This is a genomic window from Bifidobacterium tibiigranuli, from assembly GCF_009371885.1.
Classification (GTDB): Bacteria; Actinomycetota; Actinomycetes; order Actinomycetales; family Bifidobacteriaceae; genus Bifidobacterium; species Bifidobacterium tibiigranuli.
In genome coordinates this window covers 115,343-161,337 of record NZ_QLZA01000010.1, presented here as the reverse complement: position 1 = coordinate 161,337, position 45,995 = coordinate 115,343, and the positions used below count along the sequence as shown (strand labels likewise).

Here is a 45,995-nt window from a genome sequence, read left to right as displayed (position 1 = left end):
CTGATACCGATCAGTCTTAGGAGTAACACCATTTTCGACAGTAAACGACACTAGCGGATAGCTATTGCTTTGAGAGCGTTGTGAGTTCCGCTCTTCCAGCAAATCCCCCAGCTTCCGCTGTTCCCAAGCATAATGATCTCTCTTACATCGAGCAGTATTTTTTCTGCCCCCGTGAATCCCTACAGCGGCATTTTGGTTACGCAATCGATATAGACGAAGGATTTGCCTCCTGGCGCATATTTTCTGCATGGCGCGGCGTTGGACGGTCGGCCACCGGAACCGCTGGATTGGGATGGTTGAGGATTTGGTGCTGGCTGAGCTGGTGCGATGGTTTGTTGAGGAACTGCCGCACCGTAATTCCCGGTGTTGTTGTTTGCTGGCTGTTGTTGATTCTGCCCTTGCGGATACTCCTGCGCTTGGGCTTCAGCCTGTTCCTTTTGCTGCTGTGCAAGCTCCTGCTCCTGCTCGTGCTGGCGCTGCTCTGCCTCTTGTCGTTCTTGTTGTTGACGCTGTTCCTCTTGTTCTTTGAGCCGCGTGATATGGTCTGTGGCTTCCTTTTGTTCCAATTGCGACTTGCTATGGTGCCTTTCGACGGATTGTCTCATCGATTTTATTTCGGCGGTAGTGTAAAGAGCAAGCGGCAGACTGCTGTGGTCTCCGTCGAGTATTGTCAAGAGTTTTGCACCCGAAGAAACGTCGGTGTCTATCGTATTGACGAATGCGGTTAGTGCATTGACTGTAGCCGTATCACCTGGCGCTGCTGGGGTTTGGGATGCCGCGTAGGCTTGGGCTTGTTGTTGCGGTGTGCATGCGAAGGATGGATCATACAGGCCAGCCATCTTGTCGTGTGCTTCGCGCTGTGCGTCGAAAACCTGGGAATAGTAGCGCGTGTTCTCTCCGATTTTTATGGCCACGCCCCAGCCATTGCGGGCAATGTCGGCATCGACCAATGATCCGTTCAGAAAGACTGCAGCAAGGTCCCTGCCATATCTATCTCGTTTATCGTGATCGTATCCCAGCCGTACGATCGTTCCTGTCGGAAGAAGTTTCTTGAGATAATCGCTGGCCTCAGGCCCTCCGCATTCGATCGGCTTGTTCGGGTCGACGGTCTCGGGAGTATTGACATTGAGCAATCTGATGGTCTTATTTTGCCCGTGATCACTCACCTCGATCGTGTCGCCATCCACGACTCTTACCACGCTGGCCTGCGGCATGAATGCCTGAGGATTCATCATCTGCGCCACGGCGATGCCTCCTCCCGTAATCAAGGAAGCGGCTACGAGAGTGGTCACGACACCAGTGGCGATTTTATGCGATGCCGCGAACGATGCGACGCTGCTGAAAACATGCGGCAAACGGGATGAACTCATGATATGTGATTATACCTTTGGTTGTCATTGCTGTTTTCGCGCGACCAGCGATGTGTTACGTGCCAGCTCCCAGCGCTCAGTCAGGTATCGATACCAGCGATTGGAAGGGCACGACCGCCGATACAATGCAATGCATAATAATCCATATTGAATAATTTATAGGTTATCCACATATCCACATATCCACATTTTCCACGAGGCGAGTTGCGCCTGTTTCACTTAGCTGTCACCGTTGATGCACGAGGCGCGCACTGGGCGGCGTCGACGACACGATGAATCGGCAATGGCGACGAATTGGGAATGTGGAGGGTGGCAATGACTGGGTATTCTGTGGACGCGATGGAGTTTCTTCAGACCGTCAATCAGTTGGAGCGGCGCTTTGAGGAGGTGACTTCGCCGGGGGCGTTGCGCAAGGCTATGGCAGAGCCGGAATCATACGATCCGGTGGACCATCGGCTCTACGTGCTGGCGCATGACGTGTTCGCCGATACTGGTTGGGCAATGACGATCATGGTGGCGGTGGCCTCCTTCGACGGTGCGCTTGTCGGGCAGTGCAAGGAGTTCATTCAGGGCTGTTCCTCCGTCGTGCGCAAATACGGGATTAATGTGTGGCTTTACGGTCTGGCCAATGGTTCCACGGTGGCTATGTTCACTGGCGAGCCTTCGGAGAACACGCCGATGTGCATTCAGACGCTCCATCGCAGCGAGCTGGTCAAACGCTGCCGTCTTAAAGGCCCGAAACGGTTCGGATCAAAGCACAATCAGCAGAAGGTGATCAGGGAGCATTGCCGCCAGATGCACAAGCTCGCGGCGTATACGCTGATGCGTTGGGGCGATGGCAGTGATCCATGCATCGACACGGCCTTGATGCTGCTGCATGAGCCCGCCATCGGCATGTGCATGTTGCGCGAGGATCCCAAGGTGCTGCAAGTGGGTGCCGCGCCGGACATGAATTTCCGGCGAGTGGTGGTGGCTTTGGCAGAGCTCCGGGCTCGGGCGGATGAAGAGTTCGCGCGTGAATCGTCTGCTGGATCAGAAAGCGGGGCGGAAAGCGGTTCGAGAACTTCGCTGAAAACTGGGCAGGAGCCCGCACAGGAGCCCGCACAGGACGACACTCAGGAAACCGCGCCAGACCATGTTGACTATTACAAGGATCCGGCGTATGCGCAGGCCAGCGCGCGCTACCTCTATGACGCGCGGCGTCTGATTGCGGGATACCGCGAGCTGTGGGACCGCACTACGCTTGATGCCGCCAAAGTGCTGGTGGCAATCGAACAAGGGGAGGAGACCAGCGCGGGAGGGGCATCTGACGACGACTCGGTGTGGCACAATGTGGTGCATTTGCGCGAGGTATCCCGATCACTGCTGGGCGCGGACAATGCGTGTGAGCTGATCGAAGGGTTCAATGAGCGCGACGTCGCGCGTTTCGACCAAGGCGTGGCGCTGCTTGAAAGCATGGCGGAAATCGTCGAGATGGAAGGCTTGCCGATGCTGCCCATAGTCATGCTCGATGAACAGGACGGGTACATGGAGAAACAAGCAGGCGTATTGCCAAAGAGCGCTGACGATAAGCGGCGGAAAGTCTCCGAAATCGGTGAATTCCTCGCGGGGATAGTGCTTGCGCGCTTTCCTCGTGGTGATGTAGCGAAGCAGTGCGCGTTGGCGTTGCTTGATGGTGAGATCGTCCAGTATGCGAAAGCGTTGCGACCGATGCTGCGAGATGATATCGAGGAGGTGGCGTCAGCGCATACGTGAGGCTGCTATTACATGGCGATGGTTGCTAACTCGTATGTGCTGCTTTCTTCGAAAGGCTGCGCGGTAGCCTGCGCGGAAGTTTGTGCGGAAGCGTTGACCATGCTTTCGGCGATATCGTATCTATGATTCTGTCTACCATAGAGGCAGAAGCAGAGCTCATTGAAACAATGCCGATATGAAGAAGCCGACGGTATATCAACGTTAACAATTGCAAACTCACAGCCGACCACTCAAAGGATCCCTGCATCATGACGCAACTTGCCACCAACGATTTCACCGAGATACTCGAAGGACGACGGTCCATCCGAAAATATGACCCTAAGGTCAAGATATCGCGCGAGGAGATGCTTGCGATGCTCGATGAAGCGGCCAAGGCGCCGTCGTCGGTGAACATGCAGCCGTGGCGGTTTCTCATCGTGGAATCGGACGAGGGCAAGGCGACGCTTGCTCCGCTCCTGCAGTTCAACAGGCGGCAGAACAAGACCTCGTCGGCGATGATCGTAGTGTTCGGCGACATGCGCTGCTACGAATACGCGGACCGGATATACGGCGAGGCGGCCAAGCGGGGCATCATGCCCAGCCTGATGGCGAAGGCCCAGATGACGGTGGCCGCCTCCGCATACAAAAAATTCAGCCGCAGCAGGATGAACGATATCGTCAAAATTGATTCCAGCCTGTTCGCCATGCAATTCATGCTCGTCGCGCGCTCGCACGGCTACGACACCAATCCCATTGGTGGCTTTGACCAGGGCAAGATCGCCGAAGCCTTCGATTTGGATGTCGAACGCTACGTGCCGGTGCTGATCATGTCGATTGGCAAGGCCGCCACCGAAGGCCACGAATCCGTCCGTCTGCCAGCAGAAGACCTCGCGTGGTGGCGGTGAATGAGTAGGCCGGTGGGCGAAGAATTCGATAATTGAGCACTAATATAGTAGGCACATTTATACGTGTAAAATACGTAGGAAATGGTATTATAAGTGTATTAAATACGTCTTTTATATGTAGAGGAGCATTATGGTTAGCACGAAGGAAAAGACAACGCTCAGCCTTGATCGGGAGATCAAACAAGAGGGCACTGAAATTCTCAATGACATGGGATTGAACCTCAGCACTTTCGTAGAGATGGGCCTTAGGCAGACCATCAAAGATGGGCGTTTGCCGTTTGTGCCAAGTGTGTCCCAAACATACGGCGGAAGTCGAATTCCCGCGCACGATGTGCGTCGCCGTATCAACGAGCTAAATGCGGCTACGCCGCAGTCCGCACACGACTACTTGGCTTCTTTATCCCCAGAGGATGAACGCCGACTACTTGAGGAACGCGATGCCTAAAGTATATCTCGACACCAACATCCTGCTTGATGCAGCTTCCGAGCAGAGGCCGGGGCACCGTGCTGCTGCTTTGTTGCTTGAATCTTCTGCAGTTGAATTGGGTATCAGCGCCGGGAGCCTGAAAGATTTCTACTACATCGCGACTGGAGCCAAATCCGCCATGAATCCCAAGACTGGGGCTGGTCTGGATGACGGGACCTGTCGTGAATATATCCGATTGTTTCTCAACTGTGCCGAACTATTACCGGATGATCGGCGCGTGTGCTCGATTGCACTGGACTCTAATGAACCTGATTATGAAGATGGTACGAAACGTGCAGCTGCCGAAGTGTGGGGCGCTGACTGCATCGTGAGCCGGGACAACCATCGTCACGCATTCCGCAATTCATCTATCCCACGCATCGATGCCGAACGGTTCTTGGAAGAGCTTGGCCCTACTTTCTTCCGCTCTTCGGTATAATCGCTCCAAGCACAATCTGTGCGATGCGCTTGGAGCTCATACCGTCGCCGGATTTCGCTAGGGCGGTTTTGGCCGTGTCGATAAAATCAGCGGAGAGGCGGGATTGCATAAGTCCGCGAACCCAGTCGATGTCAGCGACAGTTTTGTTGCCCAGCGAAACCTGTTCTAAGGCGAGGACGGTGCCTTCGCCGAGCGCGGCGACGATGCTGCAGACTCACCGGCTGAAGAGGCGTTGGAAGAAGCTGGCATTTGATTTCGAGGCGTTGATTTCGGACTGGGTGTGGCGTCCGTTGCACCAGTTCGAGGCGGGGACGCTGCGCCGCACCTGATCGATGTGCTGGCCGCATCCGGACCAGGTGGTTTTGCCGCAGACCTTGCAGGTGACCGCATGACACATGATATTGCTCCGTTCGTTGGGGGTGTTTTGCGTTGGTTGGCTAGATTCGATGGGTTGTTGGGTTGCGGATTGTCGGCTTGTGACTTGCAACTTTGCGATTCGTGGAAGTCAAAGCCACTGATCATGCAATCAAGCAGCAGATCACGCGAGCATAAGGAAGAGTTTTTCGATTTCATCCGCGGTGAGACGGGTGTTCTTCGATTCTTGTTCTTCGTGATTTGCGATTTGCGTAGCGTTATCGCGCGCCGCGCTATCGTCATGAACCGATTCACCACCCTCAGCAGCCTCAAGTTGCTCGCCGTTCTCTTCGTCCGAAGGAACGAGGCATTCGCGCATCGCCGAGGCAATGACGAGGAACCCGGCGCGGTCGAGGGCGCGTGACACCGCCGAAAGCTGGATGACCACGTCCTGGCAGGAGCCGCCTGACTCGACCTGGTTGATAACCGCGTCAAGCTGGCCGCGCGCCCGTTTCAGCCGGTTGAGCACCGCGCGCTGCGGATTTTCGGGCTTCTTTGTTGTGGTGCTGCTCATGCGTGTGCCTTTCCTTCGTGCGCAGATGCGCTGTGCAAGCGTTCGCTGCCTGCCTGGTTGGGGAACTCGAATAGCGAGCTATCTGTTAAGTGCGCCGTCACCGAGAGCGTCACACAGCACATGCATGCCGCCCGAAAGATTGCGCGCCGAAAGCCCGTGCTGCACCAGAATGCGGTACGCGAAATGCGAGCGCTTGCCCGAGGCACACATCACGGCGATAGGCCGCCCAGCAGCTGCGTCAAGAATCTCGTCCATCCGGGCTCGGACTTCGGTGTGTGGGATGTTCAGCGCCCCACGCACATGGCCGGTGGCGAATTCGGCGGGGCTGCGCACGTCAAGAATCAAGTCGGTGCGTGCCACATCTGCCAGTTCCTGCGCATACCAGAGGCGCAGCTTTCCGGATAGCACGTTCTCACCGAGCATGCCGGCCAGATTCACCGGGTCCTTGGCTTGACCGAAGGGCGGGGAGTAGGCAAGATCCTCGTCAATGAGATCGTCAATCGCCGCGCCGGATCGTATTGCCGCAGCAAACACGTCGATGCGTTTGTCAACGCCCTCGCCGCCGACGATCTGCGTGCCGAGCAGTCGGCCGTCATCGCCGAACAGCACCAGCATCCGCATTGCAATGGCACCGGGGAAGTAGCTGGCGTGCTGCGTGGCTTCCAGATGAATCGCATGGAATTGGATACCTGCCCGCTTGAGATCATCCCGCCCGGCTCCGGTGCGGGCGACGGTAAGCTCGCCAATGCGGATGATCGATGTGCCGAGCGCCGCAGGAATGGGTCGCGCGGTTTCCGGATTGCAGATGTCGTCGGCGATGAGTCTGCCGGCCCGATTCGCAGGACCCGCCAGCGCTACGGGGCGCCTGGCTCCGGTGACGAAATCCGTGGACAGCGTCGCGTCTCCGGCCGCCCAGATGCCCGGCATCGAGGTTCGGCCGTGCTCGTCGACGTCGATGGCGCCACGATCGCAGCGGATTCCTGCGGCTTCGAATATGGCTGTGTCGGGGCGTACGCCGATGGAGACGAGCACCAGATCGGCGGGCAGCACCTCGCCATTCGAAAGCTCTATCGCATGCGAGCTGTTGGGAATGCTGTTGCCGTCCATGCTGCTGCCGTTAGCGCTGTCATCGGTTTTGCCAACGCTTCCGTCAACCGTGCCATTGGCAGTGCGCTCGATGATGCGCGTCGCACCCACGCCAGTATGAAGCTGCACACCGAGTTCGCGCAGCTGTGCGGCCGCAGGTGCGGCGATTTCCGGTTCCATCATCGGCAGCACATGACCAGCGAGGTCGACGACATGAACCTTCAAGCCGCGGATGGCGAGGGCTTCGGCAGTCTCAAGACCGATAAAACCGCCTCCCAGCACCACGGCAGAGGTGGCATTGCGTGCCAGCTCCGTGACGCGATCGGCGTCCGGAACTGTGCGTAGCGTGCTGACAAACGATGACCCTATTCCCGGAATGTCTGGGATGAAGGGCTTTGCGCCCGGGGTGAGCACGAGGGCGTCGTACTCGACGGTTTCCTGGCCGGCCGCCGTGCGTACATCGACGGTATGCGCAGCCGGGTTGATGGCGACGACCTCGCTGCCGGTGCGCACGGTGATATTCAGCACGGCGGAGAGCGAACGCGGGGTCTGCACGAGCAGGTCTTCGCGTTCAGCGATCTCGCCGCCGACGTAATAGGGCAGGCCGCAACTGGCGTACGAGACGTGCCCGCCGCGTTCCAGCACGAGGATTTCCGCGCTTTCGTCATTGCGCCGGGCCCGGGCTGCGCAGCTCATGCCTGCGGCGTTGCCTCCGATGATGACGATTCTCATGGCCGCGCTCCTTGCTGCGCACTGGCTTGTGCGGCGTCTTGCGCATCGGTTTGCGGCTGGGCAACTTGGGCTTTCTCGTCTGCCTGCGCGCTGATTTGCGCGCGTACGTCGTCCATATTCAGCTGCGATAGCTGCTCGATCAGGGAATCCAGCGCAGCGGGCGCGAGCAATCCGGGCTGCTGGAAGACGAGGATGCCGTCGCGGAAGGCCGCGAGCGTGGGGATGCTGGCGATGCCAAATTGCACCGCGAGCTCCTGCTCGGCTTCTGTGTCCACTTTGCCATGCAGGACCTCGGGATGCTTGGCCGAGCTCTGCTCGAAAATCGGGCCGAACATGCGGCATGGGCCGCACCATGACGCCCAGAAATCGAGCAGCACGGTGGAGTGGTTGGCAATGGTCTCGTGCAGGTTCTGCGCGGTGATCGTTGTTGTGCTCATAGTGTCATCCTATACCCCTAGGGGTATTCAGTCAATTCGAGAATTCCATGCTGTGTTCTTGCGCCGTGTATGGTTTTATACTTCCGATGGCAGACAGCACGGACGGAACGGATTGCGTCGGCTCAGCGTACGTTATATGGCACGTTGATGAGGCCCGTATTGGAAAACGTACGCTGAGCAGCAGTTATCGTACGTTTTCCAATACGGATCTCATAGGCACGTAGGAAAACGTACGCTGCGAGGAGGAATTCGAGAGCGGAATGTGTGGGGGCTGCGGTTGCGGCACGGCACCGGGCCATAGGTGCCGTAGATACAGACGAATCCCCGTTTTGCACCTCCCGACTATGAGTCAGGAAACGCGAAACGGGGGTTCGTCTGCTGTTGAGACCGGATGGGTACGACGGAATCGTATTCACCGTGCCAATCCGACCTATTGATGAGCGGAGCTCGGATTCAGTGGAACTTAACCTGCACCGATGCCCAACGGCTCGAACTCAGTGGAACTGCATGCCGCCGTCGACGATGATTGTCTGGCCGGTGATGTAGTTGGAGTCGGGGCCAGCGAGGAACGCCACGGCTGCGGCGACATCCTCGGGCTCGGACAGGCGGCCCAGCGCGATGTCCTTGGAGAAGGTGCTCATGCCCCATTCGTCGTCCTTGCCGGCGTTCTTGCCGACCTGATGCGCGATGTCAAGCATCATCGGGGTCTTCACGATGCCGGGGGCATACGCGTTGGCGGTGATGCCTTCAGCGGCCAGATCGCGGGCGGCGACCTGTGTGAGGCCGCGGATGGCGAACTTGGTGGAGGAGTACAGCATGAGGTTCGGGTTGCCGACGACGCCTGCCTGGCTGGCGGCGTTGATGATTTTGCCCTTCTTGCCCAGCTCGCGGAATTTGCGGGTGGCGGCCTGCACGCCCCACATGGTGCCGGCCACGTTGATGTGCATGACCTTGTCGAACAGCTCGGGGGTGATGGTGTCGATCGGGGTGGTGGGGCCGAGTCCGGCGTTGTTGACGATCACATCGAAGCTGCCGAGCTTCTCAGCGACCTCGTCTACGGCTGCCGAGAAGGCTTCGCGATCCGAGACGTCAAGCTTGATGGCAATGGCTTCGCCGCCATTGTCCTTGATGGCCTGGGCCACTTCGCCCGCCTTGTCGACGTTGAGATCGACGACGGCCACAGCGAAGCCGTCCTTCGCCAGACGCTTGGAGATCGCTTCGCCGATGCCCTGGGCGCCGCCGGTTACGAATGCTACTTTTTCTGCCATGTCAGTCCTCCTGTAGGTGTTATGACGCCGCCAATACTATCGGCCCTGATTGACTGAAATGTGAGGTGTGTCACGCCTGCGTGTCCCCGGCATGCTAGACGTCAAGCGCCAATCGCAGGTGCCAATCGCAAAGTGCAAAGTATCGAGCGTCAAGCGCCGAGCGTCGATGCTCTAGTCCAGATCCTCGCCCTCGCTTTCGGCGAGTTCGATCTGCTCGCTGAGCCAGATGCGCTCAGCAGGATTGACGTCCAGCAGGTCCAGATACTTCTGATACACCGGGTAGAGCAGCCGCAGTCCGGGATACAGGGAAATGAGCGCGCGCTCGGTCTTGTGCCGCCGCCAGTGGTCGGGATGCGCGGCGAAGGTGTTTCTGAAGCGCTTCATGTAATTGCGGAAGGAAATCAGCGAAGTGTCCATGCGCCGCGCGGAGATGGCGCAAATCATGCTGCGCGAGTAGACGGTTTTCATATCGTTGTCGAGCAGATGCAGCGAGATGTCGATGTCCTCGTGCATCACGTCGTCCGGGTCACGGCATACCTGGCTGGCGATGACCTGCCAGGCGCTCGCCCGAACCGCCATATTCGAGCCGAAGAGGAGCACCTGCCCGCCATCGGCGCGGTAGGTGGTGCGCCGCACGCGGTCGTCGCCGCGCAGCGCCATATGCTTGGCGGGCATGTCGTAGTAGACCACCGGTCCGGTGGCGCCCATCGCCTCCGGATCGTCGGTGAACAGGCCCGCGACCACTTCGACCCAGTCGGGCTTGAGCATGCAGTCGGCGTCGATGCGCCCCAGCACATCGCCGGTGGCGTGGCTGAATCCGTAGTCGCGCGTGGGGATCAGGCCCTGCTCGCTGTCCTGATGCAGCAGGCGCACCGGTGCCTCGGGGTTTTCGGCCATGAACTGCTCGACGATGCGGCAGGTGTCGTCGGTTGAGCGGTTGTCGACGATGATGACCTCGTGCGGGGTGACGCTTTGAAGGGTGGCGTTGGTCAGGCAGTCGGCGATGCGATCCTGCTCGTTCCATGCGGGTATGACGATCGAAACACTCAGCATAGGCATCAACAATAGAGGGCGTTGCCTACACGACGCCCGAACCCGGCGCGGTCATCGTCTCGCCAAGTGTGCGGCCAGCGGCGAAAGCCATTCAGTCGGCGACGGCCACTGTCCGCCGGCTACGCCCCTGCTTGTACGATGTGCTGTATGACTTCACGAGACGATCAGAAGATCGATTTAGCCTCCGTGTTCCCCTCCAAGGGTGACTCGCGCCGCCCGCCGGACTGGTGGGGCAGGGCCTTGCTGTATACGGCCATAGCCGTGTTCCTGGCCATTTTCGTATGGCGGTCGTGGGGCAAGGTTGAGTTCGTCGTCTTCGACGTCGTTGTCTCGCTGTTCATCGCGCTTGCCATCGAGCCCCTGGTCGTGCGGCTGATCCAGCATGGGTGGAGGCGTGGTGCCGCCGCCGGAATAAGCCTGATTGGTCTGCTGATCGTCGTCGTCGCGCTGCTTGGGATGTTCGGCAATATGTTCGCGCAGCAGGTTATCTCCATGGTCAAGGGGATACCGAGCCTCTACGATCAGATAGCCGAATTCGTCTCCGGGAAGACCTCGTTCAGGCTGCCGGCGATGGAAAGCCTGGGCGGCGAGATTCTCAAGAACGTGCAGACCTCCTGGGTCACGGATTTCGCAGGCCAGGCCGTGAACACTACGGTGGGCTTCCTCAGTTTCGTGATCAACGCGATGACCGTGCTCATGGTGACGTTCTATGTCTCGGCGGCAGGTCCCAAGATGCGTCGGAGCCTGTGCCAGTGGATGGCGCCGGTGGCGCAGCGGCGCTTCCTGCTCGGCTGGACCGTGGTGCAGGATCAGATATCCGGCTTCCTGTTCTCCCGCATCATTCTGGCAGCGTTCAGCGCGGTCTGCATGTCGGTTTTCCTCGTGGTCATCCAGGTGCCGTACTGGCTGCCGCTGGCGCTGTTCTGCGGTATCGTCTCGCAGTTCGTTCCCACGGTGGGCACGTATATCGGCGGTGCGCTGCCGGTGATCTTCGCGTGGAGTTCGCGTGGCATCCTGTATGCGGTGGGCGTGGTCGTGTTCATCATCATCTACCAGCAGATCGAGAATCTGATCCTGTCGCCGAAGATCTCGCAGCGCACGATGGATCTGAACCCTGCCATAGCCTTCCTGTCGGTGCTGGTGCTGGGCGCGATGTTCGGCGCGCTGGGAGCGTTTCTCGCGTTGCCCATTACCGCCAGCATCCAGGCTATCGTCAAAGTCTACACGAAACGCTACGAGCTGGTCGACTCCCCGCTGATGTCCGACCCGCAGCCGGTGCGCAAATCCAAGGTCGTGGAGGGTGCCGAGGCCTTCAGCGAACACGTCATCCGACCGGTGAGCGACCGCATGCCGCGCGCCGCCCGGGGGACGAGCGCCCGCGTGCCGATGAACGACGAGCTCAGGAAGCTGCAAGAGGAGTTGTATCAGGCGTCTGGCGACGAGGGTTCCCAGGGGTCGGAGGACTCGGCTACTGTCGCCATTCCCAAGCGGGTGCTTGCGAAGAATGCGCAGGCTACTGGTCTTCGTGGCACCAGAGCGGATGACGGCAATGAAGTCGATGCAGCCGGCGACGAATCGGGAACCGGTGCTGGACTGCGAGCTGACGCAGATGCCTCGGGCACCGATGATTCTGGCGCTGACGGGGTCGGCTCTGACCTCGGCTCCGATGCCGATGCCGCTGCTGACGCTGCCGATGGCAGCAATGGCAACAATGGCAGCATTGACAATGACAACAATGACAATCCGCGAAGCCGGTGGCGCTGATGGTTCTGCTCTCCATACTCGATGTGCTGATGCTGATACTTGGCGGGGCCAGCCTGGTCTACCAAGTCGTATGCATCCTTGCTGGGCTGTTTTCCAAGCAAATCGGCTTTCCTGCGGCTCCTATGGACAAGCGCTACGCTGTCCTGATTTCCGCGCGTAACGAAGAGGGTGTCATCGGCAATCTCATCGATTCGATTCGCGCGCAGACCTATCCTTCCGCGCTGGTCGACATCTGGCTGGTGGCCGACAACTGCACCGACGACACGGCTTCAGTCGTGCGCGCCAAGGGCTGCAACGTCGTCGAGCGCTTCAACACCGAGCAGATTGGCAAAGGCTATGCGCTGACCTATCTGCTTGACCATATGATCGATACGGGAGTGGCCGAGAACTACGACGCCTATTTCGTGTTCGATGCCGACAATCTGCTCGACGAGCACTACATCGAGGAGATGAACAAGGCCTTCCACGCAGGATTCCGCATCCTGACCAGCTACCGCAACTCGGTCAACCTCTCCGACAACTGGGTCTCTTCGGGCTCGGCCCTGTGGTTCATCCGCGAGTCGCGCTTCCTCAACAATTCGCGCATGGTCTTCGGCTCAAGCTGTCACGTGGGCGGCACGGGGTTCATGTTCTCGCGCGAGGTCATGCAACGCAACAAGGGCTGGAAGTTCCATCTGCTCACCGAGGACCTGGAATTCACCATGGATTCGGTGCTGCACGGCGATCGCATCGGCTACTGCGGCACGGCGATTCTCTACGACGAGCAGCCGGTTGACTTTGCCCAGAGCTGGCGTCAGCGGCTGCGGTGGAGCAAGGGATTTCTGCAGGTCTTTCGCTATTATGGCCCGGCGCTCATCCAGCGCGCGGTGCGGGAGCGCGACTTCTCCGCCGTCGATTTCACGCTGCTGGTATGCCCCTTCACCGTGCTCAGCGTGGCGCGACTGCTGCTTGGCTGTCTGTTCGCGGCCTTCGGTTTCGTGACTTGGACGAGCCAGCTGTCGTCGCTGGTCAGCTGGGTCACCGGCGGCATGCTCGGCGCGCTGGGTATGATGGCCATCGCCGCGCTGACGATTCTGGCCGAACGCGACCATATCGGCGCTTCGAACAAGGAGCTGGTCGCCTACGTGCTCAGCTTCCCGATCTACATGTTCAGCTACGTGCCGATCTCCTTCCAGGCCGTGTTCTCCAAGGCCGAGTGGAAGCCGATCGCGCATCGCGGCGAGGAGAATGCGGCTGCCTGACGGATGGCACGGACGGCGTAGGTGGCGTAGGAGGCATCGGTAGCATCGGTGGCATACGTAGCCGCAGGCGGAATGGACGCCTACGATGTTCGGCGCGTTCGTGCGTTCGCCGCGGTATGGCACAGCGCAGTACGTCACAATCCGACATTCTGCTGTGCCATGACCCGATATTCTGTTACATCTCATCCCAATATTTTGTTAGCGATAATCCGATATTCTGTTATACATAACTCCGATATTTTGTATTTTCTATTTCAATATTCTGTTACTTTTATTCCGATATTTTGTAGTTTTCAATCCGATATTCTGTCATGAGCTCTCGTGAGAACCAAAGCATGAGCTGCGCGACAGCCGCTGCTGGTATGGTTGCTATTGAGACGAACAGCAACGATTTGTCGATTGCTCGACTGGACGGGGATGCCAACGATGACCGAAGAACCGCAATTCACGCAGGAGGCTCCATCCGGCGGGCCTACGCAAGCGCCGTATGAGAGTTTGGGGAGTGGAGCTGCCGGCGAGCCAGGCGGCCAAGGGCCTGCCGTGCTGCCGCATTATCCGTCAGCTAGTCTGTATCAGCCCGACAATGCCTACCCGGCCGGAGCTGCGTATGCATACCCGGCCGGCAATCCTTACCCGCCTGACCCGAATGCCGCAGTGTCGATTCGTGGGCTGTTCAAGCATTTCGGCGACAAGATAGCCGTCAACGGCCTGGCGCTCGACATCCCGATCGGCTCCTTCTACGGCCTGGTCGGCCCCAATGGCGCAGGCAAGACGACCACGCTCAATATGGTCACCGGGCTGCTCGTGCCCGATGCGGGGAACGCGATGATTCTGGGCCATGACGTGTGGAGCGATGTGAACCGGGCCAAGCGCATCATCGGCGTGATGCCGCAGCCCGATCAGATATTCGACAGGCTCACCGGCATGCAGCTGCTCATGTACGCGGGCATGCTGCGCGGCATGCCGCGAGCCGAAGTCGCGCAGCGGGCCGGCGACTTGCTTACGGCCTTCGACCTCGCGGACGCGGCGAATACGATCGTCTCCGATTATTCCGCGGGCATGACGAAGAAGATATGCCTGGCCTCCGCGATGATTCACAGCCCGCGCATACTGGTGCTGGACGAACCCTTCGAATCCGTGGACCCGGTGTCCAGCGCGAATCTCAAGGACATCCTCGCCGAATACGCGCAGACGGGCGGCACGGTCATCATCTCCTCGCATGTGATGGCGCTGGTCGAGCGGATGTGCACGCATGTCGCGGTCATCAATCAGGGGCAGGTCTGCGCGGCGGGCACGGTCGCGCAGGTCGCTGCGGGCGAGGACTTGGAGGATCGCTTCCTGCAGCTGGTCGGCGGACGGCATAGCGCGGCGCATCTGGCATGGCTCAACGGCGGCGATGCGGCCGGCGCGCAGCCGCCGATTATCGGGCAGCCAGGCCCAACAGTTCCGCAGCCGAGTTCAGCGTTTGGCGCATCTGGGTCTGATGCGTCTGCGTTTGGTGCGCCTGGGTCTGATGCGTCTGCCTCTGCGGCTCCGGCCGCCGGAAACGCAGACACGCAGTCGAAGGATGGCTGGTCACGATGAACACTGTTCCGATGAACGCTGCGGGGGCGCAGACGGGGCCAGCGCATACGGCACCGGCGAGCACGGCGCTTGCCGACACGGTGATGACCATCGTCAGGCTGCGCTGGACGTTGACGCTGGCGACGCTGCGCAAATCCGTATGGCAGAGCATTGGCTACGTCATCTCGGCCATTCTGGGGCTCGGCCTCGTCATCGGCGTCGGCGCCGCCGCATGGTCCTTGGGCTCGCAGTGGTTCGTTTCCACGCAATCCTCCGACGCATGGTTCACAGGCATCATGCGGCCGGCAGTCGTGCTGGTGGGCATGAGCGTCATGGTATTCGTCATCTTCGTGCAGCTGACGCTCATTGGCGGCAGCTCGACGCTCAATCCGCATCGTTTCGCGCTCTACGGCATCAAGGACCGTGAGCTGCAGGCGGGCCTGCTGGCGTCCGGCATGACGGGCATCCCTGCGATTGCGGGCGTGGCGTCGCTGCTGCTGTGGGCGCTGGCCTACCGCTGGGCGGGCCCCGCTATGGTCATTGCGCAGCTCATCGCCGCGCCGCTGGCGGTGGTGACAATGATGAGCCTGTCCAAGCTGGTGCTCGCGCTGGCCACGACGCTCGTGCGCTCCAAACGCGGGACAAGCGTGTTCTATATCGTGGCGATGCTCGCGTTCATCTCCATGTTCCAGCTGCCGAACATCATCCTCAATTCGTCGGATTCGCGCACCTTCGACCCGCAAACCTACGGCACGGCGACATCCATAATCGGCTGGACGCCGTTCGGCGCCGCGTTCCAACTGCCGTTCGATGCCTACGCCGGCAACTGGGTCGCGCTGCTCGGGCGAATCGCCGTGCTGGCGCTCACCTGCGTGCTGTGCTTCATGGGCTGCACCTGGTGTCTGCGTCGCGACCGGCTGACCTCCGATTCAAGTCTTGGGGCCGTGAAGGCGAAAGGTATCGGCGCCTTCGGCTGGATGCCTGACTCGGTGTCGGGAGCCGTCTCCGCGCGACTGCTGACGAACTTGAAGCGCGATCCGCGCCAAGCGCTGATGCTGCTGATGCCGCTGTTCTTTGTCGTCGTCTTTGGGTTGCAATCCCACGGCATTTCAGCGATTATCTGGCAGTCCATCCTCTGGGGCGGCCTTTTCCTGAATCTCGCGGAAAGCAACGGCTTGGCCTATGACGGTCGCGGATTCGCGATGCAGGCCTCCATAGGCGTGCGAGGCATCGAAGACCGTCGCGGGCGCGTGCGTGTCTACGGCACGATTACCGTGGGCTACATACTGCTGCTGGGGGTTGGCGTCATGCTGTTCACCGGCGACTGGCGCACGACGCAAGGCTGGGCCACCGCCTGCGCGTTCCTCGGCGGCTCGATTGCCCTCGCCTTGGGCGGGCTGGGACTGGCCGAGGTCCTCTCCTGCGTGCTCATATACCCGGTCGCCTCGATCGATAAGCCCTTCTCCTCGCCGCAGGGCCGCGCGCTGGCCCAGAGCCTCATGCCGTTCGCGACCATGCTGGGAACTGCGGTCGTCGGCCTGCCGACCATTGCCTGCGTGGTTATCCTGCTGGTGAGCGGCAATTGGAGTCAGTATTGGCTCATCGGCCCGGTCGGCGTGGTCAACGGCGCGGTGATGCTTGCGCTGGGCGTCTGGCTGGGCGGCAAAGTGATGGATGCGCGACTGCTCAGCATCGTCGCGACGCTTGACTCCTTCACCTCGCTGCAGAAGTGAGTCTGGTGAGTCTGGGGCTGGCTTAGGCTAACGTGCGGTCTATTACCAACTATTACCATCGACATTAACAGCGACGAACAGCGACAAGCAGCGTGAGGGAGGCGGACGTCAGTGGGGCAGGAGCAGCCGATTGAGCGTGCCGGGGATGATGCCGGGCGGCCTGTTGCCACAATCGCAGGGCTCACCCCGAAAGGCCGGCATCGTCGCATAGCCACCGTTGTAGCGTCCTCGCTTATCACCGTGCTGCTGACTGCAGGCTATGTCATTGCTGATATCGCCGACGTCGCCCCCGGGCTGCTCACCGTGAACACAGCGGTGCTGCAGGGCCAGCCCGGGCCGCGTGCAGCGATTCCCGCAGGCGCGGTTGCCGCCGCGAAGGCCGAGCGGGACGTGCCGATCAATGCCGACAAGGCCAATGCGCTGCTTGACCGCTTCGCCGAGGCTGAAGGCGTCGGCTCGCAGTATTCCATCGCGATTGCCGACCAGCGCGGTTCGGTCATTGCGCAACGCAACGACGGAACGCCGCGCGAACCGGCTTCGACGCTGAAGACCCTGACCGCGCTCGCCGCCGCCTCATCGCTCGACATGGGGTCGACCTTCAGCACCGAAACCTATCTCAATCAGCCCGCAGGCGGCCCGGACACCATAACGCTCAAGGGCAATGGCGATATGCTGCTGGGCAGGGGCGCGAGCGATCCGAAGCATGTCAACGGCCGCGCCGGGCTGGAAACGCTGGCACAGCAAACCGCGCGAGGACTGCGCCAGCGAGGCATCAGCACGGTCGCCCTGGCTTATGACGACACGCTGTTCGGTGCGATACGCGCTCCGAAAGACATTGCACAGAACAATCCTGGCAATATTTATTATGCGCCGATCTCCTCGATGGCCGTGGACGGCGGCAGAGCATGGCCGAGCGGCAGCGCACCGAATCCCGACACCTTCGATGGTTACCCGCCGATGTCCACGCAGCCGGCTGCGGACACGGCAGGGCTCTTCGCCACGCTGCTCAAGCGGCAGGGCATCGCCGTGAAAGGCGCGCCGTCCGCCGCTTCGGCTCCGGCTGGCCTGTCCCCGCTCGCCTCGGTGCATTCCGCCGCGCTGAGCGAAGTGATGGCTTTCATGATGCGGCACTCCGACAACACCCTGGCCGAGGAATTCGGGCGTCTCACCGCACTCAAGGCCGGCCGCGAGAATTCGCCGCAGGGCGCAGTATCGGCGGTGCAGGAGAAGCTTAAAGGCATGGGAATCGACTTGCCCGGTCTGACAATGGCCGACGTCTGCGGCCTGAGCCCCGGCTCGCAGGTCACCGCCAGCACGCTGGCCGCAGTGCAGGCGCGCAATCTCACGGCAACGGGCGCGGCTGCGGCGGGCGAGGGGCTTTCCATCCCCGGATTGGTGGGCACCGCCAGCGACCGGCTCGACAATATGAACGCCGCAGGCCTGCTGCGCGTCAAAACCGGCAGCCTCGACGCGGTGAGCGCGATGGTGGGCAATGTCTCGCGCAGCAGTGGCGGCACACTCGCCTTTGCCGTCATCGTCAATAACCCTGACGATATGGCTGCGGCGAAGTTGGCCGTGGACACGTTCATCAGCGAGCTGACGGGGCTGTGATCCGATGACATACACTTCACGATTGCGGGCAGGAATCGGATGCGTGCGCGGAGCCTTGGAGCGACTCGGCATCACGCTGCAGGATGCGCGCTTCGCCGAGCATGGCGAGCATGCGGTCTCGCCCGACGCCCCGCTGGTGCTGGTCGCCTGCTCCGGCGGGCGCGATTCGATGGCCTTGGCCGCGCTGAGCCGTACGGTCTGCGCATCTCTCGGCGTACGTTGCGGCGCGGTGATTGTCGATCATGGGCTGCAGCGCGGCTCCGACGCAGTGGCCCAGCAGGCCGCGCAACGCTGTAGTCAGCTCGGGCTGGAGCCGGTCACCGTCCACAGCGTGCATGTCGAGGTCGGCGGCAGCGGTATCGAAGCGGCGGCTAGGCAGGCCCGGTACCAAGCCATCGTGGCGGTCGCGCAGCGTTGCGGGGCTTCGGTCGTGCTGCTGGCGCACACGAAGGACGACCAGGCGGAGACCATCGTGATCGATTTGCTGCGTTCGGGCGGGTTGGATGCGCTGGCGGGCATGCCTGAATCCTTTGCCTTGGATTCAGTGCGTTTCGCCCGACCCTTGCTATCGCTGACGCGCGAACAGACCACGGGCATCTGCCAGGATTTGGGGCTGCCGTGGTGGGATGACCCAACCAACGGCGACGGATTCGACGCCAATGAGGAGCTGCCAGCCGATTTCCCCCTGCGTTCGCGCATCCGCCATAGTCTGATTCCGTATCTGCGGTGCTTTTCTGGCGGTGACGTAGTGGCGCACCTGGCAGGTATGGCGCAGACTGCGGCTCTCGACAAGGAGTATCTGGACATGCAGGCGGATCGCGTCGCCGCAGCCGCTACCCAAGTCGTTCACGCTGCAGCAGGTGGCGAGGCCGACGCCAAAGACGCCTCTCTGGCTGTTCCGGCTCTGTCCGCTCCGATTGCTCCGGGCGCTCCAAGCGCTCCCGTTGCGCTGATCTGGTCGGTTGACGCGCTGCGCGGCAAGCACGCGGCGATACGTCGGCGCGTGATTGCGCATGGGCTGTCCTCATTGGGCATCGCGGCCTCCTCGCGCCACGTCGAAGCCATCGATCGGCTGATCGCCGATTGGCATGGGCAGGGTCCGGTGTCGCTTCCCAGCGGATACACAGCGATTCGCAAGAAACACGTCATTCGCCTGTGCCAAGATGGTGGTCATGCAAATCGCTGATGTCCCAGATGCAATCGACCACGAGCTGGTCAGCAAAGCCCAAATTGAAGCCAAAATCAAAGAGACCGCAGATCAGGTGAGCCGGGATTACCGCGGCAAGAACCTGTTGCTCGTCGCCGTGCTCAAAGGAGCCATCAACACGATGGCGGCCTTCTCGCAGGCGCTGAGCATCCCCGCGCAGCTTGATTTCATGACCCTGTCGAGCTATGGCTCAGGCACGGTCAGCCAAGGCACGGTCACGATTCGGCAGGATCTGACGGCTGATGTTCGCGGTCGGCACATTCTCATCGTTGAGGATATCGTTGATTCCGGCCATACCCTTGCATGGCTTGTCGACGAACTCAAAAGGCGTGGGGCGGCTTCCGTGGAGATTTTTGCGCTGCTCGAGAAGCCCTCTCGACATGAGGTCCATGTTGACCTGAAATACAGGGGATACGAGATTCCGGACGAATTCGTGGTTGGATTCGGGCTGGATTATGACGAACGCTTCCGCAACCTCGATTCGATCGCCGTACTCAAGGCGGAAGTATACCAAGGAGAACAGGCATGAGCTTCCCTCAGGCGCCGCAGACGCCGCCGCCCGGCAACCCCAACCGTCGCAACGACGGCAATAACCCATTAAACCCTTTTTCGCGCAATAACGGCAACAATGGCAGCAATGGCAACCAGGCTCCGGGAGGCAAGAAGCCCTTCTGGCAGTCCCCGTGGCTGTGGGTCGCCGTGCTTGCGCTCTTCGCGCTGACGGCATTCCAGATGATCGCCGGCCAGGGCACGCAGACCATCGATTCCAAGTACGGCATACAGCTGCTGCAGGGCGACACGGTGTCCTACGCCGAAATCGTCGACAATCGGCAGATGGTCAAGCTCACGCTGAACAAGGACTTCAGCGTTGACGCCTCCAACGGCCAGCGGGCGCACGATTACGGCAAGGACGTCCAGTTCTACTACACGGCTGCGCAGGATGCGCAGATGGTCAAGCTGGTGCAGAAGGCCGACCCGGCCAAGGGCTGGAACGTGAGCATACAGGAGACCAGCATCTGGTCGAACCTGCTCATTTCGGTGCTTCCCATCATCCTGCTCGTAGGGCTGATGTGGTTCATGATGCGCCAGATGACGGGCGGCGAGGCCGGCGGCATGTTCGGCCTTGGCGGCCGCAAGAACAACGGCAAGCTGCTCGAAGGGCAGACCCCGACGACGAAATTCGCCGATGTGGCCGGCGAGCAATCGGCCGTCGAAGAGGTGCAGGAGATCAAGGACTTCCTCAAGGATCCGTCGAAGTACAAGGCGCTGGGTGCGCGCATCCCGCGTGGCGTGCTGCTGTACGGCCCTCCCGGAACCGGCAAGACCCTGCTCGCCCGCGCCATCGCAGGCGAGGCTGGCGTGCCCTTCTACGCTATGGCGGGCTCGGACTTCGTTGAGATGTTCGTCGGCCTCGGCGCTTCGCGTGTGCGCGACCTGTTCGATGAGGCGAAGAAGAACGCTCCGGCCATCATCTTTATCGATGAGATCGACGCCGTCGGCCGCAAGCGCGGCTCGGGCATGAACGGCGGGCATGACGAGCGCGAGCAGACGTTGAACCAGTTGCTTGTCGAGATGGACGGCTTCGACAACGATACCAATCTGATTATCATCGCGGCCACGAACCGCCCCGATGTGCTCGACCCGGCTCTGCTGCGCCCCGGCCGCTTCGACCGGCAGGTGGGCGTGGAAGCGCCTGATCTGGAAGGCCGCGAGGCGATTCTCAAGGTGCACGCCAAGGGCAAGCCCTTCGTGCCGGGCGTCGATTTGCACGCCATCGCCGTGCGCACTCCGGGCTTCACCGGTGCCGATCTGGCCAATGTGCTCAACGAGGCTGCGCTGCTGTGCGCCCGCGCTGGCGCACAGTTGATTGACGACCGCGCCATCGATGAAGCCATAGACCGCGTGCAGGCCGGCCCCAAGCGCCAGTCCAAGGGCATGGCCCTGAACGAACTGCGCAACACCGCGTACCACGAGGGCGGGCATGCCCTGGTCGCGGCGGCGCTGCACCACACCGACCCGGTCACCAAGGTGACGATTCTGCCGCGTGGCCGCGCGCTGGGCTACACGGCCGTGATGCCGACCGAGGACCGCTATTCGCAGTCGCGCAACGAGCTGCTCGATCAGATGGCGTACGCGATGGGCGGGCGCACGGCTGAGGAGGTCATCTTCCACGACCCGACCACCGGCGCGTCCAACGACATCGAGAAGGCCACGCAGATCGCGCGCAGGATGGTCGTCGAATTCGGCTTCTCCGCTAAGCTGGGTGCCATCAAGTGGGAGGATAGCGACGATTCGGCTTCGGGCTTCGACGGCTTGCAGCCGCGCAAGTACTCCAACCAGACCGCGCAGGTCATCGATGACGAGGTGCTTCGCCTGGTCGAGACCGCGCACACCGAGGCGTGGAACATCATCAACGAGAACCGCGAAGTGCTCGATGAGCTCGTGCGCCAGTTGCTCGTCAAGGAGACGCTGAACGCCAAGGAGCTCGCGCAGGTCTTCGCGCCGGTCAAGAAGGCGCCGGAACGGCAGCTGTGGCTTTCGGACAGCCAGCGCCCGGATTCGGACCTTCCGCCGGTACCGATTCCCGAAACGCTTAAGCGCTCAGTCGGCATGAAGCCGGGGGAGTAGAGCGGTGACGCTCAATTCAGCACAGCACACGAGGGGCATGTCGGATACCGGCACGCCCCTCGGCGTTCGAGCGGATAGTGCGCGTGCGGGTGACGCTCAGCCGCATGACGGCCAGACTGAGAGCACTCAGACTGAGGGTGTTCGGACTGAGGGAGCTCGGACTGACGCTCAAGTTGAGAGCGCTCAGACTGAGAACGTTCGGACTGAACGTGGTGCAGGCAGTAGTAGCAGTCCTCAGGCACAGGTTCGTCTTCGCGCCGAGGATGTTGCGGACGTTGCCGATGATGCGGTTGCCAGAGAGCACCTTGACTGGCTGCGTGCGCATGTCCATGCGGATGTCGTGCTGCATGACGCTTCGGGCCTTCCGACTGCGCAGACTGCGCAGAATGCGCATGATGCCGGCGAGAATGCCTCTCCGCAATCCATGCTCATCGACGTTCCGGTCACTATTGTCACGGGGGCTCCAGATTCGGCGGCTCCGGTCGCGCTATCGCAGCGGCCAGGTGCCGCAGCCGAGGCCGCCATGCCGACGTCCCGCCGTGCCGTCATTGCCATGCTCAGCAAGGCGAGGGATGCCGAGCGGCGCTTCCGTGCTGCGATCGTGTCGTTGGACGCTATACCCGGCGGTCAGATCGAAGGCATCTCGCCGCTGTATCATGTGAGCAGCTTCGACGGGCCTGATGCCATGACCGCGGTCATGCAGCTGACCACGACGATGCCGCCGACTGCGCTTGCCGCCACATTGGAGAGCATTGGCCGAGCGGGCGAGGGCGCTGTCGATCTGCGTCTTGTCGATATGGAGGGCGCGCGTGGCGACGAGGCAGATTGCATGGTGCCACCACTGCCGCTGGCCGATGCGGCTTCGCAGGCGGCTGTGCTCGCGCCGTGGCTGGATATGGACCCCGAGGCGAGCCTTGGCGGCAAGCCCGTGTCCTTCCTTCTGGCCTTGGCGCCGGACGCCATGCAGGTCGGGTTGCTGTCCGACAACTGGATTATAGGGGAGACGCAATGAAAGCACGTCGGACACCGTGGTGGTATTACCTGTTGGCTATGCTGCTCGGCCTGGCCGCAGGCGTGGGCATCGCCAAATACGGCGAGCGCACGGGCCTGCCGCTCATTGGCGCGCCGTGGTTCGTCGCCGCGCTGCTGGCGCTGCTCGGCGTCGTCGTGCTGGTTCTGGCCTGGCAGGTGCATAAATATGCCACGACCGATCCCGCGAAGCGTTCGAGCGTATTCGACCCGATGAAAGCCGTGTACACGCTTGTTCTCGCCAAGGCGCTGGGCCTGGCGGGCGCGGCGCTCGCCGGATGGTATGGCGGCCAGATACTAGCCAGCCTGCCGCACGCGCAGGCCTCGTACTTCTCCGAGGCGATATTGGAATGCGCGATAACCGGCGCGGTGAGCCTTGCCGACATGGTGATCGGCATCATCGGCGAGCGGCTGTGCCAACTGCCGCCGAATGACGGCCCCGAGCATCCCAAGGTGGCAGAGCCGGGCCGCAGTCGCGGACTGGCGCAGCCAACCGCCAATCGCTCGGCTGAGTAGCTTTGCTGAGTAGCACGGTTGGGTATCTCGGTTGCGCGATTGGCTGAGGCTGGGCGATTAGCTGGGGCTACCGTACGAAATGTAACGTTTCGGGGTCGATTACGTTGCGAAATGCACGCTAGCCAGTCATACGTCACATTCCCCGCATGATAATGAGGTCAATGCGCGAATTGTGTCATTTGAAGGCTCAGAAACATCACAAAACCCGCATAAGGGTCGAGTTAATGCGGGAGTTGTGACGTATAACCGCGGGCATGGGCGGTGAGTTCCCGATCACATCTTCTCAGCTGATATCACCGTTCACCTGCCGTTCGCTAAGATGCAACATGCGTTCTCAAGAATCTTTCCGCAGTTCATCTGCGCGTCAACGCCACGTTGAACAGCGCGGCTAGCCTCATATCTTGGCACGGTTTGGTTTACGGGCACAAGCTGCGAAACAACCGCGCTGAGGTTCGAGGAAAGGAATAATCCTGATGAATTCCCTGCATAAGCTGGCTGCCGGCTCCTTAGCTGCATTGATGCTTATTACCGCCGCTGCGTGCGGCTCCGGCGGCGACACCGGCTCTGGCAAGGCCACATCAGTGGATAGCAAATCCGCTTCAGCTGCATCATTGTCTGATTTCGGTTCGCTCGCCGATCTTCAGACGGCCGCCGAAAAGGAAGGCTCGCTCAACGTCATTGCGCTGCCGCATGACTGGTCGAACTATGGCGAGGTCATCGCGGGCTTCCAGAAGAAGTACCCGAAGATCAAGATCAACGAGCAGAATCCGAACGCCTCCTCCAAGGAGGAGATTGACGCGGCGAAGACCAACAAGGGCACGGATGCGGCCCCTGATGTCTTCGATGTCGGTTTGGCCGTAGCCTCGACCAACACCAATTCCTTTGCCCCTTATAAGGTGCAGGCATGGAATTCGATTCCCGATACGCTCAAAGAGTCCACAGGACTGTACTTCGCCGACTACACCGGCATCATGTCCATCGGCTGGAACAAGGACAAGTACGGTGACATCAGCAGCCTCAAGGATTTGCTCGATCCGAAGTTCGCCGGCACGGTGGCGCTGAACGGCAAGCCCGCCGAAGCCGGAGCCGCATTCAACGGCTTCGTCATGGCCAACCAGCTTTCGGGCGGCGATATCAAGAATCTGCAGCCCGGACTCGACTTCTTCAAGAAGCTCAAGGACGCAGGTAACCTCACCCAGGTCGATGTCACCGACGGTACCATCGATTCGGGCCAGACCGGCGTGGTTTTCGACTGGACCTACAACCAGGCCTCCTACCAGAAGTCGCTGAAGGCCAAGGGAGTGAACTGGCAGTACAAGACTTTCCCGAAGGCTCAGGTGGTGAGCTACTACAATCAGGCGATCAATAAGGATGCGCCGCATCCGGCTGCCGCTCGCCTGTGGGAGGAATACCTCTACACGCCGCAAGTCCAGAACCTCTGGCTCAAGGGCGGTTCCAACCCGGTGCTGCTCGACGCCATGGAGAAGGATGGAACCGTCGACAAGTCCATCCTCGCCACGGCCACCAAGGTCGAAGGTGACCCCGTCACCTACACGAACGACGACTCCACCCGCATCACGCAGTGGCTGCAGAACAACTGGGACAAGACGATCGGCAACTGAGCGATGACCGTCAATTTTCCTCAAGGCAAACCCGCCGCGGCAACGGCGGGTTCGTCCCGTATATCACCCTTTGCGAGCCATCGCAACGAGCTCGGAGCCTTCGCCGCCACGCTGCCGTTCTTCGCCTACACCGCATGCTTCCTGCTGATACCGACGCTTATTGTGGTCGTCGGCGCGTTCAAGGCAGCTGACGGCGGTCTGACTCTAGCCAATTTCGCCCGTCTTGCCGAGCGCAACACGCTGGTGAGCTTGGGGACATCCGTTGCGGTGTCGCTGGTTTCCGCGCTTATCGGTGCCATCGTTGGAGCGCTTGCCGCCTATGCGTTGGTGATCGGCTCGCGCCCGAATAGCATCATGCGCCGCATCATCACGGCGATTTCCTCCACGCTCGCCCAATTCGGCGGCGTGATGCTGGCCTTCGCTTTCATTGCGACCCTCGGCATCAACGGCGTCGGTACGATGCTGATCAAACAGCTGATGGGCCTGACCGTCGATCCGAATTGGCTCAGCTCATTGCCCGGGCTGATTATGATCTACTGCTACTTTCAGATTCCGCTCATGGTCATCATCTTTCTGCCTGCGGTCGATTCGATACGCCCGCAGTGGCGCGAAGCGGCCGAGAATCTGGGTGGCAGCGCTTGGCAGTATTGGACGCGTGTGGCTGGGCCTATTCTGGAGCCTCGCTTCATTTCGGCGTTGCTGCTGCTCTTCGCCAATGCTTTTTCCGCCTATGCGACTGCGGCAGCGCTCTTCTCGCAGCGTTCGATTCTGATTCCGCTGATGATCCAAGGCGCCATTCGCAACGAGATGGACGCGAACCAGCAGGGCTTCTCGCAGGTGCTCGCCTTCGCCATGATCGTGGTGATGGCGCTGGTGATGCTGGCCAGCCACGCTGTGGAAAAGAGGTCCGGGCGATGGCTGTGAATCTGGCTGTGAACGACGATGACATGACGATTGCAGCTCCTGTGCAGCTTCGCGCGCGTGCGATACGCAAGCAGAAGATTGTCAAGGCCGTCATTCTGACGCTCACCTTGCTGTTTCTGTTCATGCCATTACTTTCGATGCTGCTGTTCACTGTACGCCAACCGTTGTCTGGTCGGTGGAGCCTGAACGCATGGCAGGCGATCTTCACCGGAAACGGCGACAGCCTGGGCACGGATCTGAGTATTCTGTGGCAGGGGTTGGGCTACTCGCTCGCTTTGAGCGCAGTCACTGCGGTGGCTATGCTGCTGCTCATGCTGCCGGCGATGGTAATCGTGCATATCCGCTCGCGAAAGCTCGAGCGGGCGATGGAATGGGTGGCCACGTTGCCGCTGACCATTCCTGCCATTGTGCTGGTCGTCGGACTGGGGCCAATCTATCGATGGCTTTCGGCCGACGTGCTGAGCACCAATCCGATCTGGCTGTGCTTCGCCTATGTGATTCTGGTCATGCCCTACGCCTTCCGCGCGCTGGCCGTGGGACTGAACTCCATCGATGTCGTGACCTTGTCCGAAGCAGCACGCTCCTTGGGTGCCTCGTGGCCGAAGGTTTTCGTGCGCGTCATTATTCCGAATCTATGGCAGGCCGTCTTCTCCGCGTCGTTCATCTCAATCGCGGTGGTGCTGGGCGAATACACTGTGGCTTCGCTGCTGGGGCGTATGAACCTGCAGGTCGCGCTCTACCAGCTCGGGCAATCCAATTCGCAAATATCCACCGCCATGTCGCTGCTGGCAATGGCCTTCGGTGTGCTGCTTCTGCTGGCGATCGACGCCATCGCAGGAGCGGTGAACAAGCATAAGGAACGTGACTGATGTCGATGAGCAAAAGCCCAATGGTGCCCGCTGCACAGGCAACTCCAGTGCAAACGTCTTCTGCGCGGAAGGCATCTACGCGGACGGCCCTTGCGCAGGCCGCTTCAGCGCAGACCGGTCAGTTCTCCGCTGGTGCAACAGCTCCAAGAGCAGCCAGCGCAGGAGATGCAGACGACAAGGCCGATACGGCCGGCATCCGAATGCAGCATATCGACAAGACCTATCCCGGCTCGCCGTCCAAGGCTTTGGACGACTTCAATCTGGACATCAAGGCAGGGGAGCTTGTCGTGCTGCTCGGCGGCTCGGGCTGCGGCAAGTCGACAGCGTTGCGTGCGCTTGCCGGGCTGGAGGATATTCAGGCCGGACGCATCATGGTCGCAGGCCACGATCTGACTGGCGTCGCGGCGAATAAGCGCAATATGGCCATGGTGTTTCAGGCCTACTCGCTCTTTCCTCATATGACGGCGCTGCAGAATATCGAATTCGGCCTCGAAGTGCACGGCGTAGCCAAGGCAAAACGACGGACAATAGCTCAGGAGAAGCTCGAGCTGGTGGGGCTAAGCGATCAGGCGGGCAAATACACGCAGCAGATGTCCGGCGGCCAGCAGCAGCGCGTGGCCTTGGCGCGTGCGCTCGCTGTCTCCCCGCGCGTGCTGCTTCTGGACGAGCCGCTTTCCGCTTTGGATGCCAAAGTTCGCGTGCAGCTGCGCGATGAGATACGTCGTATTCAGCTGGAAACCGGCACGACGACGCTGTTCGTCACCCATGATCAAGAGGAGGCGTTGGCCATCGCCGACCGGATTGGCGTCATGAATCATGGGCGCATCGAGCAGATCGATGCACCGAAAACGCTCTACCAGCGTCCGGCGAGCGAATACGTCGCCACATTCATCGGTCTGACCAACCGCCTGCCGGGCGACTGCCATGACGGACGGGCTACGGTTTTCGGCCGGCAAATCGAGTTGCTTGCCGGTTCCCAAACCGGCGAGGCTCGCACACTGCTGATTCGTCCGGAGGCACTCACGCTTTCCGTGGACGGAGCAGGCGGCGTTGGAGCTTCGTACGATTCAGGTGTGTCAGGCAGTGTGGCCGCTGACGGCGCTGGTGTGCGCGCTCGCGTCGAAGCGGTTCATTTCCTTGGAGCTCTGGTTCGAGTGGACACGGTTGTGGTATCTGATGAATGGCAGCGATGGAATGACGGCAATCCGCTGACCGTCACTGTGCAGCTGCAGGAGAACGAATTGCCTATGGGCGTGCATATTGGCAGCAAGGTGATTGTTACTCCAAGGGTTATTCCAGCGCTGGCGGTCTGAGTTCCTGATTGCCTGAAGCGCTTGATTGGTTGAGGCTACCGTGCGAAATGTAACGTTTTGAGGGTCGATTACGTTGCAAAATGCACGCTAGCCCGACCCTACCGTACAAAAGACGACGCAATCGGCTCGTAAAACGTTGCATTCTGTACGGTAGGGGCGAGGCGGCAGGAGATTGTACCGGTGACGCCAGTTACGCTTTCGCTGAAGGTACGCGAATCATGGCTTCCTGCGACATGACGGCCACCAGCTCGCCGTCCTGCGTGTAGACCTTGGCGTTGCCTAGGCCGCGGCCGTGCGCGGCGGTGGGGGTGTCCTGCACGTAGAGGTGCCAGTTGTTGATGTTGATGTCGCGGTACCACCACATCGAGTGGTCGATGGACGCGTAGGTTATGCCCGGCGTCGACACGCTCAGGCCCGCGCGGCGCAGCACCGGCTCCATCATCACCTGATCGCAGCCCAGCGCCAGCATCGCACGGTGGAAGATCTGCGGCACATCGACCGTGCCATCGACCTTCATCCATACCATCTGCTTGCCCGAGTCGTGCTCGGCGCTGTGCTCGTCGGCCTTGAGCATAATGGTCTGCGTGATGTGGCGGATGTCGAAGGGCGACTTCTCGACATAGTAATTCGCGAAGGGGGACTGCTTGGCGTACGGCATCATCAGCTCTTTCGCGCTGGTCAGCTCGTCCGGCCCGGGGATGTCCTGCGGCATCGGGTCGGCGAACTCCACGCCCGACTGGCCCTGCTGCTGGAAGCTGGCGATGGCGGTGAGAATCGCGCCCTGCGATTGGGTCACATTCACCCGACGCGCCGAGAACGAGCGCCCATCGCGCAGCGACTCGACATCGAAGAGCAGATCCTGGCGGATGTCGCCCGGACTGATGAAATAGCCATGAATCGAATGCGGCAGGCGCGATGGAGCGACCGTCTTGGATGCGGCGATCAGCGACTGCGCGATGACCTGCCCGCCGTACACCTGGCCGGTAGGGAAGTACAGGCTCTCGCCGTTGATATAGGTATGGCCCCGATACTGCGAAGGTTCGCCCAATCGCAGAACTTTCACCAAGTGCTCCAATGGAGTGACTCTCGCTTCCTGTGTCGTCTGTGCCATACCAAGTCCTCTACTTTGATCGTTCAATGACATATCCTATACCAACCTCCGCCGGGGCTCCCGCCCTACGCCCGTCGTATGGATCATTGCCTCAGACTATCCGGCGCAGGTAAAATCGCGTCCGACATTGTGTAACGGGCGTATGTACAATCGGCGCGTGTTAAGGATTTCCGATGAAACTCGTGGTATAGGTGTCGCCTGTATCTCTCTTGGAATCGCATAACCGATAGTTGAGAGACTTGGTTGCAGAGTTCATAACACGTCCGGGAAACGAAATGCCTGTTTACGATGCTCGAATGTGGTTGTTCGGTGTGGCCAGCAAGCGGACTTATAGAGAAGGGCCGTCTGACTCTATGGATATGGAATCAGACGGCCCCTCGAATGGCTGTCAAACTGACGCGAACTATCGTGTGAGCTTGCGGTGCAGGCGGTGGGGGCGCGAGGCCTCCTCGCCGAGCCGGGCGACCTTGTTCTCCTGGTAGGCCTGGAAGTTGCCTTCGAACCAATACCAGTTCGCTGGGTGCTCATCGTCACCCTCCCACGCGAGGATATGCGTGGCGATGCGGTCGAGGAACCAACGGTCGTGGGAGATGACCACGGCGCAGCCGGGGAACTCGATAAGCGCGTTCTCCAAGGATTCCAAGGTTTCCACGTCCAAGTCATTGGTCGGCTCATCAAGCAGCAGCAGATTGCCGCCCTGCTTCAGGGTCAGCGCGAGATTGAGCCGGTTGCGTTCGCCGCCGGAGAGCACGCCGGTCATCTTCTGCTGATCGGAGCCCTTGAAGCCGAAGCTCGCCACATAGGCGCGCGTAGGCACTTCGACACCGGCGACCTCGATGAAGTCAAGCCCGTCGGAGACCGCCTCCCACAGGTTCTTGTTCGGGTCGAGGCCTTCGCGGTTCTGGTCGACGTAGGATATCTTGACCGTGTCGCCCACGGTCAGCTCGCCCGAAGTGATTGGCTCAAGGCCGACGATCGTCTTGAACAGGGTGGACTTGCCCACGCCGTTCGGGCCGATGACGCCGACGATGCCGTTGCGCGGCAGCGTGAACGACAGGTCGTCGATGAGCACGCGCTCGCCGAAGGCCTTGTGGATATGCTCGGCCTCGAGCACCTGCGAGCCCAGACGCGGCCCCGGCGGAATCTGAATCTCGGAGAAGTCGAGCTTCTTGGAATTCCTCGCCTCGTTCTCCATCTGGTCGTAGCGTTCCAGGCGGGCTTTGTTCTTGGCCTGGCGCGCCTTGGGGGAGCTGCGCACCCAGTCGAGCTCGTTCTTGAGCCGCCTGGCCATCTTGGCGTCCTTCGCGCCCTGAATCTCCATACGCTTAGCCTTGGTCTCCAAGTACGTGGAGTAGTTGCCCTTGTAGGGGTAGAGCTGGCCGCGGTCGACCTCGCAGATCCACTCGGCCACATTGTCCATGAAGTACCGGTCGTGGGTGACGGCGATGACGGCGCCCTGGTACTGGTGCAGGAACTGTTCGAGCCACAGGATCGACTCGGCATCCAAGTGGTTGGTAGGCTCGTCGAGCAGCAGCAGGTCGGGCGCTTCGAGCAGCAGTTTGCACAGCGCCACGCGACGGCGCTCGCCGCCCGAGCATTGGATGACCGGGGTATCCGGGTCGGGGCATTGCAGCGCGTCCATCGCCTGCTCAAGCTGCGAGTCGAGATCCCAGCCGTTGGCCGCGTCGATCTCGGTCTGCAGTGTGCCCATTTCCTCCATCAGCGCATCGAAGTCGGCGTCCGGGTCGCCCATCTCCTCGCCGATCTTGTTGAAGCGCGTGACCTTGTCGTAGATGCCGCCGAAGGCCGTCTTGATGTTCTCGCCGACGGTTTTCGTGTCATCCAGCGGCGGCTCCTGCTGCAGGATGCCGACCGAATATCCGGGCGTGACGTAGGCTTCGCCGTTCGACACGGTTTCGAGCCCGGCCATGATCTTGAGCAGCGTCGACTTGCCCATGCCGTTGGGCCCGACTACGCCAATTTTGGCCCCGGGCAGAAAGTTCAGGGTCACGTTGTCGAGAATCACGCGGTCGCCGTATGCCTTGCGCGCGTTGATCATCTGAAATACAAATTCAGCCAAGCTGCATCCTATCCTTCTTGAATCTAGTGCAATGAAATGTAAGAGTTCGTATCAACCCACCATATGCGTCCAAGGGTAGCAAAACGGCGCAACAAGGGGCGCTGCCTGCCACGACTGGGGAGCTGCCTGCCACGACTGATGCACGGTGCGGCACTCGCAACCGGGCGGGGCTGGGCCTTACAACAGCGCGGCCACCTTGCCATCCAGCTCCTCGGGCGTGGTCTTGGAGGCGAAGCGGGCTACGGCATGGCCTTCGCGGTCGATGAGGAACTTGGTGAAGTTCCACTTGATGCGGCTGCCGCCCACGCCGCCCTGCTGCGATTTGAGCCAGACGTACAGCGGGTCGGCGTCCTTGCCGTTGACGTTGATCTTCGAGAACTGCGGAAAGGTCATCGCGAAGCGTCCCACGCAGAACTCATGGATTTCCTCGTCGGTGCCGGGAGCCTGGCCTGCGAACTGGTTGCAAGGAAAATCGAGTATTGCGAAGCCCTGATCCTGATATTTCTTATACAGCGCCTCAAGGCCTTCGTACTGCGGCGTGAATCCGCAGCCGGTCGCCGTGTTGACGACGAGCAGCACTTTGCCACGGTAGTCGGCCAGCGATATGCTGCTGCCGTCCTGCGCGGTGACGGTGAAATCGTAGATAGTGGTTGCGGCGGCTGTCGTTTGTGCTGGGTTTGCCGTTTGCGCTGCGGGCTTGCCGGTTTCAGGAATAGCCGCTGCGGCTTGTGCATCTTGCGTCATCCGAACTCCTTCGTATTCGTTGTGCGAGTATCTGGTCATATATCACTTATCACTGTATCGAAGCGAGCTTGCGATTGGTCGAGCGGGAGCCGAGTATTTTGGCAGTAGGCAGAATTCGGCAAGTCTCTGTGGTAAAGAATGCGCATAATGTGTATAGTTGCATAATGAGATTCAAAGAGATAGAGAGGCGGCTGCTTGCGGACGGGTGGTACCTCGTAACGCAAAAGGGCAGCCATTGCCAATATGTGCATCCCATAAAGGTAGGGAAAGTAACGGTTCCCGACCATCCGGGGGATGTCAATCCGAATATCGTGCGATCGATTTGGAAACAGGCCGGAATCAAGGAAAGGAAAGTCAAATGAAGCTCGCTTATCCTATTGTGCTCACTCCATATGAAGATCACAACGGTGGATACGTCGTTGAGTGCCCTGATATGCCCGGACTCGTCACCGGAGGCGACACGCTCGCCGAGGCGCTCTACATGGCCGAAGACGCGGCAAGTGGCTGGGTGCTGAGCGAATTGGAAGCAGGAAAGCCGGCTCCGAAGGCTAGTGATGTCGAAAGCGTAAAACCAGAGGAACCGAATGGCATCGTGAGCCTCGTCGTGCTCGACATGGACGCCTATGCGCAGAAATACGGCAAGAAAGCCGTGCGCAAGAACGTCACCATCCCGGCATGGCTCGACACCTACGGCGAAGAACAGCATATGAACTATTCGCAAATCCTGCGCGACGGCTTGGAGGCGCGCTATCGCAAGGATCTGCAGGATGCGTGAGAGATGCTCCGCAGTGGTTTCCTACGTATAGTTTATCTGGTTTATCGCGCGATATAGCCGATGACGGGCCGTGTTGATATAGTGAGTTACCTGTGGGAAGTCGCCGCGCGGGCTTGATGCCCGGGGCGCGTGAGAGACGGCTTCAATTATGTAGCTGTATGTAAATGCCATGATATGCAATTGTCATGTGCGTAGTGTGTGAAAGGCTGTTGTGCCGAAACTTCATTCTGTTTCCGATTCCAATATTTCCAATACTTACTCCGATGCCGATGCTCGCAATACCGGTGTGTCCGAGCTTGATGAGGGCGCTGAGTCCAGCTCCTTGTTCGGCGACCGCGATGTGACCTTCGCTGAACTCGGCGTGCCCGAGCCCTTGGTGCATGTGCTCGCCCTCGACGGCAAAACCACCGCCTTCCCGATTCAGGTCGATACGCTTCCTGATTCGCTGGCAGGGCGCGATTTGCTGGGCCGAGGCCAGACCGGCTCAGGCAAGACCCTGGCCTTTGCAATACCGCTGGTCGCGCGTCTTAGCCAGAACAATGGCAGCGATGCCGCCATCCGCAGCTTCGAGCATTGGCGCGAGCACGGCGATTCTCGCTCCAAGGCGCAGGCCATGCTGCCACGCCCGCGTGGGCTGGTGCTTGCCCCGACCCGCGAGCTGGTCAACCAGATCGATGAGGTAATTGCTCCGCTGGCGCGTGCTTACCGTATGACGACCACGACGATCTACGGCGGCGTCAACCAGAACCGTCAGGTCGCTGCGCTGCGCGACGGCGCCGACATCGTCGTAGCCTGCCCCGGCCGGCTTGAGGACCTGCTGCAGCAGCGGCTGCTGTCGCTGGACTCGGTGGAGATCACCGTGCTCGACGAGGCCGACGAGATGGCCGATATGGGCTTCCTGCCGGCGGTTTCGCGCCTGCTGGGCCAGGTCGATGCGGACGGGCAGCACATGCTGTTCTCCGCCACGCTCGACCACGGAGTCGATAAGCTGGTCAAGCGCTTCCTGACTGATGCGCGGATTCACTCCGTGGATTCCGCCGAATCGCATGTCGACACGATGACGCACCACGTATTCGCGGTCTCGCAGGGCAACAAGCATGAGGTGATTCGCATTCTCGCATCCGGCATGGGCAAGCGCATTCTGTTCACTCGCACCAAGTATCAGGCCAAGAAAATGGCTAAGAAGCTCGTCGCTGAGGGCATTCCAGCCGTCGACCTGCAGGGCAATCTTTCGCAGAACCAGCGTGACCGCCATCTGGCGGTGTTCACAAGCGGCGAGGTGCGCGTGCTGGTCGCCACCGATGTGGCGGCGCGCGGCATCGACGTGAGCGATGTGGAACTGGTCGTGCAGACCGAGCCGCCGGAGGACCCCAAGTCCTTCCTGCACCGCTCCGGACGTACCGCACGCGCCGGTGAGACAGGCGACGTGGTGACGCTGGTGCTCCCCGAGCAGCATCGCGACGCGCGCGATATGCTGCGCCGTGCTGGCATTCATGTGCATTCCTTGGAAGTGACTCCCGCCTCGCCAGAGCTTGAGAACTTGGTCGGCGAGCATGCTCCGCTGGTCAAGGACTGGGAGCTGAGCGCACCGGTGCAGCCGCAGTCTGGGTCCGGCAATGGTTCAGGTGCCAGGCGGCATCGCGGTTCCCGCGGCGGCGCTCGTGGCGGTTCGGACCGCAATGCGGGCAACGGTTCTCGCGGTTCTCGTGATTCTCGTGGTGGCAACACAGGGCGTGGTGGCAACACAGGACGCGGCGGTTCGCGGCGCGACGATTTCGATTACAGCGACGGTCGTGGAGACAGAGGCGGTTCGCGTGGCGAAGGACGCAGGCGCGATGCTCGCGATGGGCGTGATGAGCGCCGTGGCGAGCGTCATAGTGACTACTTCGAATCCGAGCAAGGCGGCCGTCGTGGATCAACCCACAGCGGTCGCGGTGGCTCCGGTCGGCGCGGTAACAGCGGCGCAGGAAATGCCTCTGGCCGTTCCTCGCGCACGGCGTCCGGCTTCCGTCATTCCCGTGGCGGCAAGGGCGCGGCCCCGTTCCGCAGCGGTCGCTGAGCTGTATCGGGTTGTTGTCGGATGCTGCCTTTGCGCAGTATCCGACAACGTGTGGCACCCCTGAACCGGTTGCGTAAGTCGCACATTACCGCGGGTTGCGGTCGATGCGGATGTCGGAGACGGTGAGATTGAGGTCGTTGACGAGGTTGGTGAGGATTATCGTGGCGAGCTCGTCGGCGCGCATGAAGGAATGCTGCTTGTCGAGCGGCACATAATCGTGGCTGTCGCGGTAGAAGTCGGTGTCGATGCCGCCGGGGTAGACACCGACCACGCTGACGCTGCTGCCTTTGTACGCCGCTTTGAGGCTTTCGGTGTAGCCGCGCTCGCCCCATTTGGCGGCGCAGTACACGGATTCGTTCGCGTTGCCGCGCGTGGCGGCGGTGCTCATCACATTCGCGATCTTGAGATCCGTTTCATTGCAGGCTTTGAGCGTCTGCACGCACCACAGAATCATGCCGGTAAGGCCTTTGAGACAGCGCTCTACATCGGACGCCGTGTAATCGGTCGGCTTCTTGAACGAAGGTTGGCCGGCGTTGTTGATCAGCAGATCCACATGGCCGAGCGCGCTGATTTGTGCTAACGACCGCTGTGCAAAATCTTCATCGGTGATATCGCCGACGAAGCCGTGGAAATGATCGGCATCGAACTCGCCATCGAACTCAGCGTTGAGTTTGCGCATGGCGGCTTCGTTGAAATCGACGCCGCACACCAGCCAGCCCTTGCCAATCAGCTGGCGCGTGAGCTCATAGCCCAAGCCCGCCGCGCATCCGGTCACAATCGCAATTCCATTCGCCATAATTGCCCTTCCGTATATACCTATCGCTCCTGTGGAAACCGCTTTCCAGTCTACTGGGCGCGGCGGGAATCAGGCACATAACACGGGTGCGAAAGTAAGAAAAGACAGGGGCGGGGTGCCTGCAAGACCTGCAAGCACCCCGCACCTGTCTATTCAAATATATGACTATAATCCGTCAGTAGTTGTCTATCAATAATTATCTATCAGTAGTTGTGGTGGCCGAGCCAATAGCTGTAGGCGCCTTGAACGGAACCGTAGCGGCCTGCGCAATACTGCCAGAACCATTTGAGCTGGGTCTGATAGTTGGTGGCCCAGTCCTCGCCCTCGGTGCTCATCTTGCTGCCGGGCAGCGCCTGCGGCAGACCGTAAGCGCCAGACGGATTCATGGCGTTGACGCGCCAGCCGGATTCGTGGGAGATGATGTAGACGGTGGCGCTGAAATCGGATTCCGAGTAGCCGTTGGACAGCATGTAGTCATGCGCCCACTGCTGCATATCGCCGGCGGGAACGGTAGTGCCGATGCTGGCCGATGCGGAGCTGCCGGGATTGCCAGCGCTTCCAGAGTTATTGGATGCTGTAGAACCAGTGCCGACCAGGATGACCTTGTCGGTGGGAGCCGTCTTGACGAATGAGGCGAAGATGTTGGATGACACCACTTTATCGCCGGTGCGGGTGACGATGCTGGTGGTTTCCATCACGCCCGCCTGGCCTTCGGTCTCTACCTTTTCCTGCCCCTGGGGAAGCGCCGCGGTTTCCTTCTTGACGGTGTTGAAGGCTATGGGGGAGTCTGTGGTCTCGAGATCGGCCCCGGCGCGATTGATGGTGATGACGGTTGATTCGTCGACCTTGCTGTTCAGCGCAGGGGCGACGCTGTCATTGGGTTCGAGCGTGATATCGCCGGCATCGAGCACCGACTTGACATCAGTGAAATTGGTGCCCAGCACCACGCGCGACTTGCCGTTGATCTTCACCGTGACATAGGAGGTGTTCGCATCGGCCCCGCGAAGGTCCTCACGATCGGCACCACGGGAGACTTCCAGCGCATTGGAGTCAGTGGCCGAGTATGAAGTCACCTGCACGGCAGGGTGCTGCGAGGCATAGAAGCTGCGGGAGGCGAAACCAGCGCCTGCGAGCAATCCCATCGTAGCCAGAACCGCTGCGATTTTGGTCCACTGCCGTTTGCTGAGCGACTTCAGTGTCGTGACTTCCTTACGGTGGTTGGCCATTATGCTCCTTGTTCGACCAATAATTCCTACTGCTGCATCATCCGCCGGCACCCCGGCGCAATCGCGACTGAATATACAGCATCACCGCAGGGCATGCCGCCTCAGACGCATTCACTGGCTACCATCATAAGAAGAGGTGTGGAAGTCTTCGGCAAAGCCTTGGAAAATGCTGGCATATGCGCAATATGCGCACCCAGCCAGACGAGCCAATCAGGCCTTGACGGCATCCTCGGACTGCGCCTTGGCGGCGTCCAGATCCAGGCTCTTGGCCTGCGCGATCAGGTCGTCCAGATCGGATCCGCGCAGCGCGCCGGCCTGCTTGAAGATGATCTGGCCCTTCTTGGCGATCATGAGGGTCGGCACCGCCTTGATGTCTGCAGCGGAGGCCAGCTCCTGGTTCTGGTCGATGTCGACCTTGGCGAAGACGATGTCCGGATTGGCCTCGCTGGCCTTCTCATACACCGGGCCGAAGGCCTTGCAGGGGCCGCACCAGGTGGCCCAGAAATCCACGAGCACCAGCTCATTGCTGGTGAGGGTCTGCTCGAAATCTTGTGCGGTCAGGGCTGTCGTTGCCATAATGGCTCCTTCCATATCGCGCCGTTTACGCTGGCTTCTAGCATTCCAGCACCACTCAACAAACACGCGAGTCGGCTTCGCTCTAAGACGAAGCCCGGTGGGCGTGCCAGTGGCATGTCCGCAGCGCATCGGCGTGGCGGACAGCGACCCGAACCGCACAGGCCATAGCTCGCGAGACAGAGCGCACAAGCCAAATTGCGCATGAATGTCGTGAATATTCGGAGATTTTACCAATCGTTTGCATTCGGTGGCGCTATGCGGGCGATAATGGAGGAATGCAAGTCCTGAATGATGAGGTGCCCGACGACGATGACTTCGACGCGAGCCGTCGCCGCGGGGAATTCGATGGCATAACCCCTGAGGATTTCGTGCGCGGTTCCCACGGCAACCCTCCCGGATGGCTTTCCCGAGAAGACATCGACCGCATGCGTCGGCAGATTCCAATGGTCTATGTCCAGGTTGTTCCGGTGCGCACCGATGAGCTGGGGCGCGTCTCGCAGGTCGGCTCCCTGCTGCATGTGGGCGATGACGGCTCGGTGGAACGCACGCTCATCGCCGGTCGCGTGCTCTACCACGAGACGCTGCGCGAGGCCATTGCGCGCAATATCGCCAAGGATCTCGGCGATATCGCCATCCCGGAGCTGCCGGTGGCTCTGCAGCCTTTCCATGTGGCCGAATTCTTCCCGACCCCAGGCGTGTCGCCGTATTATGACCCGCGCCAGCATACGGTCGCGCTGTGCTATGTGGTGCCGATTCCCGGCGACTGCAAGCCGCAGGACGAGACCTTGGACGTGGAGTGGTGCGATCCGGAAGGGGTGCGCATCGAAACTTTCATCCAGCAGATGGCGAACGGGCAGGGCGATATCGTGCGCAGGGCCTTGGCATGGGTCGGGCGCTGAACCAAGCGGGAAGCGGCGCGGCAACGGAGCGGCAGCCGGGCGCGGCGCGCGCGACGGATATGAATACCGTTGGGACATGGATGTAAATAGGGCACAGATGTGAAGATAATGCACGAATGCTATGCGACGCGCACCACATAAGCGCTCGCACGGGAAGGGAGACGCGAGGCAATGGCCATATCGCTGCAGAACACCATATACCGCCACCAGTTGGCTGACAAGGAATTAGGAGACGCAGAGCCGGGCGCGGACACGCCGCTGGTACTGGTGCACGCCTTCCCGATCGACCACCGCATGTGGGACGACTGCGCGCCGCTTATCGCGCAGCTCAGCGACGAGGCAGGGCTGGCGCCGTTCGCCATCTGGGCGCCCGATATGCCAGGCGCGGGCACCTGCCCGGTGCCCAACGCCGGCGAAACCGGCGAGGTCAACGGGGATGGCTCGTATGCGCAGGCGCTCGATATGGTCGCTGATGCCTACGTCGAGCTGGTGCGGCAGGCGGGATTCAGGAAGGCCGTATTCGTCGGCCTGTCGATGGGCGGCTATGTGGTGATGGATATCGTCAAACGGCACCCGGAGGTGCTGGCGGGAATCGCCTTGTGCGACACTCAGCCCAGCCCGGACGCGCCCCAGGCGCGCGCGAATCGGCTGGCCATCGCGCAGCGCTGCGAGGACGAGCAGACCGTCGAACCGGTGATGCATTTCGCGGTGCCGCAGCCGGGCGATTCGGCGTTCAAACGCTCGCCGCAGTGCGTCGACCTGTTCACACGGTGGATTCATGAGCAGAGCCCGGATGGCATCGCTTGGCGACAGCGCATGGCGGCCGGACGGCCCGACTTCACCGATCAGCTTGCAGCGATCACGGTTCCGGCCGCCGTGGTGTGCGGCACGCTGGATCCCTCGCTGCAGGCGATGCGCGGTTTCGTGCCGATGCTGACGGGCACCAGCCCCGCAGTCACTGAGATCGAGGACTGCGGCCATTTCAGCGCCGTCGAGCAGCCGGCCGCCGTGGCCCAGGCTCTGGCGGACCTCATGCGGCGCGTGGTGAAAGGCTGATGACGATGGAATCAACGATGTTTTCATCAGGGCTTTCTTCATCAGGGTTTTCTACATCGGGGTTTTCTTCATTGGCGCTCACACAGACGCTGCCATTCCTCCCGCTGGCTCAGGGCGACATCGATTACGACACCACGCGAAGGGACGAGCCCGGGCTCATTCAGGCCCTGCTGCGTGGGCCGGAATCGTCGGCGACCTCGGTCATGCTCGTGCGCGATGGGAAGGTGGCGGTCCCGCACGGCCAAGGGCGCTTGGGCGGCTATGACGTTGCCCGCATGCGGCTCGCCGAGCTGCCTGGCCGGTATATCCTGGACGATCTTGCGGCGCATCCAGAAATCATCGCGATCTATCTCGGCGCGTACGGGAGCGAAGCCAGTACCGCTGGCACCCGATTAGCCAATACCCGCCGCCATACCCGCCGCCATGCCATCGCCTTGGATCTGACGCGGATGTTCGACGGCTCGCAAGGCCCCTCGCACAGCATCGCGCCGGACGCCGCGCATGAAGGTGCCGACGACGCCTTCGACCCGGACAATGGCCTTGACGGGCGGGCTGCAAAGCCTAGCGCATCGCTGCTTGAACAGGCGGCGGACCGCTTCGACTGGGTTGATATCCGCGCTTTCGTCCCGCATGCCTCGGCCCGGGAGTCCGGCCAGGCCACCAATGCCAGCGCGCTGAGCCTGTGGCACGCCCGCCAGCGCTTCTGCCCGAGCTGTGGGGCTGCGGTGCAGCCGGCGATGGGCGGGTGGGCCCAGCGCTGCGACAACGAGGCGGACGGCAACCGCACGCTGTTCCCGCGCGTCGAGCCGGCGGTGATCACCGCCATCGTGGACGCACAGGATCGGCTGCTGCTCCAGCACAACAAGGCGTGGGGCGATTCGCGGCTGTTCTCCGTTTCCGCAGGCTTCGTCGAGGCCGGTGAGAATCTTGAGCATGCCTGCCGGCGCGAAGCCAAGGAGGAGGTCGGCGTGGATGTGGGCGAGGTGCGCTACCTTGGCTCGCAGCCCTGGCCGTTCCCCTCCTCGCTGATGGTGGCGTTCAAGGCCCGTGCAGCCAGCACCGAAATCACGGTGGATGACATCGAAACTGCCGAAGCCCGTTGGCTGACCCGTGATGAATACACCGCCGAGCTGGCCACCGGCCGCATACAGGCTCCCGGCAAGGCCACTATCGCGCGGTACATGATCGAGGAATGGTACGGACGCGAGCTGTGAAAGCACGCTCACAGCTGAGACGGCGTGCATTTCAGGTCATAAGATAGGCATACAATTCCCCGGAGTGAGAGGGAAAGGATACGACGTGACGAGCGCTACTGAAGGACAGGGATTCATGCCCGATCAGACGGGCAGGATTCCCGCATACCAAAATGCCTCCACAGACGGTTTTCCGTCGGCCGGCGAACGCACGGAAGCGTTCCTCCCGCTTGGCGCGTGGGATGCGCAGCTGCCAGCAGATACCGCCGCGCTCGCCATGCCGCGCAAACGCAGCAGGGCCGCGCTTATCGTGGCGCTGAGCATTCTGGCCGCGCTTATCGTGCTTGCGATTGGATCCTTCTTCGGCGCGCGCTGGTACTTCCAAGACAAAGCGGCTCCGGGCGTCACCTTCGGCGGCGTATCGGTGATGGGCAAGACGGCTGCCGAACTGAAGAACACGGTCAACGCTGCAGTCGTGCATTCGACGATTGCGGTGAGCGACAACTCCGGCAAGAAGGCCAATGCCTCGCTGCGCGATCTCGGCGTGCAGGTCAACACCGATACGACGGTGAACAATATTCTTGATGCCAAGAGCAGCAACGATTTCAACAGGCTCAACCCCTTCTCCCATGAGTCGGTCGCGCTGGCTGCAAAGCCCGACAAGCTCGCCGCATCCACCTACCTGACCAAGACCTTCATCGCCGAGTCGGACCGCGCAGTGCCCTCCACCATCGCCTTCGACGGCAACGCCAAGCAGTTCAACGTGTCTCCGGGCAAAGACGGCAAGGCACCAGTGTCGGCACCGGTCGACAAGGCCGTGGACGCCATGATCGCCACGCCGGGTCAGCCGACCACGGTGGCTGTGGCCTACAGCAATGTCACCACGCCGATTCCCGTCGCGGCTGCGCAGCAAACTGCCGATCAGGCGAACCAGCGTCTCGCGAATACGATAACCGTCAACAACGGCGACGCCAAATCATTCGTGATACCAGCCGATGTCGTCGCTTCATGGATTAAAACGGACGCAGACCCCTCCGCCGGCACCATCGCCGTAAGCTACGACAAGACGGCGGTCAGCGCGTATATGGCCAAGGATCTGCCCGCGCAGCTCAATCAGCAGAAGGTCACGCAAGAGGACATCGTCAACGATGCGGGCACGGTGCTGGCCACGAAGACGCCGGGCGTCAACGGAGTGGCAATCAAGAACACCGACGCCGTGGCGCAGCAGGTGGTGCAGGCGCTCGATGCGGGCAAGCCGGCCACCATCCAGGCCGAGGCGGATGTGACCAAATACGACACCAAGCAGGTCAAGCCCGAATATCGCATCGTCGTCGACAAGTCCTCGCAGACCGCGACCGTGTACCGCGGCGATACGCCGGTGAAGACCTTCCTGGTATGCACCGGGCGCTCAGGCAACCATGAAACCGACAGCGGCAACTTCTTCATCGACCTGCGGTATGCCTCGCAGGACATGCGCGGGCTCAACGACGATGGCTCGCACTACCTCTCGCCCGGCGTGAAATGGGTGAGCTACTTCAACGGCGGCGAGGGCTTCCATACCGCCGACTGGAACTACGGCGGCATCGCAAGCGGCGACCCCTCCAACAACGGCTCGCACGGATGCGTCAACATGTACGAGCAGGATGCGCAGTGGATCTACGACAACTGCCCTGAGGGCACTCTCGTCCAGGTGATCGGTGCCCAGCCGTCCGGCGCGGTGCGCTAGGGGCGCATCAGCCATATAGCTATATCGCGCGTATACGTGCGGATGCATGCGCACGGGAGCTTGCCAGCTTTACGTAGGTACGCAGGGCGTGTCAGCGTTATGTAATGCAGGGACGCTAGGCTGGTGAGCCATGAGTGCAAACACCGAAGACAAGCCAGCGAAGCTTGACGTCCCCGATCATCTGCAGTATTCCACCGAGCATGTGTGGGTGGATGACTCGGTGAGCCCCGCGTTGATTGGCGTGACCGAGTACGCTGCGAACCAGATGGGCGAGCTGGTGTTCCTCGATCTGCCGGAGGTCGGCACGCGCGTCGAGGCAGGCGATGAGATCGTGGAGCTGGAATCGGCCAAGGCCGTCGAACCGCTGGTGTGCCCGGTGGCGGGGGTTGTGCGCTACGTGAATCGCGATGCCTCCGACGATCCCAGCGTGATCACGAACGATCCCTATGGCGAGGGGTGGATCCTGAAAGTGGACTTGGACGATGACGAGCCGCAGCTGCTCAGTGCCGACGAATACGGCGCGATGATCAGATAATGATCGAATAATTTCACAACTCCTTGAATCAACTCCTTGAATCCACAGTCCCTAGGGCCGCGCATATGGAGAGAATATGACTGCACAAGACGAGCTCGAACCCGACGACATGGCCACCGTGCCCATCCCGGTGCGGCGGGTCGTCACGACCTTCGACGCAGCCTCGCGCCATGAGCGCTTCGAGGACAAGCCGCTGCTCATCCGTTCCATGCGTTCGCTGATCGTCGCCGGCTTCGGCGCGTGGATACGGGTGTCCAGCGCCATCGGCAAATACCTTAACTGGCGTCCGAATGTCGAGCCCTATGTCGGGTACGGCACTGACGACTACTCGCGACTGATCTGCCGGACCGTATACGCGCCGGTGCGCAGCGAACCGGGCAGACTGGTCCGCGGTCTGCGGGCGATGCTCATGGTCCCCGCGCCAGCCACGAACGTCAGAATCGCAATCGACGAAGCGCCGCTCACCACCGTGCAAATCGGCAGCTCCGAGGTCTATGATCGGGTCGACAGTGGCAGGGATCGCAGCGGCGAGACCATCATCTCCGACGTTTCGGGCTACCTCGATCTGGTGGCCGAGCGTCGGCTCGAACCGGGCATCCACACCGTGTCCTATCAGGTGGCCCATCGCAAGCCTGTCGCCTCGCAGCTGTTCACCATCGCCCCGGGCACGCCGATCGGCGTGATCTCGGACGTCGACGACACGATTATGGTGACGCAGGCGCCGTCGCCGCTGCGCGCGGCCTACAATCTGCTGCTGCTGAATCCGAAAAAGCGCGGCTCGGTGCCGGGCATGGGCGTGCTGTTCAACAAGATCGCCGATATGTTTCCCCAGGCGCCGTTCTTCTACCTGTCGACCTCGCCGTGGAACGTCGAAAGCTCCATCCGCAACTTCATCGCCGATCAGGGCTTCCCGCAGGGGCCGCTGCTGCTGCGCGACCTTGACCCGCGCCCCAAGACCTTCATTCCCTCCGGCGTGCAGCACAAGCTCGAATTCGCCGAGCAGCTCATGGGGGATTTCCCCGACATGCGCTTCATCCTCATCGGTGACGACGGACAGAAGGACCCGACCACATACGCCACCATCGCGCGGCGCTACCCTGGGCGGGTGCTCGCCATCGGCATCCGCCAGCTCAGCCCGCGCGAATACTCACCGCTGGGGCCGGTTGCGGGCCTGACCACGACCCAGCCGGTGCCGGTCACCGACGTGCCCGTGTTCACCGGCACGACCGGCTCGAACCTCATGAAGACGATGCTGCCGTATCTGGCGAAGTTCCAGTAGCGCGCCGGTAGCGCGTTTTTTGAGGTGGTTGGTTCCTCAGCGTACGTTTTCCTGATTGCTTGCAGTGGCCGTATTGGAAAACGTACGCTGCCACGTGCTCAGCGTACGTTTTCCGATATGACCTTCAGCAAGGTGACAGGAAACGTACGCTGGGGACACGGTGTTGGCATGAGGTAGCGTTGGCATGGGGCAGCGTTGCCTGCGGTGTGAGCGACATCACGCGCATGGCGGTCGGCTGGACGCATAAGTCGATTCGCGCGCACCTCGGGGTCGTATAATCGGGCAGCATGACCATTGTCACCACCATCGCTGAAGAGGGAACAGACACGGCACGGCATAATCCGAAGGCGGATTCACGTTCCGGCGCGTCTGATACGCGCCCGCCTGCAGCCAGAAAACTCAACCATATCCGCTCGATGCACGGCGACGTGTTCAACGACCCCTACGAGTGGATGCGCGACAAGGAATCCGCCGAAGTGCGCGACTATGTCAGCGCGCAGAACGACTACTGCCAGTCGCGCACGGCGGGTTTGCAGGGCTTGAGCGCGACGTTGTTCGACGAGCTCAAATCCCGCGTGCAGGAGACGGATATGTCCGTGCCGACGCGCATCGACGGCTTCTGGTACTTCGTGCGCACGCAGGAGGGGCGCCAGTATGCCACGCAATGTCGCATCCCGATTGCCGGGCCCGACGACTGGACCCCTCCGCAGGTCGATCCGAAGGGCGAACCCGGCTCGATGCGCGGCGAGGAGATCATCTTCGACGCGAATCTTGAGGCGCAGGGTCATGATTTCTTCCGTCTGGGCGGTCTTGATTTGAGCCGGGACGGGCGCTGGCTGCTCTACGGCGTCGACATCGCCGGCGACGAGCGCTACGACTTTCGTATCCGCGATCTGCGCGACGGCACCGAGCTGCCGGAGGTGCTGCACGGCATCGGCGGGGCATGTTTCACGCCGGACGCGCAGTGGGTGTTCTATGCGGTGCTTGACGACGCTTGGCGGCCCTATGCGATTCGCCGGCATCATGTCGGCACGCCGGTCGATGAGGACGTGGAGGTGTTCCGCGAAGACGATGAGCGTTTCTGGGTGGGCGTGGGCCTGAGCTTCGACGAGCGGAACATCGTCATCGCCACCAGCTCGAAGACCAGCGGCGAGGTGTGGATGCTGCCTGTGGCAACGCCCGAGGGGGAGTTCCGCGTCTTCATTCCGCGTCAGGATGACGTGGAGTACGATGTGAGCTTTGCATGCTTCGAAGGTGCAGGCGAGCAGGGCGAGGACATACCGCCCGCTGTCGTATACCACAATGCGTGCAACCCGAATTTTGAGATCGACGTCATCGATATGCGCACGCATGAGCCGCCATACCGCCTCGGCGAAGGCACCGTGGTCGCGGTCGGCTCGCCGTACGGATGCAAGGAGGGCGAACGGCTTGAGGCCGGGGCGTCGACCAAATCGGTCTGCACGCCGTATTACGACCCCCGCAATCCGGCGATTCTGCAGGGC

Annotated in this window: 42 protein-coding genes and 1 pseudogene (1 of these 43 cut by a window edge); 29 read left to right on the top strand and 14 right to left on the bottom strand. The window is 61.0% G+C overall.

Annotation, left to right across the window (positions count from 1 at the left end; genetic code table 11):
• Window positions 1-179: 179 nt before the first annotated feature.
• Window positions 180-1,370, bottom strand: a complete 1,191-nt coding sequence (locus DDF78_RS09780) for a thermonuclease family protein (protein ID WP_152581050.1) — start codon at window positions 1,368-1,370, stop codon at window positions 180-182.
• A gap of 315 nt (window positions 1,371-1,685) precedes the next feature.
• On the opposite strand from DDF78_RS09780, the gene DDF78_RS09775 reads away from it, so the two are divergent.
• The 5 genes from DDF78_RS09775 (at window position 1,686) to DDF78_RS11765 (ending at window position 5,243) form a co-directional block, all read left to right on the top strand.
• Window positions 1,686-3,125, top strand: coding sequence for a hypothetical protein (locus DDF78_RS09775; RefSeq protein WP_152581051.1), 1,440 nt, complete (start codon window positions 1,686-1,688; stop codon window positions 3,123-3,125).
• 248 nt (window positions 3,126-3,373) lie between these two features.
• Window positions 3,374-4,009, top strand: coding sequence for a nitroreductase family protein (locus tag DDF78_RS09770; protein WP_152581052.1), 636 nt, complete (start codon window positions 3,374-3,376; stop codon window positions 4,007-4,009).
• 130 nt (window positions 4,010-4,139) lie between these two features.
• Window positions 4,140-4,454, top strand: coding sequence for a type II toxin-antitoxin system RelB/DinJ family antitoxin (locus tag DDF78_RS09765; protein WP_152581053.1), 315 nt, complete (start codon window positions 4,140-4,142; stop codon window positions 4,452-4,454).
• Complete coding sequence (locus DDF78_RS09760) at window positions 4,447-4,914, top strand: type II toxin-antitoxin system VapC family toxin (RefSeq protein ID WP_152581054.1); 468 nt, start codon at window positions 4,447-4,449, stop codon at window positions 4,912-4,914. Before DDF78_RS09765 ends, DDF78_RS09760 begins: the two co-directional genes overlap by 8 nt.
• A gap of 179 nt (window positions 4,915-5,093) precedes the next feature.
• The gene (locus tag DDF78_RS11765) at window positions 5,094-5,243 is read left to right on the top strand and encodes a hypothetical protein (protein WP_154677516.1); all 150 of its coding nucleotides are present in this window, start codon (window positions 5,094-5,096) and stop codon (window positions 5,241-5,243) included.
• Window positions 5,244-5,248: 5 nt separating this feature from the next.
• Here the strand turns inward: DDF78_RS11765 and DDF78_RS12485 are convergent.
• From DDF78_RS12485 to DDF78_RS09730, 6 genes and pseudogenes are all read right to left on the bottom strand, one after another.
• Window positions 5,249-5,311 (bottom strand): annotated as a pseudogene (locus DDF78_RS12485) (DUF8730 family Cys-rich protein); the annotation flags it as partial.
• Window positions 5,312-5,452: 141 nt separating this feature from the next.
• Complete coding sequence (locus DDF78_RS09750) at window positions 5,453-5,842, bottom strand: metal-sensitive transcriptional regulator (protein ID WP_152581056.1); 390 nt, start codon at window positions 5,840-5,842, stop codon at window positions 5,453-5,455.
• Between the two features lie 78 nt (window positions 5,843-5,920).
• Window positions 5,921-7,660 (bottom strand): FAD-dependent oxidoreductase, encoded by a 1,740-nt coding sequence (locus DDF78_RS09745; RefSeq protein ID WP_152581057.1) that lies wholly within the window; start codon window positions 7,658-7,660, stop codon window positions 5,921-5,923.
• Window positions 7,657-8,097, bottom strand: coding sequence for a thioredoxin (trxA, locus tag DDF78_RS09740; protein ID WP_152581058.1), 441 nt, complete (start codon window positions 8,095-8,097; stop codon window positions 7,657-7,659). The genes DDF78_RS09745 and trxA (DDF78_RS09740) overlap by 4 nt, the downstream gene beginning before the upstream one ends.
• Window positions 8,098-8,591: 494 nt before the next feature.
• Complete coding sequence (locus tag DDF78_RS09735; protein WP_152581059.1) at window positions 8,592-9,365, bottom strand: (S)-acetoin forming diacetyl reductase; 774 nt, start codon at window positions 9,363-9,365, stop codon at window positions 8,592-8,594.
• 171 nt (window positions 9,366-9,536) lie between these two features.
• Window positions 9,537-10,418, bottom strand: a complete 882-nt coding sequence (locus DDF78_RS09730) for a glycosyltransferase family 2 protein (protein ID WP_152581060.1) — start codon at window positions 10,416-10,418, stop codon at window positions 9,537-9,539.
• A 147-nt stretch (window positions 10,419-10,565) separates the two neighbouring features.
• Between DDF78_RS09730 and DDF78_RS09725 the strand changes: the two genes are divergently transcribed.
• The 8 genes from DDF78_RS09725 (at window position 10,566) to ftsH (ending at window position 22,165) form a co-directional block, all read left to right on the top strand.
• Window positions 10,566-12,182 (top strand): AI-2E family transporter, encoded by a 1,617-nt coding sequence (locus DDF78_RS09725; RefSeq protein ID WP_152581061.1) that lies wholly within the window; start codon window positions 10,566-10,568, stop codon window positions 12,180-12,182.
• The gene (locus DDF78_RS09720; protein WP_152581150.1) at window positions 12,182-13,423 is read left to right on the top strand and encodes a glycosyltransferase family 2 protein; all 1,242 of its coding nucleotides are present in this window, start codon (window positions 12,182-12,184) and stop codon (window positions 13,421-13,423) included. Before DDF78_RS09725 ends, DDF78_RS09720 begins: the two co-directional genes overlap by 1 nt.
• A 540-nt stretch (window positions 13,424-13,963) precedes the next feature.
• On the top strand, window positions 13,964-15,007 hold the full coding sequence (locus DDF78_RS09715) for an ABC transporter ATP-binding protein (RefSeq protein ID WP_152581151.1): 1,044 nt from the start codon (window positions 13,964-13,966) through the stop codon (window positions 15,005-15,007).
• 83 nt (window positions 15,008-15,090) lie between these two features.
• Complete coding sequence (locus tag DDF78_RS09710) at window positions 15,091-16,719, top strand: ABC transporter permease (protein ID WP_152581152.1); 1,629 nt, start codon at window positions 15,091-15,093, stop codon at window positions 16,717-16,719.
• Window positions 16,720-16,890: 171 nt separating this feature from the next.
• Window positions 16,891-18,330, top strand: coding sequence for a D-alanyl-D-alanine carboxypeptidase/D-alanyl-D-alanine-endopeptidase (locus tag DDF78_RS09705; protein ID WP_152581153.1), 1,440 nt, complete (start codon window positions 16,891-16,893; stop codon window positions 18,328-18,330).
• A 4-nt stretch (window positions 18,331-18,334) separates the two neighbouring features.
• Window positions 18,335-19,516, top strand: a complete 1,182-nt coding sequence (gene tilS / locus DDF78_RS09700) for a tRNA lysidine(34) synthetase TilS (protein ID WP_152581062.1) — start codon at window positions 18,335-18,337, stop codon at window positions 19,514-19,516.
• A complete protein-coding gene (gene hpt, locus DDF78_RS09695) occupies window positions 19,503-20,066 on the top strand; it encodes a hypoxanthine phosphoribosyltransferase (protein WP_152581063.1) in 564 nt (187 codons plus the stop codon). The genes tilS and hpt overlap by 14 nt, the downstream gene beginning before the upstream one ends.
• Complete coding sequence (gene ftsH / locus DDF78_RS09690) at window positions 20,063-22,165, top strand: ATP-dependent zinc metalloprotease FtsH (RefSeq protein WP_152581064.1); 2,103 nt, start codon at window positions 20,063-20,065, stop codon at window positions 22,163-22,165. The genes hpt and ftsH overlap by 4 nt, the downstream gene beginning before the upstream one ends.
• Before the next feature lie 16 nt (window positions 22,166-22,181).
• Here ftsH and DDF78_RS09685 read toward each other — a convergent pair whose 3' ends face one another.
• Window positions 22,182-22,514: a hypothetical protein gene (locus tag DDF78_RS09685; protein ID WP_152581065.1), complete on the bottom strand. Its 333-nt coding sequence runs from the start codon at window positions 22,512-22,514 to the stop codon at window positions 22,182-22,184.
• Between DDF78_RS09685 and DDF78_RS09680 the strand changes: the two genes are divergently transcribed.
• The 6 genes from DDF78_RS09680 to DDF78_RS09655 all read left to right on the top strand — a co-directional run bounded on the left by DDF78_RS09680 (window position 22,506) and on the right by DDF78_RS09655 (window position 28,438).
• A complete protein-coding gene (locus DDF78_RS09680) occupies window positions 22,506-23,177 on the top strand; it encodes a hypothetical protein (protein WP_152581066.1) in 672 nt (223 codons plus the stop codon). The genes DDF78_RS09685 and DDF78_RS09680 overlap by 9 nt on opposite strands.
• Window positions 23,174-23,710: a DUF3180 domain-containing protein gene (locus tag DDF78_RS09675; protein ID WP_152581067.1), complete on the top strand. Its 537-nt coding sequence runs from the start codon at window positions 23,174-23,176 to the stop codon at window positions 23,708-23,710. Before DDF78_RS09680 ends, DDF78_RS09675 begins: the two co-directional genes overlap by 4 nt.
• Before the next feature lie 473 nt (window positions 23,711-24,183).
• Window positions 24,184-25,332, top strand: a complete 1,149-nt coding sequence (locus tag DDF78_RS09670) for an ABC transporter substrate-binding protein (RefSeq protein WP_152581068.1) — start codon at window positions 24,184-24,186, stop codon at window positions 25,330-25,332.
• Between the two features lie 3 nt (window positions 25,333-25,335).
• A complete protein-coding gene (locus DDF78_RS09665; protein ID WP_152581069.1) occupies window positions 25,336-26,256 on the top strand; it encodes an ABC transporter permease in 921 nt (306 codons plus the stop codon).
• Window positions 26,247-27,125, top strand: a complete 879-nt coding sequence (locus DDF78_RS09660; protein WP_162000749.1) for an ABC transporter permease — start codon at window positions 26,247-26,249, stop codon at window positions 27,123-27,125. The genes DDF78_RS09665 and DDF78_RS09660 overlap by 10 nt, the downstream gene beginning before the upstream one ends.
• On the top strand, window positions 27,125-28,438 hold the full coding sequence (locus DDF78_RS09655) for an ABC transporter ATP-binding protein (protein WP_152581070.1): 1,314 nt from the start codon (window positions 27,125-27,127) through the stop codon (window positions 28,436-28,438). The genes DDF78_RS09660 and DDF78_RS09655 overlap by 1 nt, the downstream gene beginning before the upstream one ends.
• Window positions 28,439-28,628: 190 nt before the next feature.
• Here DDF78_RS09655 and DDF78_RS09650 read toward each other — a convergent pair whose 3' ends face one another.
• The 3 genes from DDF78_RS09650 to DDF78_RS09640 form a co-directional block, all read right to left on the bottom strand.
• A complete protein-coding gene (locus DDF78_RS09650) occupies window positions 28,629-29,549 on the bottom strand; it encodes an acyl-CoA thioesterase (protein WP_152581071.1) in 921 nt (306 codons plus the stop codon).
• 403 nt (window positions 29,550-29,952) lie between these two features.
• Window positions 29,953-31,629: an energy-dependent translational throttle protein EttA gene (gene ettA, locus DDF78_RS09645; protein WP_152581072.1), complete on the bottom strand. Its 1,677-nt coding sequence runs from the start codon at window positions 31,627-31,629 to the stop codon at window positions 29,953-29,955.
• Between the two features lie 177 nt (window positions 31,630-31,806).
• Complete coding sequence (locus tag DDF78_RS09640) at window positions 31,807-32,373, bottom strand: glutathione peroxidase (protein ID WP_152581073.1); 567 nt, start codon at window positions 32,371-32,373, stop codon at window positions 31,807-31,809.
• Between the two features lie 164 nt (window positions 32,374-32,537).
• Between DDF78_RS09640 and DDF78_RS09635 the strand changes: the two genes are divergently transcribed.
• The 3 genes from DDF78_RS09635 to DDF78_RS09625 all read left to right on the top strand — a co-directional run bounded on the left by DDF78_RS09635 (window position 32,538) and on the right by DDF78_RS09625 (window position 35,207).
• Window positions 32,538-32,735, top strand: a complete 198-nt coding sequence (locus DDF78_RS09635) for a type II toxin-antitoxin system HicA family toxin (RefSeq protein ID WP_152581074.1) — start codon at window positions 32,538-32,540, stop codon at window positions 32,733-32,735.
• On the top strand, window positions 32,732-33,148 hold the full coding sequence (locus DDF78_RS09630; protein ID WP_152581075.1) for a type II toxin-antitoxin system HicB family antitoxin: 417 nt from the start codon (window positions 32,732-32,734) through the stop codon (window positions 33,146-33,148). The genes DDF78_RS09635 and DDF78_RS09630 overlap by 4 nt, the downstream gene beginning before the upstream one ends.
• Before the next feature lie 211 nt (window positions 33,149-33,359).
• Window positions 33,360-35,207: a DEAD/DEAH box helicase gene (locus DDF78_RS09625; protein WP_162000750.1), complete on the top strand. Its 1,848-nt coding sequence runs from the start codon at window positions 33,360-33,362 to the stop codon at window positions 35,205-35,207.
• A gap of 85 nt (window positions 35,208-35,292) precedes the next feature.
• Here DDF78_RS09625 and DDF78_RS09620 read toward each other — a convergent pair whose 3' ends face one another.
• The 3 genes from DDF78_RS09620 to trxA (DDF78_RS09610) form a co-directional block, all read right to left on the bottom strand.
• Window positions 35,293-36,003: an SDR family NAD(P)-dependent oxidoreductase gene (locus DDF78_RS09620; protein ID WP_152581077.1), complete on the bottom strand. Its 711-nt coding sequence runs from the start codon at window positions 36,001-36,003 to the stop codon at window positions 35,293-35,295.
• Window positions 36,004-36,206: 203 nt separating this feature from the next.
• On the bottom strand, window positions 36,207-37,229 hold the full coding sequence (locus DDF78_RS09615) for a resuscitation-promoting factor (protein ID WP_152581078.1): 1,023 nt from the start codon (window positions 37,227-37,229) through the stop codon (window positions 36,207-36,209).
• 210 nt (window positions 37,230-37,439) lie between these two features.
• Entirely contained in the window at window positions 37,440-37,805 is a 366-nt protein-coding gene (trxA, locus tag DDF78_RS09610) for a thioredoxin (protein ID WP_152581079.1), read from the bottom strand.
• A 275-nt stretch (window positions 37,806-38,080) separates the two neighbouring features.
• On the opposite strand from trxA (DDF78_RS09610), the gene DDF78_RS09605 reads away from it, so the two are divergent.
• From DDF78_RS09605 to DDF78_RS09575, 7 genes are all read left to right on the top strand, one after another.
• Complete coding sequence (locus tag DDF78_RS09605; RefSeq protein ID WP_152581080.1) at window positions 38,081-38,704, top strand: NUDIX hydrolase family protein; 624 nt, start codon at window positions 38,081-38,083, stop codon at window positions 38,702-38,704.
• Window positions 38,705-38,875: 171 nt separating this feature from the next.
• A complete protein-coding gene (locus DDF78_RS09600) occupies window positions 38,876-39,760 on the top strand; it encodes an alpha/beta fold hydrolase (RefSeq protein WP_152581081.1) in 885 nt (294 codons plus the stop codon).
• A 71-nt stretch (window positions 39,761-39,831) separates the two neighbouring features.
• Window positions 39,832-40,974 (top strand): NAD(+) diphosphatase, encoded by a 1,143-nt coding sequence (nudC, locus tag DDF78_RS09595; RefSeq protein ID WP_237564635.1) that lies wholly within the window; start codon window positions 39,832-39,834, stop codon window positions 40,972-40,974.
• 85 nt (window positions 40,975-41,059) lie between these two features.
• Complete coding sequence (locus DDF78_RS09590; RefSeq protein WP_152581082.1) at window positions 41,060-42,679, top strand: L,D-transpeptidase; 1,620 nt, start codon at window positions 41,060-41,062, stop codon at window positions 42,677-42,679.
• Window positions 42,680-42,809: 130 nt separating this feature from the next.
• Window positions 42,810-43,214 carry a glycine cleavage system protein H gene (locus DDF78_RS09585; protein WP_152581083.1) on the top strand — a complete coding sequence of 135 codons (405 nt, stop codon included), beginning with the start codon at window positions 42,810-42,812 and terminating at the stop codon, window positions 43,212-43,214.
• Between the two features lie 76 nt (window positions 43,215-43,290).
• Window positions 43,291-44,493 (top strand): App1 family protein phosphatidate phosphatase, encoded by a 1,203-nt coding sequence (locus DDF78_RS09580; protein ID WP_237564634.1) that lies wholly within the window; start codon window positions 43,291-43,293, stop codon window positions 44,491-44,493.
• A 416-nt stretch (window positions 44,494-44,909) separates the two neighbouring features.
• A protein-coding gene (locus tag DDF78_RS09575; protein ID WP_237564639.1) for a S9 family peptidase crosses the window boundary here: on the top strand, window positions 44,910-45,995 show its start. Its footprint extends 1,383 nt past the window's final position; the window shows 1,086 of its 2,469 coding nt (coding positions 1-1,086); it begins with the start codon at window positions 44,910-44,912; its stop codon lies beyond the right edge, outside the window.

Coding starts and splice junctions, on each gene's coding strand:
- DDF78_RS09620 (WP_152581077.1), bottom strand. CDS start 36,003: ATGGCGAATGGAATTGCGATTGTGACCGGATGCGCGGCGGGCTTGGGC.
- hpt (WP_152581063.1), top strand. CDS start 19,503: ATGCAAATCGCTGATGTCCCAGATGCAATCGACCACGAGCTGGTCAGC.
- DDF78_RS09650 (WP_152581071.1), bottom strand. CDS start 29,549: ATGGCACAGACGACACAGGAAGCGAGAGTCACTCCATTGGAGCACTTG.
- DDF78_RS09600 (WP_152581081.1), top strand. CDS start 38,876: ATGGCCATATCGCTGCAGAACACCATATACCGCCACCAGTTGGCTGAC.
- DDF78_RS09635 (WP_152581074.1), top strand. CDS start 32,538: ATGAGATTCAAAGAGATAGAGAGGCGGCTGCTTGCGGACGGGTGGTAC.
- DDF78_RS09655 (WP_152581070.1), top strand. CDS start 27,125: ATGTCGATGAGCAAAAGCCCAATGGTGCCCGCTGCACAGGCAACTCCA.
- DDF78_RS09745 (WP_152581057.1), bottom strand. CDS start 7,660: ATGAGAATCGTCATCATCGGAGGCAACGCCGCAGGCATGAGCTGCGCA.
- DDF78_RS09660 (WP_162000749.1), top strand. CDS start 26,247: ATGGCTGTGAATCTGGCTGTGAACGACGATGACATGACGATTGCAGCT.
- DDF78_RS09735 (WP_152581059.1), bottom strand. CDS start 9,365: ATGGCAGAAAAAGTAGCATTCGTAACCGGCGGCGCCCAGGGCATCGGC.
- DDF78_RS09750 (WP_152581056.1), bottom strand. CDS start 5,842: ATGAGCAGCACCACAACAAAGAAGCCCGAAAATCCGCAGCGCGCGGTG.
- DDF78_RS09770 (WP_152581052.1), top strand. CDS start 3,374: ATGACGCAACTTGCCACCAACGATTTCACCGAGATACTCGAAGGACGA.
- DDF78_RS09760 (WP_152581054.1), top strand. CDS start 4,447: ATGCCTAAAGTATATCTCGACACCAACATCCTGCTTGATGCAGCTTCC.
- DDF78_RS09780 (WP_152581050.1), bottom strand. CDS start 1,370: ATGAGTTCATCCCGTTTGCCGCATGTTTTCAGCAGCGTCGCATCGTTC.
- DDF78_RS09775 (WP_152581051.1), top strand. CDS start 1,686: ATGACTGGGTATTCTGTGGACGCGATGGAGTTTCTTCAGACCGTCAAT.
- trxA (WP_152581079.1), bottom strand. CDS start 37,805: ATGGCAACGACAGCCCTGACCGCACAAGATTTCGAGCAGACCCTCACC.
- DDF78_RS09675 (WP_152581067.1), top strand. CDS start 23,174: ATGAAAGCACGTCGGACACCGTGGTGGTATTACCTGTTGGCTATGCTG.
- DDF78_RS09585 (WP_152581083.1), top strand. CDS start 42,810: ATGAGTGCAAACACCGAAGACAAGCCAGCGAAGCTTGACGTCCCCGAT.
- DDF78_RS09615 (WP_152581078.1), bottom strand. CDS start 37,229: ATGGCCAACCACCGTAAGGAAGTCACGACACTGAAGTCGCTCAGCAAA.
- trxA (WP_152581058.1), bottom strand. CDS start 8,097: ATGAGCACAACAACGATCACCGCGCAGAACCTGCACGAGACCATTGCC.
- DDF78_RS09765 (WP_152581053.1), top strand. CDS start 4,140: ATGGTTAGCACGAAGGAAAAGACAACGCTCAGCCTTGATCGGGAGATC.
- DDF78_RS09580 (WP_237564634.1), top strand. CDS start 43,291: ATGACTGCACAAGACGAGCTCGAACCCGACGACATGGCCACCGTGCCC.
- DDF78_RS09630 (WP_152581075.1), top strand. CDS start 32,732: ATGAAGCTCGCTTATCCTATTGTGCTCACTCCATATGAAGATCACAAC.
- DDF78_RS09725 (WP_152581061.1), top strand. CDS start 10,566: ATGACTTCACGAGACGATCAGAAGATCGATTTAGCCTCCGTGTTCCCC.
- DDF78_RS09720 (WP_152581150.1), top strand. CDS start 12,182: ATGGTTCTGCTCTCCATACTCGATGTGCTGATGCTGATACTTGGCGGG.
- DDF78_RS09730 (WP_152581060.1), bottom strand. CDS start 10,418: ATGCTGAGTGTTTCGATCGTCATACCCGCATGGAACGAGCAGGATCGC.
- DDF78_RS09640 (WP_152581073.1), bottom strand. CDS start 32,373: ATGACGCAAGATGCACAAGCCGCAGCGGCTATTCCTGAAACCGGCAAG.
- DDF78_RS09605 (WP_152581080.1), top strand. CDS start 38,081: ATGCAAGTCCTGAATGATGAGGTGCCCGACGACGATGACTTCGACGCG.
- DDF78_RS09710 (WP_152581152.1), top strand. CDS start 15,091: ATGACCATCGTCAGGCTGCGCTGGACGTTGACGCTGGCGACGCTGCGC.
- tilS (WP_152581062.1), top strand. CDS start 18,335: ATGACATACACTTCACGATTGCGGGCAGGAATCGGATGCGTGCGCGGA.
- ftsH (WP_152581064.1), top strand. CDS start 20,063: ATGAGCTTCCCTCAGGCGCCGCAGACGCCGCCGCCCGGCAACCCCAAC.
- DDF78_RS09670 (WP_152581068.1), top strand. CDS start 24,184: ATGAATTCCCTGCATAAGCTGGCTGCCGGCTCCTTAGCTGCATTGATG.
- DDF78_RS09665 (WP_152581069.1), top strand. CDS start 25,336: ATGACCGTCAATTTTCCTCAAGGCAAACCCGCCGCGGCAACGGCGGGT.
- DDF78_RS09685 (WP_152581065.1), bottom strand. CDS start 22,514: ATGCAGCACGACATCCGCATGGACATGCGCACGCAGCCAGTCAAGGTG.